At 61.9% G+C, this 51,246-nt stretch carries 50 protein-coding genes; 10 read left to right on the top strand and 40 right to left on the bottom strand.

Going from position 1 to position 51,246, the window contains the following annotated elements; genetic code table 11:
- Together QZ190_RS02905 and QZ190_RS02910 are read left to right on the top strand one after the other, a co-directional pair.
- Window positions 1-538, top strand: a 538-nt coding sequence (locus QZ190_RS02905) for a HEPN domain-containing protein (protein WP_291913289.1), incomplete at its 5' end; no start/stop codon positions are given.
- A 103-nt stretch (window positions 539-641) separates the two neighbouring features.
- Window positions 642-1,124 carry a hypothetical protein gene (locus QZ190_RS02910; RefSeq protein ID WP_291913291.1) on the top strand — a complete coding sequence of 161 codons (483 nt, stop codon included), beginning with the start codon at window positions 642-644 and terminating at the stop codon, window positions 1,122-1,124.
- A gap of 39 nt (window positions 1,125-1,163) precedes the next feature.
- On the opposite strand, the gene QZ190_RS02915 is transcribed toward QZ190_RS02910, so the two are convergent.
- The 5 genes from QZ190_RS02915 to QZ190_RS02935 form a co-directional block, all read right to left on the bottom strand.
- Window positions 1,164-3,560, bottom strand: a complete 2,397-nt coding sequence (locus QZ190_RS02915; protein WP_291913293.1) for a YgiQ family radical SAM protein — start codon at window positions 3,558-3,560, stop codon at window positions 1,164-1,166.
- A gap of 109 nt (window positions 3,561-3,669) precedes the next feature.
- The gene (locus tag QZ190_RS02920; protein ID WP_367114220.1) at window positions 3,670-4,785 is read right to left on the bottom strand and encodes an acyltransferase; all 1,116 of its coding nucleotides are present in this window, start codon (window positions 4,783-4,785) and stop codon (window positions 3,670-3,672) included.
- 297 nt (window positions 4,786-5,082) lie between these two features.
- On the bottom strand, window positions 5,083-5,286 hold the full coding sequence (locus QZ190_RS02925) for a DUF2783 domain-containing protein (RefSeq protein ID WP_291913297.1): 204 nt from the start codon (window positions 5,284-5,286) through the stop codon (window positions 5,083-5,085).
- Entirely contained in the window at window positions 5,283-7,010 is a 1,728-nt protein-coding gene (locus QZ190_RS02930) for an FAD-dependent monooxygenase (RefSeq protein WP_291913298.1), read from the bottom strand. The genes QZ190_RS02925 and QZ190_RS02930 overlap by 4 nt, the downstream gene beginning before the upstream one ends.
- Window positions 7,011-7,082: 72 nt before the next feature.
- Window positions 7,083-7,970: a LuxR C-terminal-related transcriptional regulator gene (locus QZ190_RS02935; RefSeq protein WP_291913300.1), complete on the bottom strand. Its 888-nt coding sequence runs from the start codon at window positions 7,968-7,970 to the stop codon at window positions 7,083-7,085.
- Between the two features lie 100 nt (window positions 7,971-8,070).
- On the opposite strand from QZ190_RS02935, the gene QZ190_RS02940 reads away from it, so the two are divergent.
- The 3 genes from QZ190_RS02940 to QZ190_RS02950 are packed head-to-tail and all read left to right on the top strand — an operon-like array spanning window position 8,071 to window position 9,890.
- Window positions 8,071-8,670 carry a YigZ family protein gene (locus tag QZ190_RS02940; RefSeq protein WP_291913302.1) on the top strand — a complete coding sequence of 200 codons (600 nt, stop codon included), beginning with the start codon at window positions 8,071-8,073 and terminating at the stop codon, window positions 8,668-8,670.
- Window positions 8,671-8,694: 24 nt separating this feature from the next.
- A complete protein-coding gene (locus tag QZ190_RS02945) occupies window positions 8,695-9,291 on the top strand; it encodes a chromate transporter (protein WP_291913305.1) in 597 nt (198 codons plus the stop codon).
- A complete protein-coding gene (locus QZ190_RS02950) occupies window positions 9,288-9,890 on the top strand; it encodes a chromate transporter (protein ID WP_291913306.1) in 603 nt (200 codons plus the stop codon). Before QZ190_RS02945 ends, QZ190_RS02950 begins: the two co-directional genes overlap by 4 nt.
- Window positions 9,891-9,896: 6 nt before the next feature.
- Here the strand turns inward: QZ190_RS02950 and QZ190_RS02955 are convergent, their stop codons facing one another.
- The 3 genes from QZ190_RS02955 to QZ190_RS02965 all read right to left on the bottom strand — a co-directional run bounded on the left by QZ190_RS02955 (window position 9,897) and on the right by QZ190_RS02965 (window position 11,866).
- Window positions 9,897-10,247, bottom strand: coding sequence for a hypothetical protein (locus tag QZ190_RS02955; RefSeq protein WP_291913308.1), 351 nt, complete (start codon window positions 10,245-10,247; stop codon window positions 9,897-9,899).
- Between the two features lie 43 nt (window positions 10,248-10,290).
- On the bottom strand, window positions 10,291-11,025 hold the full coding sequence (rlmB, locus tag QZ190_RS02960) for a 23S rRNA (guanosine(2251)-2'-O)-methyltransferase RlmB (RefSeq protein ID WP_089960603.1): 735 nt from the start codon (window positions 11,023-11,025) through the stop codon (window positions 10,291-10,293).
- Window positions 11,026-11,179: 154 nt separating this feature from the next.
- A complete protein-coding gene (locus QZ190_RS02965; RefSeq protein WP_291913311.1) occupies window positions 11,180-11,866 on the bottom strand; it encodes an ABC transporter ATP-binding protein in 687 nt (228 codons plus the stop codon).
- On the opposite strand from QZ190_RS02965, the gene QZ190_RS02970 reads away from it, so the two are divergent.
- Both QZ190_RS02970 and mnmH read left to right on the top strand, forming a co-directional pair.
- Window positions 11,865-12,515 (top strand): arylesterase, encoded by a 651-nt coding sequence (locus QZ190_RS02970; protein ID WP_291913312.1) that lies wholly within the window; start codon window positions 11,865-11,867, stop codon window positions 12,513-12,515. The two genes, QZ190_RS02965 and QZ190_RS02970, sit on opposite strands and share 2 nt — an antisense overlap.
- A complete protein-coding gene (gene mnmH / locus QZ190_RS02975; protein WP_291913314.1) occupies window positions 12,512-13,570 on the top strand; it encodes a tRNA 2-selenouridine(34) synthase MnmH in 1,059 nt (352 codons plus the stop codon). Before QZ190_RS02970 ends, mnmH begins: the two co-directional genes overlap by 4 nt.
- Window positions 13,571-13,587: 17 nt before the next feature.
- Here mnmH and QZ190_RS02980 read toward each other — a convergent pair whose 3' ends face one another.
- From QZ190_RS02980 to QZ190_RS03085, 22 genes are all read right to left on the bottom strand, one after another.
- Window positions 13,588-13,785: a hypothetical protein gene (locus QZ190_RS02980; RefSeq protein ID WP_291913316.1), complete on the bottom strand. Its 198-nt coding sequence runs from the start codon at window positions 13,783-13,785 to the stop codon at window positions 13,588-13,590.
- A gap of 10 nt (window positions 13,786-13,795) precedes the next feature.
- On the bottom strand, window positions 13,796-14,611 hold the full coding sequence (locus QZ190_RS02985) for a DUF2189 domain-containing protein (RefSeq protein ID WP_291913395.1): 816 nt from the start codon (window positions 14,609-14,611) through the stop codon (window positions 13,796-13,798).
- A gap of 180 nt (window positions 14,612-14,791) precedes the next feature.
- The gene (locus tag QZ190_RS02990; RefSeq protein WP_291913318.1) at window positions 14,792-16,048 is read right to left on the bottom strand and encodes a PLP-dependent transferase; all 1,257 of its coding nucleotides are present in this window, start codon (window positions 16,046-16,048) and stop codon (window positions 14,792-14,794) included.
- Between the two features lie 84 nt (window positions 16,049-16,132).
- Complete coding sequence (locus QZ190_RS02995; RefSeq protein ID WP_291913320.1) at window positions 16,133-16,657, bottom strand: phosphoribosyltransferase; 525 nt, start codon at window positions 16,655-16,657, stop codon at window positions 16,133-16,135.
- 57 nt (window positions 16,658-16,714) lie between these two features.
- Window positions 16,715-18,043, bottom strand: a complete 1,329-nt coding sequence (locus QZ190_RS03000) for an adenylosuccinate synthase (protein ID WP_291913322.1) — start codon at window positions 18,041-18,043, stop codon at window positions 16,715-16,717.
- A gap of 17 nt (window positions 18,044-18,060) precedes the next feature.
- A complete protein-coding gene (locus tag QZ190_RS03005) occupies window positions 18,061-19,221 on the bottom strand; it encodes an ATP phosphoribosyltransferase regulatory subunit (protein WP_291913324.1) in 1,161 nt (386 codons plus the stop codon).
- 142 nt (window positions 19,222-19,363) lie between these two features.
- Window positions 19,364-19,549: a DUF2065 family protein gene (locus tag QZ190_RS03010; protein ID WP_291913325.1), complete on the bottom strand. Its 186-nt coding sequence runs from the start codon at window positions 19,547-19,549 to the stop codon at window positions 19,364-19,366.
- Window positions 19,550-19,552: 3 nt separating this feature from the next.
- Window positions 19,553-20,452 carry a protease modulator HflC gene (hflC, locus tag QZ190_RS03015; RefSeq protein WP_291913327.1) on the bottom strand — a complete coding sequence of 300 codons (900 nt, stop codon included), beginning with the start codon at window positions 20,450-20,452 and terminating at the stop codon, window positions 19,553-19,555.
- 11 nt (window positions 20,453-20,463) lie between these two features.
- Window positions 20,464-21,843, bottom strand: a complete 1,380-nt coding sequence (hflK, locus tag QZ190_RS03020; protein ID WP_291913329.1) for an FtsH protease activity modulator HflK — start codon at window positions 21,841-21,843, stop codon at window positions 20,464-20,466.
- 56 nt (window positions 21,844-21,899) lie between these two features.
- Window positions 21,900-23,096, bottom strand: coding sequence for a GTPase HflX (gene hflX, locus QZ190_RS03025; protein ID WP_291913331.1), 1,197 nt, complete (start codon window positions 23,094-23,096; stop codon window positions 21,900-21,902).
- 43 nt (window positions 23,097-23,139) lie between these two features.
- Complete coding sequence (hfq, locus tag QZ190_RS03030; RefSeq protein ID WP_082431612.1) at window positions 23,140-23,403, bottom strand: RNA chaperone Hfq; 264 nt, start codon at window positions 23,401-23,403, stop codon at window positions 23,140-23,142.
- A 70-nt stretch (window positions 23,404-23,473) separates the two neighbouring features.
- On the bottom strand, window positions 23,474-24,814 hold the full coding sequence (gene der / locus QZ190_RS03035) for a ribosome biogenesis GTPase Der (protein WP_291913333.1): 1,341 nt from the start codon (window positions 24,812-24,814) through the stop codon (window positions 23,474-23,476).
- A gap of 19 nt (window positions 24,815-24,833) precedes the next feature.
- Complete coding sequence (gene bamB / locus QZ190_RS03040; RefSeq protein ID WP_291913335.1) at window positions 24,834-25,967, bottom strand: outer membrane protein assembly factor BamB; 1,134 nt, start codon at window positions 25,965-25,967, stop codon at window positions 24,834-24,836.
- Window positions 25,964-26,641, bottom strand: a complete 678-nt coding sequence (locus tag QZ190_RS03045) for a tetratricopeptide repeat protein (RefSeq protein ID WP_291913337.1) — start codon at window positions 26,639-26,641, stop codon at window positions 25,964-25,966. The genes bamB and QZ190_RS03045 overlap by 4 nt, the downstream gene beginning before the upstream one ends.
- 27 nt (window positions 26,642-26,668) lie before the next feature.
- Window positions 26,669-28,006, bottom strand: a complete 1,338-nt coding sequence (gene hisS / locus QZ190_RS03050) for a histidine--tRNA ligase (RefSeq protein WP_291913340.1) — start codon at window positions 28,004-28,006, stop codon at window positions 26,669-26,671.
- On the bottom strand, window positions 28,003-29,304 hold the full coding sequence (ispG, locus tag QZ190_RS03055) for a flavodoxin-dependent (E)-4-hydroxy-3-methylbut-2-enyl-diphosphate synthase (protein WP_291913342.1): 1,302 nt from the start codon (window positions 29,302-29,304) through the stop codon (window positions 28,003-28,005). The genes hisS and ispG overlap by 4 nt, the downstream gene beginning before the upstream one ends.
- 2 nt (window positions 29,305-29,306) lie before the next feature.
- Entirely contained in the window at window positions 29,307-30,272 is a 966-nt protein-coding gene (locus tag QZ190_RS03060) for a helix-turn-helix domain-containing protein (protein ID WP_291913343.1), read from the bottom strand.
- A complete protein-coding gene (rlmN, locus tag QZ190_RS03065) occupies window positions 30,250-31,416 on the bottom strand; it encodes a 23S rRNA (adenine(2503)-C(2))-methyltransferase RlmN (protein ID WP_291913345.1) in 1,167 nt (388 codons plus the stop codon). Before rlmN ends, QZ190_RS03060 begins: the two co-directional genes overlap by 23 nt.
- Before the next feature lie 39 nt (window positions 31,417-31,455).
- The gene (gene ndk / locus QZ190_RS03070; RefSeq protein WP_062404397.1) at window positions 31,456-31,881 is read right to left on the bottom strand and encodes a nucleoside-diphosphate kinase; all 426 of its coding nucleotides are present in this window, start codon (window positions 31,879-31,881) and stop codon (window positions 31,456-31,458) included.
- A gap of 162 nt (window positions 31,882-32,043) precedes the next feature.
- Window positions 32,044-33,258, bottom strand: a complete 1,215-nt coding sequence (locus tag QZ190_RS03075; RefSeq protein ID WP_291913351.1) for a pseudouridine synthase — start codon at window positions 33,256-33,258, stop codon at window positions 32,044-32,046.
- Window positions 33,255-34,049, bottom strand: a complete 795-nt coding sequence (scpB, locus tag QZ190_RS03080; RefSeq protein WP_291913353.1) for an SMC-Scp complex subunit ScpB — start codon at window positions 34,047-34,049, stop codon at window positions 33,255-33,257. Before scpB ends, QZ190_RS03075 begins: the two co-directional genes overlap by 4 nt.
- 130 nt (window positions 34,050-34,179) lie before the next feature.
- Window positions 34,180-35,172 (bottom strand): RluA family pseudouridine synthase, encoded by a 993-nt coding sequence (locus tag QZ190_RS03085; RefSeq protein ID WP_291913357.1) that lies wholly within the window; start codon window positions 35,170-35,172, stop codon window positions 34,180-34,182.
- Between the two features lie 71 nt (window positions 35,173-35,243).
- Between QZ190_RS03085 and QZ190_RS03090 the strand changes: the two genes are divergently transcribed.
- Window positions 35,244-36,032, top strand: coding sequence for an outer membrane protein assembly factor BamD (locus QZ190_RS03090; protein ID WP_291913359.1), 789 nt, complete (start codon window positions 35,244-35,246; stop codon window positions 36,030-36,032).
- Here QZ190_RS03090 and QZ190_RS03095 read toward each other — a convergent pair.
- From QZ190_RS03095 to QZ190_RS03135, 9 genes are all read right to left on the bottom strand, one after another.
- Window positions 36,001-38,049 carry an ATP-dependent DNA helicase gene (locus QZ190_RS03095; protein WP_291913402.1) on the bottom strand — a complete coding sequence of 683 codons (2,049 nt, stop codon included), beginning with the start codon at window positions 38,047-38,049 and terminating at the stop codon, window positions 36,001-36,003. The genes QZ190_RS03090 and QZ190_RS03095 overlap by 32 nt on opposite strands.
- 95 nt (window positions 38,050-38,144) lie before the next feature.
- A complete protein-coding gene (locus tag QZ190_RS03100; protein ID WP_291913362.1) occupies window positions 38,145-38,387 on the bottom strand; it encodes a YdcH family protein in 243 nt (80 codons plus the stop codon).
- Entirely contained in the window at window positions 38,384-38,872 is a 489-nt protein-coding gene (locus QZ190_RS03105) for a hypothetical protein (RefSeq protein ID WP_291913365.1), read from the bottom strand. The genes QZ190_RS03100 and QZ190_RS03105 overlap by 4 nt, the downstream gene beginning before the upstream one ends.
- The gene (gene zapE, locus QZ190_RS03110) at window positions 38,869-39,966 is read right to left on the bottom strand and encodes a cell division protein ZapE (RefSeq protein ID WP_291913368.1); all 1,098 of its coding nucleotides are present in this window, start codon (window positions 39,964-39,966) and stop codon (window positions 38,869-38,871) included. The genes QZ190_RS03105 and zapE overlap by 4 nt, the downstream gene beginning before the upstream one ends.
- Window positions 39,967-40,079: 113 nt before the next feature.
- The gene (gene lpdA, locus QZ190_RS03115; protein ID WP_291913371.1) at window positions 40,080-41,507 is read right to left on the bottom strand and encodes a dihydrolipoyl dehydrogenase; all 1,428 of its coding nucleotides are present in this window, start codon (window positions 41,505-41,507) and stop codon (window positions 40,080-40,082) included.
- A 60-nt stretch (window positions 41,508-41,567) separates the two neighbouring features.
- Window positions 41,568-42,821 carry a 2-oxoglutarate dehydrogenase complex dihydrolipoyllysine-residue succinyltransferase gene (odhB, locus tag QZ190_RS03120; protein WP_291913374.1) on the bottom strand — a complete coding sequence of 418 codons (1,254 nt, stop codon included), beginning with the start codon at window positions 42,819-42,821 and terminating at the stop codon, window positions 41,568-41,570.
- A 92-nt stretch (window positions 42,822-42,913) separates the two neighbouring features.
- Window positions 42,914-45,781 carry a 2-oxoglutarate dehydrogenase E1 component gene (locus tag QZ190_RS03125; RefSeq protein ID WP_291913378.1) on the bottom strand — a complete coding sequence of 956 codons (2,868 nt, stop codon included), beginning with the start codon at window positions 45,779-45,781 and terminating at the stop codon, window positions 42,914-42,916.
- A 227-nt stretch (window positions 45,782-46,008) separates the two neighbouring features.
- Window positions 46,009-47,907: a propionate--CoA ligase gene (locus QZ190_RS03130; protein ID WP_291913380.1), complete on the bottom strand. Its 1,899-nt coding sequence runs from the start codon at window positions 47,905-47,907 to the stop codon at window positions 46,009-46,011.
- 173 nt (window positions 47,908-48,080) lie between these two features.
- Window positions 48,081-48,686 (bottom strand): isochorismatase family protein, encoded by a 606-nt coding sequence (locus QZ190_RS03135; RefSeq protein WP_108363687.1) that lies wholly within the window; start codon window positions 48,684-48,686, stop codon window positions 48,081-48,083.
- A 137-nt stretch (window positions 48,687-48,823) separates the two neighbouring features.
- Between QZ190_RS03135 and QZ190_RS03140 the strand changes: the two genes are divergently transcribed.
- Together QZ190_RS03140 and QZ190_RS03145 are read left to right on the top strand one after the other, a co-directional pair.
- A complete protein-coding gene (locus tag QZ190_RS03140; RefSeq protein ID WP_291913389.1) occupies window positions 48,824-49,375 on the top strand; it encodes a C40 family peptidase in 552 nt (183 codons plus the stop codon).
- Window positions 49,372-50,079, top strand: a complete 708-nt coding sequence (locus tag QZ190_RS03145; protein ID WP_291913393.1) for a VOC family protein — start codon at window positions 49,372-49,374, stop codon at window positions 50,077-50,079. Before QZ190_RS03140 ends, QZ190_RS03145 begins: the two co-directional genes overlap by 4 nt.
- Here QZ190_RS03145 and QZ190_RS03150 read toward each other — a convergent pair.
- Entirely contained in the window at window positions 50,076-51,236 is a 1,161-nt protein-coding gene (locus QZ190_RS03150; protein ID WP_367114222.1) for a YbfB/YjiJ family MFS transporter, read from the bottom strand. The two genes, QZ190_RS03145 and QZ190_RS03150, sit on opposite strands and share 4 nt — an antisense overlap.
- Window positions 51,237-51,246: the final 10 nt, after the last annotated feature.

A 51,246-nucleotide genomic window follows, 5' to 3' on the forward strand; every position in this document is an offset into this window, starting at 1 on the left:
CGACACCCACACTACAACGCTCATAACTGACAATGTCAACTTTTTCACAAAATCATTCCTAATTTCCGCATGCGCTCACTTAGAAATGTGCATCAAGGAACTAGTATTTGAAATATCAAAAGATATTGATGCAAGACTTTCTTCGGCTGCCATTCCCACATCAATAGTAGAGTGGCGTTTGAAGAAGAAATCGGAAACATCAACAACTCCAAAAAATCTTTTAAGCGTCAATATGACAAAAAAAGAAATTGATGACTTAGTATCCGGAAATGTTTATCGAACTAAAGAAGCATTCGCACTAGTTGGTATTGACTTGGCTGTTCAAAAAATCAAATGGGAATCATGGAAAGATTCAATACAAGCAATAGTTACACGAAGAAATAATATCGTCCATCATAACGACGACGCTTCTGACCTATCTCTTGGCGACATTAATATTTATATAAAATCAATAATAGATTATATTGATTTTATAATTCAATCATGCCACAAGCAATATTTTATGGGAATGACAAATATCAATTTAAAAATTGACTAACTGGTTGCTCAATATCGAAAAAACTTCACCACGCTTTCTGACTAACTTGGTCGACATGAACCTCATGGTTTAATCCATCCATTTGACACAAAGAAGGAATAACATGAATAAAATTTTAAAATCTTTTGGCGCAATATTTATCGCACTTATATTTATTTCTGCGATAGCCATGTCAGTAGCATCTTCAAAAATTTCCAAACTGGAAGGCGAAGCAGTTCAGTTTATTAATAGCGAAATTCCACAAATAACCAAAGAATGGGATTCAAATATTCTTTATGAAATTGCAAGTCCAGATTTAAAAGCCAAAGCATCCTCAGAGGATTTGAGTAAACTTTTCAAGATTTTGTCCAGTTTAGGAAAATTAAATAAACTTAATGCTCCAAATGGAAATATAAAAATAAAATTCTTTGGCAAAAACAATTCCTCAAATGCATCCGGCTATTTTGAATGTCAATCTGATTTTGAAAAAGGTCCTGCCGTCATCAAATTAACTTTGGAAAAATATCAGGACCAATGGTTAGTCTCAAGCTTTCACATCAACTCAGTGACATTTTTAGAAATAATAAAACCCCCAGAAAAGCAGTAGTTTTAGAGCGCACTGTACTAACGATTCACCTCGGAAAAGTTAACCCTTCTTCCTAGGCGGCAACCCCGTATGCTGCGTCAGCAACTGCCCCTTCTTGGGTTGCCCCATGCGCTTGGGCGCCGTCGACAAAGACACCGACGACTTGGCCCCCGCACCCGTGCTGTTTTTGCGGCGGGCGCTTTGGTAGCCTTCTTCGGCCAGCGGCTGCCAGCTCGGGATCAAATGGTGTTTGCCGTTGCCGATCAAGTCTGACCGGCCCATGGCTTTCAAGGCTTCGCGCAGCAGGGGCCAGTTGTTGGCGTCGTGGTAGCGCAAAAACGCTTTGTGCAGGCGGCGGCGTTTGTCGCCTTTGACCACGTCCACTTTTTCGCTGTCGCGGGTGATTTTGCGCAGCGGGTTGCGGGTGGAGTGGTACATGGCCGTGGCCGTGGCCATGGGGCTGGGGTAGAAGGTTTGCACCTGGTCGGCACGGAAACCGTTCTTTTTGAGCCAGATGGCCAGGTTCATCATGTCTTCGTCGCTGGTGCCCGGGTGGGCGGCGATGAAGTACGGGATGAGGAACTGCTTTTTGCCCACTTCTTCGCTGTATTTGTCGAACATCGACTTGAAGCGGTCGTAGGTGCCGATGCCCGGCTTCATCATCTTGGAGAGCGGCCCGCCCTCGGTGTGCTCGGGCGCAATCTTGAGATACCCGCCCACATGGTGCTGCACCAGTTCTTTCACGTATTCGGGCGACTGCACGGCCAGGTCGTAACGCAGACCTGAGCCGATCAAGATCTTCTTGATGCCCTTGAGGTTGCGCGCCCGGCGGTACATGTTGATCAGCGGGCCGTGGTCGGTGGTCAGGTTCTGGCAGATGCCGGGGAACACGCAGCTGGGTTTGCGGCAGGCCGATTCAATTTCGGGGCTCTTGCAGCCCAGGCGGTACATATTGGCCGTGGGTCCGCCCAGGTCAGAGATGACGCCCGTAAAGCCTTTGACCTTGTCGCGGATGTCTTCCACCTCGCGGATGACCGATTCTTCGGAGCGGCTTTGGATGATGCGGCCTTCGTGCTCGGTGATGGAGCAAAAGGTGCAGCCACCAAAGCAGCCTCGCATGATGTTGACGCTGAAGCGGATCATTTCCCAAGCGGGGATTTTGGTCGCGTGGTCGTGGCTGCCGTTTTCGTCGGCATAGCGCGGGTGCGGGCTGCGGGCATACGGCAGGTCGAACACATGGTCCATCTCTGCGGTGGTGAGCGGGATGGGCGGTGGTGTGATCCACACGTCGCGGGCGGTGGCCCCCTCCCCGTGCGCTTGCACCAAGCAGCGGGCGTTGCCGGGGTTGGTCTCCAGGTGCAGCACGCGGTTGGCGTGGGCATAGAGCACGGCGTCTTGCTTGACCTGCTCGTAACTGGGCAGGCGGATCACGCTTTTGTCGCGGGGCGGGACTTTGTGGGTGCCTTTGCCGCGCAGGGCCGGGTTGGGCACAAAGGTGAGCGGCTGAATGATGGGCTCAATGATGGGCTGAACAGCGGCTTGCACGGTGCGGGCTTGTGCCACTGCAGCAGACAAGTCGGCTTCGACATTTTTAGCGTTGTGGCCCTCGGCCACTTCCTTGGCCTCTTCCTCACGCGCACAGGTCGCGCCCTGCTCCCGCGCCTGGTCCGAAATCATCAAATACGGGTTGATGTGCGCTTCCACATGGCCGGGCGTGTCCACGCTGGTGGAATCGATCTCGAACCAGCCTTCGGGGGTTTCGCGGCGCACAAAGGCGGTGCCGCGCACATCGGTGATCTGCTGCACAGGCTCACGGGCGGCCAGGCGGTGGGCGATCTCGACAATCGCCCGCTCGGCGTTGCCATACAAAAGCAAGTCGCACTTGCTGTCCACCACCACCGAGCGGCGCACTTTGTCTGACCAGTAGTCGTAATGCGCGATGCGGCGCAGGCTGCCTTCGATACCACCGAGCACGATGGGCACTTCGGGGAAGGCTTCGCGGCAGCGCTGGCTGTAGACGATGGCCGCGCGGTCGGGCCGCTTGCCGCCCACGTCGCCGGGGGTGTAGGCGTCGTCGGTGCGGATTTTGCGGTCCGCCGTGTAGCGGTTGATCATGGAATCCATGTTGCCGCTGGTCACGCCCCAAAACAGGTTGGGTTTTCCCAGAGCCTTGAAGGGGTCGGCGCTGGTCCAGTCGGGCTGGGCGATGATGCCGACCCGAAAACCCTGGTTTTCCAGCATGCGGCCAATGACCGACATGCCAAAGCTGGGGTGGTCCACATAGGCGTCGCCCGTGACGATGATGATGTCGCAGCTGTCCCAGCCCAGTTGGGTCATTTCTTCGCGGCTCATCGGCAAAAACGGGGCCGTGCCAAAACGCTGCGCCCAGTACTTGCGGTAACTGGTCAGCGGTTTGGCGTCACGCGGGAAGAAAGAGACGTCGACAAAGGCGTTCATGGGCGGGCATTCGGGATAACCCGCTAGTGTAGGGGTTTGGGGGTGGGCTCACGGGGCTGGTGGGTATTGTGCTCAGGCAAGGTCCGCCCCATACGCAGGCACATCACCCTTAAAACCAACGCCTCCAGAACGCTGATCGCAGCAAAAGTTGTGCACAGATCAGACAAATCAAGACGCTCAGTCCTGCACTCACAACAAATTTGAGCAGCACAGGCCAATCCAATCCTTGCAGCGCCAAACCCAAACCCACCACGATGGGGGCGTGAATGAGATAAACAGTCATGGCACTTTGACCCATCGCCTTGTAGGCGCCTGACGGGCTGATAAACCGCTGCTGGGCCCATCGCAGCAGTCGCAACAGGACACCCCATGCCACCAAGGGCTCCCAAAATGCATAGACGAACGCCTGCACATTCCAACCACCCACCGCTGGCCCAGCCAACCAAGGGATGAGACTGCCAGAGATAAACACCAAGGGAAGCAGCCAAACCGACCATCGCATCACCCGTCGCCAAGTGCTGGCCGCTGGGGCAGGCACGTCAAACCACCAACGCGACTTTGCGCCCGCAACGCCAGCAATAAACAACAAAACATAACCCGGGAAGTAGCCCAATTGCCAGCCGATCCACCAGGTTTGTCCAACAGGCCAAACCAAGCGGATCAGAAAGGCCGAGGCACCGACCAACAACGCGGCGACCCACATCATGGCCATGGAGGGAAACGGGCGCACACGTTGCAGCCAGGGCACAAACGGCGTGACCATGCAGGTCATCACCCACAAAGCCGCCACAAACCACAGCGGGCCGGATTCAAAGTGCGACTGACGCCACAACGCCATCAGCGTGTCTTGGATGGCGAAGCCTTTGCTTGTGAAAGCCAAAGCGATGGTGAATGGCCCCAGCAAACAGCCAAACACCAGCAGTGGCAGGCCCAAGCGCACGAGCCGGTCCATCAAATACAGGTTTGCCCCCTTGCGAGCGAGGGCCGTCGGCACATAAGCCCCCGCCAGCAAAAAGAACAAGCCCATGAACCAAGCTTGGTTGAACGTGCAAAAGGCGGTCAGCAGCAGCGAAGAAAACGAGTTGTCAGGACTTTTCTCGTGCCAAAACCACGACCCAATGGCGCCGTACATCAAGGCGGTGTGGTGAACCACCACCAGTAGCGCGACCAAGCCCCGCAAAACGTCTACCCACTTATCCCTGGAATCAAGATGGTTCATTGGCATAAAAGAACTAATTTGTGTTCATTTATGCACATCATGACTCATGTCTGGCAACAAAAATGCCCCCAGGTGTTGAAATATTCAGTCTTCTGAGGCTGCTACGAATAGACAAACCCCGCTCTGCCCGCTGATGGCCCAAGTCTTTACTCTAGCCACCCCCGCCCACAACGATATGGGCATCAAAAAATATCGATGCATCTCCTACGTAGAATCGGTCGCAGGACGCGACAAGGTGCTGCGGCAACAGGTTCTGAGGGGCGAGATGGCTTCGGTTTGACTGGATTTGCATGACCCAAACGCTTATGCCTCTGCTAAAAGGTCTTTTTGCGCCCGCTCGATCAGGTCTACAAAGGCTGGGGCGTCGCCCAAGGCTTGGGCGGCCAGCAAGGCCAGCTTGACCAAAAAGAGTTCGGATTTTTCGGGGCCTGCGGCGTCAATGGCCATGGCCAGTTGGTCGTAGGCGGTTTCCAGACCGGCAATGTCCAGACCAGTGTTGGGGTTCATGGGGCTTCTCCGGTGGTGGCTTGGGCAAGGGCAGCGTCCAGGCGCTGGGCATCGAGGTGCAACCAGCGGGCGCAAATGTGCTGGTCGGGGCGCAGCAGGTAAGCCGCGCCGGGGCCGGTTACGCCGTAGCGGCTGTGCACCCTGCCCTGCGCATCGCACAGCGTTTGCAGCCAGGGCGCATTGGCCTGGCTGGGCTGCAGGCCCGCAGGGTCAGCACCTTGGGCGATGCAGGTGACTTGGAGCGGCAAGCCCTTGGCCCGCCATTGGGCCACGCTGGCCAGCACATCGGCGGGCAAGGTGTCGGACGCGCCAAACCACAGCAGGTCAAAGCCGCCACCCAGGTGGTCCAGCAAAAACTGCGTGTCGGTCAGGCGCACATTGAGCGGCGGCGCGCCGTGCGCGGGGCCGTCCTGGAACTGCGCGTTGTCGTCCACACGGCAATTGAGGCTGGAGTGGCTGTAGGCGTGCGGGCGCGAGGTGCGCCAGTGGTAGAGCGGGCGCACAAAGGCTTCAGTGAGCGAGAGCGACAAGACGGCGTCGCGCAGCAAACGAAAGCCGCGTGTGGGCGGGGTCATGAAACGGGTGCTTTTGCCCGCTTCTTCGATGATTTCCCAGGCCGCGCCCACGCGTTCGGTGCTGTAGTTGGCCAGCAAGGCCGAAGAAGCCTGCCCCTGGCACACCAGCCCCAGCCGCCAGGCCAGGGCCTGCGCGTCCTGAAAACCGGTGTTGGCCCCCCGCACACCAAAAATCGGCAGCAAGTGGGCAGCGTCGCCCATGAACAAGGTGCGCCCCACCAGGTAGTCGGGCAAGGTGAGCGTGCGGGCCGAGTAGACCGAGGACCAGTCCATCTCCCAAGGCTTGTCGGCGTGGCCGATCAGGGCCAGTTGGGCGTTGATGCGGGTTTTGAGCGATTCGGGCGACAAGGCTTGCTCGGGCGTTTCGCCCTCGGGCAGTTGGTAGTCCACGCGCCAGATGCCCAGGGGCTCGCGGTGCAGCAGCACGGTGTTGCCGCGGTTCCATTCGGGGTCAAAAAAGGCCAGGCGCTCGGTGGGCAAAGGCAGGTCGATGCGGATGTCGGCAATGACAAAACGGCCTTCGTAGGACGCGCCTTCGAGCTTGAGGTCCAGCATGCTGCGGATGCCCGAGCGGGCCCCGTCCGAGGCGACCAGCCATTCGGTTTGCAAGGTGTAGGGGCCTTCGGGGGTGTCCACTTGCAGTTCGGCGTGGTCGGCATGCTGCTCCAGCGCCGTGACGCGGTTGCCCCAGCGCAGATCGATGAGCGGATGGGCCTCGCAGGCTTCGACCAGGTATTGCTCCAGAAACTGCTGCTGCAGGTTGATCATGGGGCCAAAACGGTCGTTGTCGTCGTGCGGCGCTTCCATGCGGAAGACGCGCTCGCCCCGGTAATACGAGTTGCCAAAGCGCCAGGGCAAGCCGTTTTGCGTGACGCGATCAGCCACACCCACTTGCTGCAGGATTTCCATGGAGCGGCGGGTGAACACGATGGCACGGCTGCCCTCGCACACTTGCAGCTCCGATTCCAGCAACACGCAGGGCACCCCAAAGCGCGCCAGCTCCAAAGCGGCCGTCAGGCCCACCGGACCGCCGCCCGCGATCACCACCGGGTGCAGCGGCTGCGCCGGGTGCTGCGAGGGCAACCAGGGCTGGTGCACGGTGTAGTCGTAATAAATCGAGCGGCGGGGTGCGCTGGCCGGTTGGTGCATGGTGCCTCCAGGGATGGGAACTTCACTGACTCAATGGGGGCCGAGTTTAGACAAGGTCTGCAAGAAAAGACGTCACCTTTTGGGGACAGGCTCCAGGCTCTGCGGGGCCAGCAACCAGGCCACCAAGGCTTTGTGGCCCGCCACGCCCAGCTTGCGGTAAATGCGCTTGGTGTAGGTCTGCGCACTGGCCAGCGTGAGGCCCAGACGCTCGGCCAATTGTTCGGTGCTGAGGCCTTCCAACAATCCACGCACCACATCCAGATCGCGCGGGCTGAGCGCCGGGCCCCGCAGGGCCAGGCGGTCCAGCAGCAAGGCCATCAGATCCACGCTGAGCACCTGCCCGGTGTAGTGCAGGCGCACCGCCTGCACGATCAAAGGGGCCAGGGCCTGCACAGTGGCCAGCTCGGCATCGGTCATGAGGCCGTGTTCCAGCCCCCGGTACAGGTTGACCGACAGCCAGCGCCGGCCCTCGTGCAGCGACAAAATGGCCAGCCGCTCGGCCACACGGGGCCATTCGTAACAAATTTGCCGGTACTCCGGGTGCTCAACAGCGTGTGCGGCTTGCCGGTGCAGCACGATGTGCGGCTGCTGGGGCGATGCCGCGAGAGCCGCCTGGTGGTGCGTTTGCATGGCCTGCTGCGCGCCGTCCAGCCTGTAAAAACGCTGCACATAGGCCTGCGAAATGTCGGGCAAGGCGCGGGTGCGCGCTTGGTCGCCCACAGCCAGGGTGCGTGGCCGCCCTGCCCCCTCAAAGGAAAAAATCGTGCACTGCGCCATGGGCACCCAAGCGGCCAGCAAACGCAAGATCTCCTCGGCCACGGCGTGGCGGTCGGACGCGCCCAACTTGCCCATCAAAGCCGCCACCTGCCAAAGTGGCACATCGGGCGAGGCCCCAGGGTTAGCCGGGCAAACCCAATGGCCCGCTGGCGCGGGCACGGGGGAGCAGTCTGGACAGGTCATGGGCCGATGTTAGCCGGGGCGGTGCGGCGGCAGTGAGCGCCGGTTTTCAGGCATCAGAACACCTCGTCAGAACGCAAGGCCCTTGGGGTATTCTTGGCCGATGCCTTTTTCTCTTGCCTGCCCTGCCCACCACGAACTGGTCATCAAAAAAAGCCGATTCATTGCCTGTGTCGAGTCGGTCGCCGGTCGCGACGAGGCGCAGGCCCGGGTGGCGCAGCTCAAGGCCGAGCACCCCGATGCGGCCCATGTGTGCTGGGCGCTGCTGGCCGGTGGCCAGTCGGCGGCCAACGACGACGGCGAGCCCGGTGGCACGGCTGGACGCCCCATGCTGGAGGTGTTGCGCCACCAGGACCTGCAGGGCGTGATGGCCTCGGTGGTGCGTTACTTTGGCGGCGTCAAGCTGGGCGCGGGCGGGCTGGTGCGGGCCTACACCGATGCGGTGGCGCAAGCCTTGCTCAGCGCCGAAAAAGTCCCGCTGATCGTGCAGACGTCGCTGGCCTGCAGCGTCCCTTATGCCCTCGAGGGCCTGGTGCGGCGCGAAATCGAGCTGGCCCAGGCGCAGCTGCTGGAAGTGGCCCATGGCAGCGTGGTCACTTTGCGCTTTGCCCTGCCCCAAACGCAGGCGGCGGCCTTGATGGCTCGGCTGAGCGAGAGTGGTCGGGGGCAGCTGGTGTGGCTGGACGGTGACACCTGTGTTTGAGCCCGCACAGGGATAATCGGAAACATGTCAGAACTCCAGCCCCTGCAGCGACCGCGCTCCAAAACCGATCTCTTTGCGTCCTTCACCGTTTTGGCCCTGCAAGGCTTTGGCGGCGTGTTGGCCGTGGTGCAGCGCGAGTTGGTCGAGAAAAAACGCTGGATGACGCGCGAGCAATTTGTCGAAGACTGGGCGGTCGCGCAGATCATGCCCGGCCCCAATGTGATCAACCTGGCCCTGATGATTGGCGGGCGCTATTTCGGGCTGGGCGGCGCGCTGGCGGGCGTTGCGGGCATGTTGGCCGCGCCGATGGTGGTGGTGCTCTTGCTGGCCGTGGCGTTTGGGGGCGTGTCTGACGCGGCCTGGGCCCAAGGTGCCTTGCGCGGCATGGGAGCGGTCTCTGCGGGGCTGATTGCTGCGGTGGGACTCAAATTGATGTCCGCCTTGCGCAACAACCCCATGGGCATGCCGATGTGCATTGGCTTGGCCTGTGCCAGCTTCACAGGTGTGGGCTTGCTGCGTTGGCCTTTGGCCTCTGTGCTTTTGGGCACAGGTCTGGTGGCCTGCAGTTGGGCCTATTGGCAACTGGCCAAGCAAGCTGCAAATGCCGGAGGTCGTCCATGAACCCGGTGCTTGAGCTGAGCACCAGTGACTGGCTCAGCCTGTTCAACCACTTTGCTTCGCTGTCCCTGCTCGCTGTGGGAGGGGCGATCACCGTGGCACCAGACATGCACCGCTTTTTGGTGGAAGAAAAACTTTGGCTCAGTGAATCGCAGTTCACCTCGTCCATCGCGCTGGCCCAAGCCGCACCTGGCCCCAACATCCTGTTTGTGGCCCTGATGGGCTTCAACGTGGGCATGAATGCCGGAGCTGGTCTGGGCGGTGGCTGGATGAGTGTCGGGCTGGCCAGCTTGGGCTTGGTGCTCACTTTGATGGGCATCATGCTGCCCTCTTCGGTGCTGACCTATACCGCCACACGTTGGGCGCACCAGCACCGCGACAAGCTGGGGATTCGGGCTTTCAAATCGGGCATGGCGCCGATTGTGATTGCCCTGCTGTTGTCGACCTCGTGGTTGCTCACGCTCGCCCACGACCAGCCCGCGCAGGACTGGCCCTTGTATGTGCTGACGGCCCTGACCGCACTGGTGGTCTGGCGCACCCAGGTGCACATGCTCTGGCTCATTGGACTGGGCGCCCTGCTGGGCGGCTTGGGCTGGGTCTAGCGCAAATCAGCGCGGGCTCTCGAAGAACACCGTGTTCGAGTAATCGCTGACCTCGAAATAGACTTTTTTCTCGCCCGCGTCGACCTCGAAATTGAAGTTCTCGTCAAGCACGCCGTAACCGTAGCGGTAAGCGCGTGGGGCTTTGTCATCGGTGCCAAACGCGGTGCTGACTTTGTCCACCTTGATGAATCGGCGCACCAGCTTGTCGCCCGCATACACCTCCATGACACCGTTGGTGCCGGTCCAGTTCTGGATGCTGCGGCTGATTTTGTTTTGCTGCTCTTGAGTGCAAGCGGCCAGCAGGCTGGCAGCGCCCAGAACAAGGATCAAGGCAACTCGGGTCGTGTTTTTGGACATGGGGTACTCCCTTTTTTGAATGCTTGGATGCGGCGCAAGCCGCTCAGCTGCGTTGGCGCAAGGCTTCGTAAAGACACACGCCACTGGCCACGGACACGTTCAGGCTCTCCACGGCGCCGCGCATGGGGATGCTGACCAGCTCATCGCAGTTTTTGCGCGTCAACTGGCGCATGCCGTCACCTTCAGCGCCCAAGACCAAGGCGGTGGGCACTTTGAGGTCGGCTTGGTAAATGCTGCGTGGTGCATCACCGCTGGTGCCAATCACCCAGATGCTGCGTTCCTTGAGCTCGCCCAAGGTGCGCGCCAGGTTGGTGACCATGAAATAAGGCATGGTCTCGGCCGCGCCGCTGGCCACTTTGGCCACGGTGGCGTTGATGCCGGCCGCATGGTCTTTGGGGGCAATCACGGCGTGTGCGCCCGCACCATCGGCCACGCGCAGGCAAGCGCCCAGGTTGTGCGGATCGGTCACGCCGTCCAGCACCAAAAGCAAAGGCGGGCCTTGCACCGTATCAAGAAGGTCATCCAGCGAATGATTTTGTGGCAAGGGTGCCACTACGGCCACCACGCCCTGGTGGCCGTGGCCACCGGCCAGCTTGGCCAGACGTTCGTTGTCCGACTCGATCATGCGCATGCCCGAGTCGCGGGCCTTGTCGATGAACTGCCGCATGCGGGCGTCGCGGCGCGTGACCTCGTAATGGATTTCGACAACGGATTGGGGGGCGATCTTGAGGCGAACGCCCACGGCATGAAAGCCGAACAGCACTTTATGGGATGACATGCCGGGATTATCGTTGGTCCCACCACCCTGGCCGATCCAAGAGTTAAACGATAGGCATTATTTGTAAGAGCCCACCCCTGTGGGCGAGGGGCATGGAACAGGCCCTGCAAACCATCGCCCACAGAGGTGGGCTCCTACAGGAAAAACGACCGACCTATGGCTGAGCGGTCGCCTCGCTCAAACGCCCGGCCTGAATCACCAGGCTGCGCTCACAACGCGCGGCCAACTGCCGGTCGTGCGTGACCAAGACCAAGGTGGTGCCCTGCTCGCGGTTGAGCGCGAACATCAGGTCCATGATGGCCTCGCCCGTGGCGTGGTCCAGGCTGCCAGTGGGCTCGTCGGCCAAGAGCAGATCGGGCTGCACCACAAAAGCACGGGCCAGGGCCACGCGCTGCTGCTCACCACCCGACAAGACTTTGGGCAAATGTTTGAGGCGCTCGCCCAGGCCCACGCGCTGCAGCATGGCCGTGGCGGTGCTGCGGGCATCCGGCCGATCGGCCAGCTCCAGGGGCAACATGACGTTTTCGAGGGCCGTGAGGTTGGGCATGAGCTGAAAGCTCTGGAACACAAAACCCACATGCTGGGCCCGCACGGCGGCGCGTTGGTCTTCGGTCAAATCGAACAGCGACTGCCCCGCCAGCACCACCTGCCCGCTGCTGGGCGTGTCCAGGCCCGCGAGGATGGCGAGCAAGGTGCTTTTGCCCGAGCCAGAAGCACCGACAATGGCGGCTGTTTCCCCGGCGTTCAATGAGAAATCGATATCGCGCAAAATGTCCAGCTGCCCACTGGCATCTTGCACACTTTTGGAAACGCCACGCACGGCAATGATGGATTCAGGCATGCACAAACCTTTGTTGAGACGACGTCACTTTAACTGGACCCTGCTGGCCCTTGTCGGCTGGGGCTTTGCCGCGTCGGTCCACGCCACTTCGGGCCAGCGCATTTTGGTGCTGGGCGACTCCTTGAGCGCCGAGTACGGCCTGGCCCGGGGCACAGGTTGGGTGGCTTTGTTGCAAAAACAATTGGACAAAGAAAAGCCCGGTGCCCAAGTGATCAACGCGAGCATCAGCGGCGACACCACCTCGGGCGGGCGCTCGCGCCTGCCCGCTTTGCTTAAACGCCACCAACCCAGCCATGTGGTGATTGAGCTGGGTGGCAACGACGCGCTGCGCGGCCTGCCCATGAACATGACACAAGGCAATTTGCTGGCCATGACGCAACAAGCCCAAGCGGCCGGGGCCAAGGTGCTGCTGCTGGGCATGCAAATGTCGCCCAACTACGGCCCAGAGATGGCCCGCCAGTTTGAAGCGGCTTATGCCCAAGTGGCCAAAAGCCAAAAGGCGGCGCTGGTGCCCTTCTTTTTGAAAGGCGTGGGCGACGACCCCGAGCCGCTCAAATGGTTTCAGGCCGACCGCATCCACCCCAATGAAGCCGCGCAGCCGCGCATGCTGGCCAACGTCTGGCCCACCTTGAAGAAACAACTGAAATGAGCCTTCACCTGATCTCGGCCTCGGATGCCATGGCCCAACTGGACCAGTTTGATGCCATCCTCGACGCCCGCTCGGAAGGCGAACACGCCGAAGACCACTTGCCCGGTGCCCTGAGCTGGCCGTCGCTCAACAACGAAGAGCGCATCAAGGTGGGCACGCTGTACAAGCAGGTCAACCCCTTCGAGGCGCAAAAAGTGGGCGCGGCGCTGGTGGCCAAAAACATCGCCCGCCACATCGAGACCCAGGTGATGGACAAGCCCAAAAACTGGCAGCCACTGGTGTACTGCTGGCGCGGGGGCAAGCGCAGCAACTCGCTGGCGCTGATCCTGGGGCAAATTGGTTTCAAAGTGCACCTGATCGAGGGCGGCTACAAAGCCTTTCGCAAAGAGGTGATGGAAGACACCCCCCGCCAGGCGCAGCGCCTGCAGTTCAAGGTGCTGTGCGGGCCCACCGGTTCGGGCAAAACGCGCTTGCTGCAAGCGCTGGCGCAAGAAGGCGCGCAGGTGCTGGACCTGGAAGCCATTGCCTGCCACCGCAGCTCGGTGCTGGGCCTGATCCCGGGCACGCCGCAGCCCACGCAAAAGGCATTTGACACGCAGGTGTGGGATGCCCTGCGTGGCTTCAGTGCCGATCGTCCGGTGTTTGTGGAAGCCGAAAGCAAAAAGGTGGGGAATCTGGCGGTGCCTGACGCGCTGATGGCCGCCATGCGGGCCAGCCCTTGCCTGCGGGTGGACCTGTCGCTTCAGAATCGGGTGAATTTGCTGCTGGAAGACTACGCGTTCTTCACGCAAGACCGCGACTTGTTTGCCGACCGCTTGGAGCGCCTGACGGCCCTGCGCGGCAAGGCCGTGGTGCAAGGCTGGCAAGAACGCATCGAGCGGGGGGAAATGCGTGAGGTGGTGACCGAATTGCTCTCAGGCCATTACGACCCGGGCTACGAGACCTCCACCGGCCACAACTTTGTGCATTACGCCCAAGCCCCGCTGGTCACCCCAGCGAGCCACAGCATGGCGGACATGCTGGTGTTGGCGCGTGAGCTGGTTCAAGCCCCTTGATCGATCAAACAGGTGCGTCAGGCCGCTGGCGCAGGAGGCACTGCCTCACCAGGCGCTGCAGTGTCGGCATCGCCCTCTTGGCCCTCGATTTCAGAGCCGTCTTCCGCCAACAGGCCCGACTTGCGGTCGGACTTGGCTTTGAGCTTGTCTTCTTTTTTGCGTTTCTTGGCCAGTTCTTTCTGGCGTTTTTCGAATCCGTAGTTGGGTGTGGCCAAGATGGCTCCTTTAATTTGAGCTGCCCAATGTAACAGCTTCTTCAGGGTTTTCTTCCCACTCGACACTGCCCCGGTACGCGTGCCAGCTGGCATGACCCAGCCACGGCCCCACCACGATGATGCTCAGCGCCCAAGGCCACAAGGCCGCGAGCACCAACACGCTCAGCAGCAGGCCCCACAGCAGCATCACGCCCGGGTGCGAGAAAACCACCCGCATGCTGGTGATCACCGCCGAGATGGCATCGGTGTCACGGTCCAAAATCATGGGAATGGACACGACCGACAGGCCATAGACCAGCGCGGCGAACACGCCGCCGACTGCCAGGTAGACCATCAGGAACTCGATGTTTTGCGGGTTAAAAACCGCCTCGATCACCCCCGTGGTGGAGGGCATGCCGGTGTTGAAGAACACCGCAAACACCACGAGCGACGCCCTGCCCCACAGCAGCTCCAGCACCATCAGCACCAACACCAGCATGGCCATGCTGCGGATGTGTTGGTCCCAGCACATGAGCGATGAGGCCATGTCCGGCAACTCACCGCGCTCGCGTTTGCGGCTGACCTCGTACAAGCCCATGGCCATGAACGGCCCCACCAGCAAGCAGCCGGAGATCAAGGACAAGGTGTACTCGGGCTTGTGCTTGAACACCAAGGCCAGCACCTGCGCCATGCCCCAAAAGCACAGGCCATAAAACAGCGCAATGCCCGGGTGGTGGCGCATGTCCTTCAGGCCGCGTGACAGCCAGCGAAAAGGGTCTGCAAAGCCCAAGGGCCGCATGTGCGAGCGCGGCCCCACGGGCGGGGGCGGCACATAGGGCGTGGCCATGGTGGGCAGGTCTGAATCTTGGGCGGCTTCAAGAGTCTTGACGTCGGCGTTCATGGGGAAGGTCAATCTGAAAATACACAGGCTTTCAGATTACCCCCACCGGTAGGCTTTGACCAGTCAGGAAACCCCCAAGGGCGCGTGTTCTGGGCCACAAAAGTGCCCACACTGTCACCTGCGTGATCAGGCCATGGGCAAATGCGCCTGCGCGGCTTGATGCAGGTCAAGAATCAAGTCCTGCGCCGACTCCAGACCGGTTGAAAAACGCACCAGCGTGCCCGGTTTCAAATGACCGGGCCAAGCCTGGCGCATTGAAGCGATGTCGTAAGGGACCACCAGGCTGACGGGGCCACCCCAGCTGTAGCCGATCTTGAAGAGTTTCAGGCCGTCGCAAAACGCGTCCACCTGGGCTTGGCTGAAACGCGCATCGATCATGACGCTGAACAGGCCCGCTGCCAGGCCCGTGCCCGGCTCGCGATCGCACAGGGCTTGCCAATGCGCGTGACCGGGTGCGCCTGCAAAGGCCGGGTGCATCAGTTGCGCGCATTGCGGCTGGGCTTGCCACCAGGCGGCCAGAGCGCGGGCGGTCTGGTCGTGCGCGGCATAACGCAGTGCAATGCTGGGCAAGGAGCGCAGCACGGTTTCGGCGTCGTTGGCCGCCACGCCCAGGCCCAGGCGCATGTGGCAAAGCTTGATTTGGAGGTGCAAGGCCGCGTCGCGCGTGATGACGCTGCCCATCAGCACGTCACCACCGCCACTGGGGTATTTGGTGAGCGCATGGGCGCTGATGTCTACCGCCAGGCTGCCCTCGCCGCCCGCGCCATCGCCCAGCAAATCAAAGGCTTTAAACGCCAGGCCCGCGCCCCAGGTGTTGTCCAGGGCGCAGAAGACGCCGCGCTCGCGGCAGCGGCGCACCATCTCGGGCAAATCGGGGAACTCCATGCTCACCGAGCCAGGCGCTTCGAGCCACACCAGGCGCGTGCGCTCGGTGATCTGGCGGGACAGATCCTGCGGGTCCATCGGGTCGTAAAAGCGGTGGGTGATGCCGAAGTGGCGCAACTCGCCATCGGCCAGCGCCTTGTTGGGGCCGTAGGCGTTGTCCGGAATCAGGACTTCGTCGCCGGTCTTTAAAACCGACAAGGCCACCAAGGCCAAAGCCGCCAAGCCACTGGGCACCAGCACACATTGCAGGCCGCCTTCGAGGCTGCACAAGCGCTCTTCGAGCAAATAGGTGGTGGGCGTGCCGTGCAGGCCGTAGGTGTAGGCCGATTTGTCTTTCCACTCGCGCTGGCGCATGTCGGCCACAGTAGGAAAGTAAACCGTCGAGGCCTTGAACACACCGGGCTGGGGCGCATCGAATCCGGCGGGCGGGGTGTAGGGGTGGTGAATCAGGCCGGTGATGCCGGGCATGGCGGGCGGATTTTGATGGTCTTTTTGCATTCAGACATCCTAATGCAAACAGCCTCCCAAAACTGTCACCGAGGGAGGCTGTTGAAGGTCAACTCAGGGAAAATCCGAAGCGGCTCAGACGCGCCACTTTTCGAGCAGTTTTTCGGGGCGCATGCTGTCGTACGGCTCGAAAGGCTGGTGGATCCAGGGGTTCGTGGGCAGGTCCTCGATCGAGTAATCGGGCTTGAAGGTGGACACACCTTTGGTCCAGATCACGGCGGTGCGCAATTCAGTGACAGGCTTGTAGTTGTTTTTCAGCTGGTCCACCACCGCGCGCAGGGTGTGGCCGGTGTCGGCCAAATCGTCCACCAGCAAAACCTTGCCGGCGATTTCACCTTTGGGCGTGGTGATGAAGCGTGCGATGTCCAAATGGCCCTGCACCGTGCCTGCGTCAGCGCGGTAAGAGCTGGTGGACATGATGGCCAGCGGCTTGTCAAAAATGCGCGAAAGGATGTCACCAGGGCGCATGCCGCCACGGGCCAGACACAAGATGGTGTCGAACTGCCAGCCGGACTGGTGGATTTTGATGGCGAGTTTTTCGATGAGGTTGTGGTACTCGTCGTAGCTCACGTACAGGTGCTTGCCGTCTTCGGTCAACATGGGGTCACTCCAAAAAATCAGGGGTTGAGATCGATGGGTTTTGCGGACTGAAAAAAATCAGGCGGCAAAGGGGTTGTGCAGCAAGATCGTGTGGTCACGGTCCGGGCTGGTGGAGACCACATGCACGGGCACGCCGGTCACCTGGGCAATGCGGTCCAGGTAATAGCGGGCCGTGGCGGGCAGCTTGTCCATCTCGGTCACGCCCACGGTGGTCTCGGTCCAGCCGGGAATGACTTCGTAGATGGGCTTGCAGCGGGCAATCTCGTCCGCGCCCATGGGCAGGATGTCGATGGTTTCGCCGTCGAGCTCATAGCCGGTGCACAACCACAACTCTTTCAGACCATCGAGCACGTCGAGCTTGGTGATGCACAAACCACTCAAACCGTTGACCTGCGCGCTGCGCTTGAGCAAGGCCGCATCGAACCAGCCGCAGCGGCGTGAACGGCCGGTGGTCACGCCTTTTTCAGCGCCCACGGTGGACATGTGGTAGCCGGGGGTGCCGGGGGTTTCCCAGTCGAGTTCGGTGGGGAATGGGCCGCCGCCCACGCGGGTGCAATAAGCCTTGGTGATGCCCAGGATGTAGTGCAGCAAGCCCGGGCCCACACCCGCACCGGCAGCGGCATTGCCGGCCACGCAGTTGCTGGAGGTCACAAACGGGTAAGTGCCGTGGTCCACGTCGAGCAAGGTGCCTTGCGCGCCTTCGAAGAGCAAATTGGCACCGGCAGCATGGGCGTCGTTCAACTCGCGCGACACGTCGGCCACCATGGGCAGCAAGTCCTTGGCGTAAGCCATGGCTTCGTTGTAGGTGCTGTCAAAGTCCACGGGCGAAGCGCCCAAGATGTTGACCAGGATTTCGTTGTGCAAGGCCAGGTTCTCGCGCAGCTTGGTGGCAAAACGCTCGGGGTATTTGAGGTCTTGCACGCGCAGGGCACGGCGCGCCACTTTGTCTTCGTAGGCAGGGCCAATGCCGCGGCCGGTGGTGCCGATTTTGGCGGTACCGGCTTTTTCCTTGGCGGCTTCGCGGCCCACGTCCAATGCGACGTGGTAGGGCAAGATCAGCGGGCAGGCCTCGCTCACGCGCAGGCGCGAACGCACCTCGACACCGGCTTTTTCAAGGCCTGCGATTTCTTCGAGCAGCTTGGGCACGGACAGCACCACACCGTTGCCGATGTAGCACTTGACGCCTGCGCGCATGATGCCGCTGGGGATCAGGTGCAAAGCGGTTTTCACGCCATTGATCACCAAGGTGTGACCCGCGTTGTGACCGCCCTGGAAACGCACCACGCCTTGGGCGCTTTCGGTCAACCAGTCGACCAGTTTGCCTTTGCCCTCGTCGCCCCATTGGGTGCCCACGACGACCACGTTACGGCCTTGCAACTTGTTCATGCTTGAAATGTTCTTTCTCAAAGAGCCTGTACCAACCACTGCCCTGCCGCTTCAACAAGTTCGCGGTCGCAATGGAATTCGTCCACTTCGCTTTCGTGGCCTGGCAAGACGCAGACCACGGTTTCGCCCCGGCTGCGCAGCGCCGCAATGGCCGCGCGCAAGGAAGCCGAGGGGCCCCAAGGGGCGCGGATGGCGGCACGCAAAGCCAGAGGCTCCACGGCGGCCACCAATTCTTTCAAATCGAGGCTGAAACCCACGGCCGGCCGGTCGCGGTCAATGCGGTGCCCAAAGACCGCGCCCACGCCGTCGTAGCGCCCGCCACGGGCCAGCGCATCCGATGCGCCTTTGGCATAAATGGCAAAGCGAATGCCGCTGTAGTAAGCGTAGCCCCGCGAATCGCCCAGGTCAAAGCTCACGGCCACGCCCGGGATTTGCTCGGCCAACCAACGCAGCTGCGCCAGGGCTTGGGTGATTTCGGGGTGATCGGGCAAACGCGCTGCCGCCCGGTCCAGAACGCTGATGTCGCCATACAGATCGACCAGCGCCAAGAGGCCATCACGCGCAGCGGGTTGCAAACCGGCGCTCAACCGGGCCAAGGCCGAAGCGTCCTTGCTGGCCAACGCCGCATGGATGGCGTGGCGCTGTTCTTCGCTCAAGGCCTGGCCCTGCAGCAATCGGTTCACGATCCGGGCATCGGCCAAGTCCACCTGCAGCCCCGTGGCGCGGCCAGCGGCCAGGCAGTCCAGGGCCAGCTGCAGGATTTCCAGATCGGCTTCGGGGCCGCCATGGCCGTAAATTTCGGCGCCCAGCTGCAGCGGCTCGCGGGTGGCGTGCGGGCGTGCCGGGCGGGTGTGCAACACCGGGCCGCAGTAGCAAAGACGGGTCAGGGATGTGCGGCCCAGCAAGTGGGCGTCGATGCGGGCCACCTGGGGGGTGGTGTCGGCACGCAAACCCAAGGTGCGGCCGGAGAGTTGGTCAACCAGTTTGAAGGTCTGCAAATCCAGGGCTTCACCCGTGCCAGTCAGCAGGGATTCCAAATGCTCCAGCAGCGGCGGCATCACCAGCTCGTAGCCATAGCCACGGGCGGTGTCCAGCAGTTCGCGGCGGAGTTCTTCGATGTGGCGTGCCTCGGAAGGCAAGACATCGGCAACGTGATCCGGGAGGACCCAAGCAGACATGAGGGGATGGGGGGAGACGGTTAAAAACGAGATTTTACCGGGTTGACAGGCGCATTTCCGGCAAAGAGATTGGCAAATTGTCCAAATCCAGTCCACCAGCGAAGAACAGAGCCGATCCGGGCTGAACGAAAGCCCACAGGTGTCAGGCCAGCAACCAGATCACCAGCAGGCCGAAGACCACCATGAACATGCCGAAAAATCGGATCTGCCCTTCCTGGAGTTGGAGCATTTGCTCAAACAGACTTCGCCACCTGCGTGGCGAAATCATGGGCAGCAAACCCTCCAGGATGAGCATCAGGCCCAAGGCCATCAGGAGGGTGTCGAGCAAGATTTACTTCCGGGCAGGGGCACCGCCTGGTGTGCCGCGCATGCCTTTGAAGAACTCGGAGCTGCCGGGGTCCAGCACCATCACGTCGCCCTTGCTGTTGAAGCTGGACTTGTAGGCCTCCAGGCTGCGGTAGAACTGCGCAAACTGCGGGTCGCGGCCAAAAGATTCGGCGTACAAACGGGCCGCTTGGGCATCGCCCTCACCCTTGATCTTCTGGGCATCGCGGTAGGCGTTGGCAATCGTCACCTCACGCTGGCGGTCGGCGTCGGCGCGGATTTTTTCACCCTCGGCACCACCGGTTGAACGCAGTTCGTTGGCCACGCGCTTGCGCTCGGCTTCCATACGGCGGTAAACCGATTCGGTGATGGTGTCCACGTAATCGGCGCGCGTGATGCGCACGTCCACCACGTCCACGCCCCAGGGCTTGGCGCCCCGCACCACAACCAAAACGTCTTCCTTGACATCGTCCATGAGTTCTTCACGCTTGAGCGAGAGCAATTCCTTGACGGTGCGTTTGTTGATCTGCTCCTGGAAGGCGTTGCGCACCACGCGGTTGAGCTGGTTGGTGCCGGCCTTCTCGTCCAGACCCACGTTGCGGATGTAGGCCTGTGGGTCGGTGATGCGCCAACGCACATACCAGTCGATCACCACACGCTGCTTTTCAGCCGTGAGCATGGGCTCGTTGTCGGGGCTGTCCAGGGTGAGCAGGCGCTTGTCGATGTAATTGACGTTTTGCAGAGGGGGCGGCAGTTTGAAGTGCAGGCCCGGCTCGGTGATCACTTCCTTGATCTGACCCAAAGCGTAGACCACGCCAAATTGGCGTTGGTCCACCACGAACAATGTAGAGCTGAGCAGTGCGAACACCACCAGCAAACTCGAAATCCACAATCCGATGCGATTCATTGTCTTGTTCCTTATCGTGGATCGCGGCTACGCGAACGCTCGAGGTCTCGGGAGCGGGTATCCACCGTGCCGTTGCTGCCTGCGTTGGCAGGGGCTGCGGGCACATCCATGGCGGGCGGGGCCACTTGCGTGACCTGTTGCATGATTTTGTCGAGTGGCAAATACAAGAGGTTGGAGCCTTGTTTGCTGTCCACCAGCACCTTGGTCACGCTGCTGTAGATCTGCTGCATGGTGTCGGTGTACATGCGGTCGCGCATGACCTGGGGCGCCTTCTGGTACTCGGGCAAGATGGACTTGAAGCGCTGCGCATCACCTTCGGCTTGCGCCACGATGCGTTCACGGTAAGCATCGGCCTCTTCCTTCAGGCGCGAGGCGGCACCTACGGCACGCGGGATCACGTCGTTGGCATAGGCTTGTGCTTCGTTTTTGGCGCGCTCACGCTCTTGGCCAGCTTTGAGCACATCATCAAAAGCGGCCTGCACCTGCTCGGGCGGACGCACACCGCCTTGCTGCAAGTTGATGCCCACCACTTCGATACCGACTTTGTAGCGGTCCAGGATGACTTGCATTTTTTCACGCACACGGGGGGCGATCTGGTCGCGCTCTTCGGCCAGCGCCGAGTCCATCTTCATTTTGCCCACCACCTCGCGCACAGCAGTTTCAGCGGACTGAACCACGGCTTCGGTCGGGTTGCGGCTTTCGAACAAATAAGCGCGTGCATCGTTCAAGCGGTACTGCACGGCGAATTTGATTTCAACAATGTTTTCGTCTTCGGTCAGCATGGCCGACTCGCGCAGTCCAGTGGCCTTGATGATGTTGTCACGGCCAATGTCGACCGAGCGGATCTGGGTCACGAACACCAGTTCATGGCGCTGCACGGGGTAAGGCATGCGCCAGTTGAAACCCGCACCCACCGTGGAGTGGTATTTGCCAAACTGGGTGATGACGGCCTGCTGACCTTCTTGCACGATGAAAAAGCCGGTGGCCAACCAGACCAGCAAGGCACCGCCCAAGATGACGCCGATGCCCAGGTTCTTGATGAAGGCCGGGATTTCGGGTCCGCCCGAACCACCGCCCGAGCCGCCAGGGCCTTGGGGACGCTGAGGGCCGCCTTTGCCGCCAAAAATCTGACCCAGCTTGCGGTTGAAATCACGCCACAACTCGTCCAGATCGGGTGGGCCGCTTTGCTGCTGCTGAGGGCCGCGACCGGGGGGTTGCTGCCAGGCATCGGGCTTGGGGCCGGGTGGTGGCACGTCGCCCGTTGGCTTGTTGCCCGAGTCGCCGGAAGATTTGTCATCGTCGCGACCCCAGCGTGGGTCGTTCAGATTGAACATGCCTCGTATCTTTGCGGGCAGCAAGGACCATCGCAGGGCTGGCAGGTGAAAATTCATGGTTCTTTGTCTTTGTCTGGATGACGAAACAGCATTGTGCCGAATTTAAGGGCCACTCAAGGCAGGTCACCGGGATATTCCCGGTCCAAGTCACGGGGATCGGGCTCGGGCGACTCGGCCGCTGGCAGGGCCGCCTTGACGATGTCAGACAGCGCCGTGCGCAAAAGGGCCAGGCCCTCGCCGCTTCTTGCGCTCAGGAACACACGCGGCACAGGCTCGCCATCGAGTTCGTACTGGTCCTGCATCTGCAAGGGGTAACGCTCGGCGGCCAGTGCATCGAGTTTGTTGAAGACGAGCAGTTGCGGCACCTGATCGGCACCGATCTCGGCCAGCACTTTTTGCACCTCGGCCATCTGCTCCGGAAAATCCGGGTTGGCCGCGTCCACCACATGCAGCAGCAAATCGGCTTCGGTGGCCTCTTGCAGTGTGGCCTGGAAGGCTTCGACCAAACCGTGCGGCAAATCACGGATGAAACCCACGGTGTCCGACAAGGACACCGAGCGGCCCGCCTCGCCCAGGTACAGCTGGCGCGTGGTGGTGTCCAAGGTGGCAAACAACTGGTCGGCCGCGTAGGCGCGGGCCTTGACCAGGGCATTGAACAAGGTGGACTTGCCCGCGTTGGTGTAACCCACCAGCGAAATATTGAAGGTGTCGCGTCGCTCGCGCTGGCGGCGCTGGGTGTTGCGTTGCTTTTTGACCTTGACCAAACGCTCTTTGATTCGCTTGATCGAGTCGTTGATCATGCGGCGGTCCAGCTCGATTTGGGTCTCGCCCGGGCCACCCCGCATGCCGATGCCGCCGCTTTGGCGCTCCAGGTGCGACCATCGGCGCACCAGGCGGGTGCTCAGGTACTGCTGGCGAGCCAGCTCCACCTGCAGCTTGCCCTCGTGGCTGCGCGCACGCTGGCCAAAGATTTCCAGAATCAGCAAGGTGCGGTCATTCACCGGCAAACCGATGTGGCGCTCCAGATTGCGCTGCTGCGCCGGGCTCAGGGACTGGTCGAACAAGACCTCGACCGCCCCGTGCATCAGGGCCAATTCTTTGATCTCGTCGGCCTTGCCGCTGCCCACAAAAAGCGCCGGGTCCGGGGCCTTGCGTTTGCAGGTCAGGCGTGCCACCGGCTTCAAGCCGCCGGACTCAGCCAAAAGGCCAAGTTCTTGGAGCTCAGCATCAAAATGCGGCAGCCCAAAGTCAACGCCGACCAGTAAGGTCGGCGCGGCTTGTTGGGAAGATTTTTCAGACAATGTCAGCAACCTGCAGCGGCGGCGTCATGCCGCCGGGCGAGCAAAAACCGCATCAAGCGGTGATTTCACCCGTTTCGGGGGTGCTGAAGGTGACGGAACGACCAGGGACGATGGTCGAAATGGCGTGTTTGTAAACCATTTGGGTGACGGTGTTGCGCAGGAGGACGACGTACTGGTCGAAGGATTCGATCTGGCCTTGCAGCTTGATGCCGTTGACCAAATAGATAGAAACCGGCACATGCTCGCGGCGCAGTGCGTTCAGGAAGGGGTCTTGCAAAAGTTGACCTTTATTGCTCACGATATTCTCCGTGTTCAGAAGTTTTGAAGCCTTGACCTTACCACAGGGTAAGGGCCTGACTCGCAGCAAAAAATGAAATCCACAAATCTCAGCTGGATTCTTTATCAGCAAAAGGATTTGTAGATGTTTTCATTTCAATTCGCAAGGGCGTGCCGGACAGGTTGAAGGCCTTGCGAAAGCGCCCTTCGAGAAAGCGCTTGTAGGTGTCGGTGACGTGTTCCAGGGAATTGCCATGGATCACGATCACGGGCGGGTTCATGCCGCCTTGGTGGGCATAACGCATCTTGGGGCGGAACATGCCGCCGCGCTGCGGGCTTTGGAACTGCACCGCTTCGAGCAGCAAGCGCGTGAGGATGGGCGTGCTCATCTTGCACATGGCCGATTTGTGGGCTTGCACAATCGAGTTCCAGACCGGTCCCAAACCCTGGCGCTTCTTGGCCGAGATGAAGTGCATGTTGGCAAAGCTCAAAAACGGCAAACGGTTTTCAATCGAGCGTTGGACCAACTGGCGCTGGTATTCGTCGATCGCGTCCCATTTGTTCACCGCCAGCACCATGGCGCGGCCGCTTTCCAGCGCATAACCGGCGATGTGGGCGTCCTGATCGGTCACGCCCTGCTCGGCATCGAGCAAGAGCAACACCACGTTGGCCGACTCGATGGCCTGCAGGGTTTTGACCACCGAGAACTTCTCGATGGCTTCAAACACCTTGCCTTTGCGGCGCAAACCGGCCGTGTCAATCAGCTCGAACTTCTGGCCTTGGCGCTCAAAGGGCACACTGATCGCGTCGCGCGTGGTGCCTGGCATGTCAAACGCCACCAGACGCTCTTCGCCCAGCCAGGTGTTGATCAGGGTGGACTTGCCCACGTTGGGGCGACCGGCCACCGCCAGTTTGATGACCGAAGGGTCTTCCTCGGTCTCTTCGGGTTCGTCGGGCAGATTGAGCGACTCGAAAGCCAGCTCGACCAGTCCGCGTGTGCCCTGCCCGTGCGCGGCCGAGATGGCGATCACCTCGCCCAGGCCCAGCTCATAGAACTCGGTCAGTTGAATACCTTCGAGCATGCCTTCGGCCTTGTTGGCCACCAGCAAACAAGGTTTGCCGATCTTGCGCAGGTATTTGGCAATGTCGTGGTCTTGCGCGGACAGCCCACCTCGGGCGTCCACCACAAAAATGACGATGTCAGCCTCGGCCACAGCCTGCTGGGTCTGCTTGGCCATCTCTTTGTAGATGCCGCTGCTGGCATCGGGTTCGAAACCGCCCGTGTCAATGACGATGAATTCCTGACGGCCTTGTTTGCCGTTGCCGTAATGGCGGTCGCGGGTCAGGCCCGCAAAATCAGCCACGATGGCGTCCCGGCTCTTGGTGAGTCGGTTGAACAGCGTGGATTTGCCCACATTGGGGCGGCCAACGAGGGCCAGTACAGGTTTCACTTAAAAATTTTCCGATCCATCATTCAGGGCGAAATCCGAAGACGCCCCCGGTGCGTGTCACCACCACCAAAGTCTGACCCACGGCCACAGGGCGGCCTGTGATGGCGCTGCCATCGGTGCCGATGCGCTGCAGGGGCTGTCCGTTTTGGGGCGACAGTGCATGCACCCAGCCCTCCTGATCCCCCACCACCAGGGCTTGACCCCAGGCCAAAGGCAGGCTCAGCCCCCGAAAACGCAAAGCCTCTTGTGTCCACAGCGGTGCACCCGATGTGCGCTGCCAAGCCTGCAGCTTGCCATCGGACTCGACGCCCCACAGGGTTTGGGCGTCACCGTCCAGGCCTTGGTGACCATTGGCGGGGCGGCTCCAGGCCATGCGGCCGTTGGTGGCGTCAACACAGGACACCGACGTCTGGAACGCGCGCACGCACACCGAATTGCCCACACGGCTGGCTCCGGCCACCAAGTCGACCAAGCGTTCGACTTCGTTGGTGCCGCGGGTGCTGCCCACCAGGGTTTCCCAGCGCACAGTGCCCGTCAAAGGGTTCAAGGACGCCAGACGCCCGCCCCAGCCGACCAGCAACTGGTCGCCCACGGGCATCAACAAGCCGGCCTGGCGCAAGACCAGCGGGTCACCCGGGCGCTGCTGTGTCCAGAGTTTTTGGCCCGTGGCCCCATCAAAAGCGCTCACAGCGCGGTCGCCTGTCAAGACAAACACCCGGGCACCGGCCACCAAAGGGGGCGTGTAAGACAGGGCGGGCAAAGGCTGACGCCAAATCACACGGCCGGACTCGACAGCAACGAGTTCGTTGTTGCGGGTGACCACAGCAAAGCGCTGACCATCACCGCCAACGCCCGCCTGAATGGGCGCGCCCAGGTTCAGACGCCACACATCTCGACCGCTGCCCGCATCGACCAGGGCCAATTGGCCGAGGCTGGAGGCCACGGCCAATTGCTGGCCATGCACCGAGGCCATGAGCGGGGTGCTGACCTCACCGATTTGGTTGGTCCAGGCTTTTTGCAGCTTGAACGTGCCGCTGACAGCTGGCAAAGGTGCAGGTTGTGGTTTGTCAGGCGCGCTGGAGCAAGCCGACAACACACCCAGGCTGGCCACAGCCAACCAACGGGTCCAGGCAGAGGTCAACGAAGGTGTCACTTGGCGGTTCCTGTGGCAGTGGCCGAGTCGCCTTGAGGGTCCTGGCCTAAGGCATTGAGCTTGGCTTGCACCAAGCGGCGGTAATCCGGGCTATCGGCCAATTGCTGCCAAGCGCTTTGGTAGGCACTGAGAGCTTCGGCTTTTTGGCCTTTGGCCTGCAGGACATCACCACGCAAATCGGCGGCCAAACCGGCCATGGCGGGGGTAAACGGCGCGCTCAGCTGGGCCAGCGCTTCGTCATTCGAGCCCGCATCGACCAAGAGGGCCGACAGGCGCAAACGTGCGATGTCGCGGTAAGCCGGATCGGGCGCGCCCTCGGCCACCCACTTCAGGGCAGCGCGGGCTGCCTCAGGCTTGTCTTTGGCCTGCAAAGCCTTGGCCGCCAGCAAGGCGGCCTGGTGTGCGTAATGCGTGCCGCCAAACTTGTCCTTCATGTCGGTCAAGCTGCGCTCAACACGGGCCACATCCCCGGCGGTGACGGCGCGCTCGACCTCGTCAAACAGCACAGCCGCCTTGGCGGCCTGGTCGCGTTGCCAGTATTGGTAGCCGTTCCAGGCAGCATAGCCACCCAAAACGACGATCAGCACCCAGGAAATCAGGTTGCCGTACTTTTTCCAGAAATGTTTGATCTGGTCAAGTTGTTCTTGTTCTTCAAGGTCGAGGGCTTTGGCCATGGTGTGTCTGAATGAGGAGTGAGCGCATCAAAGCGCGGATTGTAGGCTGTGGGCCCAAACGGCCACAGTGTTGAGTGTCTCGGTACGCTGGGCACCTGCGCCGTCGCGCAGCGATTTGACCGCGACTTGGCCTTGGGCCAGTTCTTCGGCACCAAAAACCAGGGCAAAACGTGCGCCCGAGGCGTCGGCTTTTTTGAATTGCGACTTCATGCTGCCCATGCCATCACCACTGCCGGCGTGCATTTGGGCCGACACGCCGCAGGCACGCAAGGTTTGGAGCACCTGCATGGCCACGGGCAAGGCAGCCGCTTCAGGAATGATGGCGTACACATCGGGGGCCAGATCGGGCAAAGGCTCGCCCTGCTCTTTGATGAGTTCAAGCACGCGCTCAACGCCCAGCGCCCAGCCCACGGCGGGTGCGGATTTGCCGCCGACCTGCTCAATCAGGTAGTCATAACGGCCACCACCACAAATGGTGCCTTGTGAGCCCAGGCTGGTGGTGATGAACTCGAACACCGTGAGGTTGTAGTAATCCATGCCGCGCACCAAACGCGGGTTGATGCTGTAGGCCACGCCGTTCGCGTCCAGTATGGCTTTGACCGCGTTGAAGTGGGCCAAAGAGGCCTCACCCAAAAAGTCAAGCAAGCGCGGTGCCGACTCCACCACGCTTTGCATGGCCGGGTTCTTGGTGTCCAGAATGCGCAGCGGGTTGCTGTGCAGGCGGCGCTTGGCCTCTTCGTCGAGGACATCGCTGTGTTTTTCGAGGTGCGCGATCAGCGCGGCGCGGTGGGCCTGGCGCTCGGCGGGTTGGCCCAGGCTGTTGAGTTCCAGGCGCACGTCTTTCAGGCCCAACACCTTCCACAGGTCATTGGCCAACAAAATCAATTCGGCGTCGACCTCAGCCCCGCCAAAACCCAGCACCTCGGCGCCAATCTGGTGGAACTGGCGGTAGCGGCCGCGCTGCGGGCGCTCATGGCGGAACATGGGGCCCATGTAGTACAGGCGCTTACCGCCTTCGTACAGCAGGTTGTGCTCAACCACCGAGCGCACCAAACCGGCTGTGCCTTCGGGGCGCAGGGTCAGTTGCTCGCCGTTCAATCGGTCTTCAAAGGAGTACATCTCCTTTTCGACAATGTCGGTCACCTCGCCCAAGCCGCGCACAAACAAGGCTGTCGGCTCGACGATGGGCAAACGCACATTGCGGTAGGCGTAGCGCGCCATCAAAGCGCGCACCTGGCCCTCCAGCCACTCCCAACGCGCCGAGTCGGGCGGCAGGATGTCGTTCATGCCCTTGACGCCCACCAGCTTCTGGGCTTTGGCCGTTTTTTCGACTTTGGGGGTGTTTTCTTTCAGCGCTTCGCTCATTTTTGTTCTGCAGATCCGGAACCAAAACGGTTCTCAATGTAGTTTTCAACCAGCACCTGGAACTCTTGCGCGATGCCTTCGCCGCGCAAGGTCAGGCGCTTTTCGCCGTCGATGAACACCGGCGCAGCAGGCGCTTCGCCCGTGCCCGGCAAGCTGATGCCGATGTCGGCGTGCTTGCTCTCGCCGGGGCCGTTCACGATGCAGCCCATGACCGCCACCTTGAGGTTTTCCACCCCAGGGTAGCGCACCCGCCACACCGGCATTTGGGCGCGCAAAAAGTCGTCAATCTGTTTGGCCAGCTCCTGGAAGGTGCTGCTGGTGGTGCGCCCGCAGCCGGGGCAAGCCGTGACGCTGGGCACAAAAATGCGCAAGCCCAGCGACTGCAAAATTTCGGACGCGATCACCACCTCTTGCGTGCGGGCCTCTCCCGGCTGGGGCGTGAGCGACACGCGGATGGTGTCGCCAATGCCTTCTTGCAGCAGCACGGACAAAGCCGCGGCTGAAGCCACGGTGCCCTTGGTGCCCATGCCCGCTTCGGTCAGGCCCAGGTGCAAGGCGTAGTCGGTGCGGCGGCCCAATTCGCGGTAGACCGAGATCAAATCCTGCACGCCCGAGACCTTGCACGACAGAGCGATTTGGTCCCCATTGAGGCCCATGGCCTCGGCACGCTGGGCCGACGAGATGGCCGACGAAATCAGCGCCTCGTACATGACCTGACGCGCTTCCCACGGGTTGGCGCGCTGGCTGTTGGTGTCCATCAGATCGGCCAACAGCTCTTGGTCCAGGCTGCCCCAGTTCACGCCGATGCGGATGGCTTTGTTCCAGCGCATGGCCGCTTCGATCATCTGGCCGAACTGCACATCGCGCTTGTCGCCCTTGCCCACGTTGCCGGGGTTGATGCGGTACTTGGACAGCGCCTCGGCACACGCCGGGTAGTCGGTCAACAACCGGTGGCCGTTGTAATGGAAGTCGCCGATCAGGGGCACGTCGATGCCCATCTTGTCGAGCTGGTCGCGGATATGCGGCACGGCCTCGGCGGCTTCGGGGGTGTTGACGGTGATGCGCACCATCTCGGAGCCGGCAATCGCCAGCTCCTTGACCTGGATGGCGGTGCCGATCACATCCACCGTGTCGGTGTTGGTCATGGACTGCACGCGCACCGGGGCGCCGCCGCCCACGGTGACGATGCGCGAACCCCAGACCACTTGAGACTGGCGGCTGCGCCGCACAGCCGGGCGGGCGATGGCGATGGGGGTGGCGATGGGCTCGGGGCTCAGGGGCAGGTCTGCAGCGGACATGTTCACTCCTTCACTTCAAAACGCGCCACCGTCACCTGGGTGTGGGGCTTGAGGTCAAAAGGCTGGCCGCGCAGCGTGGCGGTGACCACTTGGGCACGGCCCACCACCACACTGACCGGCAAGGGACTTTGGATGCGGGTGCTTTCACCACCTTTGACCACACCGCTCCAGACCACCGCTTTTTGCGCGTTGCGCACTTCCAGCCAGCTGTCGCTGGTGGCAGAAAACACCCATTCGGGGCCTGCGCCAGAGGGGGTAGAGGCAGCAGCAGCGCTGCTCGAGGGTTGGACAGGCGGGGCTTGCTGAACAGGCGGTGTCAAAGCCACAGCGGGTGCTGTGATCTGCGTGGTCGCTGAGGCAGCAGTTGCAGCGGGCGTTGGCGTGGAGGCATCGACCAAGGGCGCTGGCGAGCCCAGCACCAGCGCAGGCGTGGCCACCATGGGCTCGGTGACTTCTTGTGACACCGCCTCATCGGCCATCAAGGACTTGACGTCGTCCAGCCAGGCCCACTGCGACGGGGCGGGCAACCACAGGAATGCGCCAGTCAACAACACCATGAGGGCGGCACCCCAGAACACTTTGGATGAGGCCATGCGGCCCCAGGGAATGTTGCCGATGCCCAGTGAACCCTCGGGCTCAAGGGGCTCAATCGCGCTGCGCAGGGGCTGCAACTGGGCGCTCGTGTGCGGCAGCAGCGCCAAAATTGGGGCGGGGTCGGTTTGCAGATGGCGGCACACGCTGGAGGCCAGACCCCGGTAAAAGACCGGGCCTTTGCCAGGATCGAGCTCGTCGGACTCCAAAGCCTCGAGTTGGCGCACGGGCACCTTCAAAGTCACCGACAAAACCGCCAGGTGCATGCCCGCCTTCTGACGCGCCTCACGCAGCAACTGCCCGGCCGTCACAGCCACAGCCTTGGGCTGAGTGGGGCCGGATTCTGAAACGGACTCAGTTTTGAGGCTTGGTGTCATGTCGGGGCTCCGAAAAAGTCACAGCAGACAGGGGCACCAGCGAAATGGTGCGCTGCTCGGCCATGCGCGACTGGACCTGGGTGCGGTCTTTGACATCACCGGCCAACTGACCGCAGGCCGCATCGATGTCGTCCCCCCGGGTTTTGCGCACGGTGGTGACCAAACCCGCGTCTTGCAGCTGTTTGGCAAAGGCCTGTACGCGGGCCTGAGGTGAGCGCAGCAAGCCAGAGGCCGGAAAGGGGTTGAAGGGAATCAGGTTGAACTTGCAGCGCAGGCCCTGACGGGCGTGTTTTTGCACCAGATCGATCAGGGCGCTGGCATGCTCGGGCTGGTCGTTGACGCCGTCAAGCATGCAGTATTCAAAGGTGATGAAGTCACGCGGCGCATGGGCCAGGTAGCCGATGCACGCCTGCATGAGCTCGTCGAGCGGGTATTTGCGGTTGAGCGGCACCAGGTTGTCGCGCAGCGCATCAAAGGGCGCATGCAAAGACACGGCCAAGGCCACCGGGCAATCGCCCGACAAACGCTCGATCATGGGCACCACGCCCGAGGTGGACACAGTGACACGGCGGCGCGAGAGGCCATAACCGTGGTCGTCGAGCATGGCGCGCAAAGCGGGCACGAGCGCCGAATAGTTTTGCAGCGGCTCGCCCATGCCCATCATCACCACGTTGGAGATGACGCGGTCTGGGGTGTTGAGGTGCTTGCGCAAAAAGTGTTCGGCGAACCAAAGCTGCGCCAGGATCTCGCCCGTGGTGAGGTTGCGGCTGAAGCCTTGGTGGCCGGTGGAGCAAAAACGGCATCCCACAGCGCATCCGGCCTGGGATGAAATGCACAAGGTGCCCCGGTCGTCTTCGGGGATGAACACCGATTCGATGGCGTTGCCATCGCCCACATCGAACAGCCACTTGATGGTGCCATCAGCGGACATGTGCTGGCTGATCACGGGCAGCGCCGCAACGTGCGCGTGAGACTTGAGCTTTTCACGCAAGGACTTGGCCAAATCGCTCATTTGGTCAAAATCCGCAGCGCCCCGCTGGTGGATCCAGCGGAACAACTGGGTGGCCCGAAAGCGCTTTTCGCCCAGACCCTCGCAAAAAACGGCCAGACCTTCCAGGTCGAATTCGAGAAGGTTGGCCGTCATGGGGTCAGGGCGCAGGAGCGCTTGCGGTACGCGACGCGATCAGCGTGCGTACACGTTCATGCCGGGGAAGAAGAAAGCGACTTCAGCGGCAGCGGTTTCGGGCGCGTCAGAGCCGTGCACGGCGTTGGCGTCGATGCTGTCGGCGAAGTCAGCGCGGATGGTGCCTGCAGCGGCTTTCTTCGGGTCGGTTGCGCCCATCAGGTCGCGGTTTTTGGCGATCGCGTTTTCGCCTTCCAGGGCCTGGATCATGACGGGGCCGGAGACCATGAAGTCCACCAGGTCCTTGAAGAAAGGACGCTCTTTGTGCACGCCGTAGAACTGCTCGGCTTCGCCGCGCGAGAGGTGGGCCATCTTGGCAGCGACCACTTTGAGGCCAGCGGCTTCGAAACGGGCGTAGATCTGGCCGATGACGTTCTTGGCGACGGCGTCGGGCTTGATGATGGAGAGGGTGCGTTCGATGGCCATAGGATTTCCTGTTACGAAAGTGTTTGAAAGCATTTTTGCCCTGCAGCAAAGCCCACTATTCTAACCTGAGCGGGGCAGGCAAAAGGCCTCTGCGCTGCAGGGTCAAGGGGCTGTTGGCGCAGCGCGGTCAAGGCTGGGCCGCCAGCGGCCAAGCGCGCAGCCTCAGCGGCTTCGGCCACTGCCGCCTCGCCCGCCACGACCGGGGCCACCCGGGGTGTTTTTGAGGCGGTTGAAACTTTCCGCGCCAATGTATTTGGGCTCGCTTTTCGGCGCATCGGATTTGGCGTGCAGCCCGGAGCCCCCGGGGGCCTGGTTGGGTTTGGCCGCGGGCTTGGCGCGTGGCACAGCGGTGCCTGCCCTGCCCTGCCCGCCCGTGCGCGGTCGGCGGTCGTTGCGGTTGGTGCGTGTGGGCTGGTCGGTGACGGGACGGGGGCGCTCGCTGGTGCCCGCCGCGCGCATCAGCGAGCGGATGTCGGCCTCGTCCAGCTCCAGCCAGGCACCTCGGCGCAAGCCATGCGGCAGCACCATCGCGCCATAGCGGATGCGGATCAGGCGGCTGACCGCGTGGCCCACGGCTTCCATCATGCGGCGCACCTCGCGGTTGCGGCCTTCGGAGATGGTGACGCGGTACCAGCAGTTGGAGCCTTCACCGCCGCCGTCCTCGATGGAGCCGAACTGGGCCGGACCATCGTCGAGCATCACGCCGTCCAGCAGTTTTTGCTTTTCATCCTTGCTCAGAGCGCCTAGGACACGCACGGCGTACTCGCGCTCCAGACCAAAACGCGGGTGCATGAGTTGGTTGGCCAACTCGCCCGAGCTGGTGAACAGCAGCAGGCCTTCGGTGTTCAGGTCCAGACGCCCCACCGATTGCCATTTGCCGTTTTGCAGGCGCGGCAGTTTGCGAAACACTGAAGGGCGGTTTTGCGGGTCGTCGTGGCTGACGATCTCGCCTGCAGGCTTGTGGTAGGCGATCACGCGGGCGGGCGGCGGGTCGATGCGGATGCGGATCGGCTTGCCGTCGACCTTGATCTGGTCACCGTATTGCACGCGCTGGCCCACATGGGCGGGCTCGTTGTTCACGGCGATGCGGCCTTCGGTGATGAGTTTTTCCATCTCCAGGCGCGAACCCATGCCGGCCTGGGCCAGCACCTTGTGCAGTTTGGGCGAATCGGTCTGGGGGGCGAGCACGCGCTTGCCCAGGTCTTGCGCCACGTCTTCGGCCGCGCCCTCGTCGTCGAACTGGCCAGAGACCACATCGGCCAGGTCAATCGCTTTGTAAGGCGTGGGGGCGGTGGGAGGCACTGCGGCAGCACCCGGCTTGCGGGCGGCGTACACGCCAGGGCGCTGGCCCTGTGCGTTGGAGGAAGAATCGTTCATGAGGGGGTGTTTTCTTGGCCGGGGCCGGGGTTGGCAGAGGCTGCGTCAGGCAGATCGGCGTCGGAGGATGGGTCAACGTGCGGGTCGCTGGACGAGGGGGCGGACAGGTCGCTGTCAAGGTCGTTCTGGGGGGCGCTGGCGGCAGCGTCAGCAAGCGCGGCTGCGCTGGGCTGATCTGCCATCGTCAGCTCGGCCGACTCGGCCAGGGCCTGCTCAAGCGACAAGCTCGCTTGAGCAGGCGACTCGTCCAGCATGCCCGCCAGGGCCGACATGGGCGAATCGACCTGGGTCAGCAAAGGCAACTGGTCCAGCGAAGCCAGGCCCAGATCGTCCAGAAACTGGCGTGTGGTGGCAAACAGGCTGGGGCGGCCCACAGTTTCGCGGTGGCCAATGACTTCGACCCAGCCACGGTCTTCCAGCTGCTTGATGATTTGTGAGCCAATGGTCACGCCCCGGATGTCTTCCATGTCGCCACGGGTGACCGGCTGGCGGTAAGCGATGATGGCCAGGGTCTCCAGCACAGCACGGGTGTATTTGGGGGGCTTTTCGGGGTGCAGGCGGTCCAGATAGATGCGAAGCTCCGGACGGCTTTGAAAGCGCCAGCCGCTGGCCACGCGGGTCAGCTCCAGGCCTTTGCCCGCCCATTCCAATTCGAGGTCTTGCAGCATCAGCCGCAGGGTGTCAGCCCCGAGCGCATCGTCAAACAGCACGCGCAGGTCGCGCACGGACAATGGCTGGCCCGCCGTCAGCAGGGCCGTTTCCAGGACACGCTTGGCTTGCGCCGTATTCATGGTGTCGGTCTTTCGGAAAAAAACGCCTCACGGCGTGGTGGCAAAACGCCTCACGGCGTGTCGAAATGAAGGCGATGGTCGGTGCGTAAGCCCGCAATGGATGCCAGGCCAAAGCCAAGCCCAAGGCCATTCAAGGGATCAGATTGTAACTGAGGCCCAGATTTTGCATGGCCTGGGCCATGTCCTCGGGCAAAGCCGATGTCAGGTCGATGTGCTGGCCCGTGATCGGGTGCTCGAAGGCCAGCCGCCAGGCATGCAAGGCCTGGCGCGTCATGCCGCCCAGGGGCGCGCCACCGTACACCGCGTCGCCCAGCAAGGGGTGCCCCAGGTGCGCCATGTGCACGCGGATCTGGTGCGTGCGCCCCGTGTGCAAGGTGCATTGGACCAGGCAGCAGCGCTCGCCTAGGTCCAGCAGGTCGAAGGTGGTGGCCGCTGTTTTGCCCGATTGGTGGCTCAGGTCCACCACGGCCATGCGCAAGCGGTTGGCCGGGTCACGGCCAATGGCCGCTTCGAGCGTGCGCGGTGAGGGGCCCGTCCAGTGTTTGTGCCCCAAGGCCAGGTATTGGCGGTGCACTTGCCGCGCCGCAATTTGAGCCACCAGCGCGTCCATGGCTTGGCGCGTGCGGGCCACGACCATCAGGCCGCTGGTGTCCTTGTCCAGCCGGTGCACGATGCCCGCTCGGGGCACCTCAAAGGCTTTGGGGTCCAAGGCCAGCAGGCCATTGAGCAGCGTGCCGCGCCAATTGCCCGGCGCCGGATGCACCACCAAGCCCGCCGGTTTGTGAACCACGCGCAGGTGCGCATCTTCGTACACCACGTCGATGGGCATGGCCTCGGGCACAAAAGCTTGTGACTGCGGCGTGGCCCGCAAGGTGATTTGCAGTTGGTGCCCCAGCCGCACCTTGGCCGACACCTTGGTGGTGACGCGGCCATCGATCAGCGCCTCGCCCTGCTCAATGAGTTGCTGCAAATAACTGCGCGAAAACTCGGGCACCAGCTGCGCCAACACCCTGTCCAGCCGCTGGCCATGCAAAGCCACAGGCACGGCTGCTGTGCGCACTTCTTCCTGGACCGATTCGAGTGCGTGCTCAGCATCCTCGGCCAGCTCGCCGGGGTCATTCATTTCGGGGTCGGTCGATATAATCAAAGGGTTCAACAATCAAGGTGTCACAGATGCAAAGCTTCAGATTATCGATGGTTCCAGCCGGCCTGGTTTTGGCCACGGGACTCCTTCTGAGCGGCTGCGCCAACAACCCCAAGGACCCAACGGCGGGCTGGACCCCCGAAAAAATCTACAGCGAGGCCCGCGACGAGGTGAACGCCGGAGCTTGGGACAAGGCCATTGGCTACTACGAAAAACTCGAAGGCCGCGCGGCCGGCACGGCGCTTGCCCAGCAAGCCCAGATCGACAAGGCCTTTGCCCAGTACAAAACCGGCGACAAGATTCAAGCGGTTGCCACCTTGGACCGCTACATCCGCCTGCACCCCACCAGCCCCGCCATTGACTACGCCTTCTACCTCAAAGGCTTGGTCAACTTCAACGACAACCTGGGTTTGTTTTCTTTCATCACGCGGCAAGACCTGTCCGAGCGAGACCAAAAAGCCGCCAAAGATTCCTACGAGTCCTTTCGCGAGCTGACCACCCGCTTTCCAGATTCCAAATACAGCGCCGATGCCCGCCAGCGCATGACGCACATCGTCAACTCGCTGGCCGCCTACGAGGTGCATGTGGCGCGCTACTACGCCAGCCGTGGCGCGCATGTGGCTGCCATCAACCGGGCGCAGCAGGCCATTTCCGATTACCAGGGTGTGCCTGCCCTTGAGGAAGCACTGGCGATTTTGGTCAGCTCCTACAAGGCCATGGGCATGACGTCGCTGAGCAACGATGCCCGGCGTGTGCTGCAGACCAACTTCCCGAAGTCGGCCTTTTTGCTCACCGATGGCGCAGAGGTCAAGCGTTCGGGTGGCTGGCGTCTGTGGTGAGTTGACGCAGCGCGCTGAGAAAAGCCGCATGGTCCTCCAGGCGGCGCATGGCGGGTAAACCCCGCACCAGGCGGCGGCCATAAGACATGGTGCTCAAACGGTTGTCGCAGACCACCAAAATCCCGCGATCGGTTTCGCTTCGGATCAAGCGCCCTGCCCCTTGCTTGAGTGACACCGCCGCCTCGGGCAAGGCGTGGTCGGCAAAAGCGCTTTTGCCCTGCTGCGTGATGCGCTGGCTGCGCGCCTCAAAGAGCGGGTCACCCGGCGGGGGAAAAGGCAGCTTGTCGATGACCACCAGCTGCAGCGCGTCACCGGGCACATCAAAGCCCTCCCAAAACGAGGCCGAGGCCACCAGCACACAACCCGAGCGGCCCTGCGCGTCGCCCTGCCCGCCACCCTCGCGAAAGCGCTCCATCAAGCGGCGCTTGGGGCTTTGGCCCTGCACCAGCACCTCCACACCGCCGTCGCATTGCGCTTGCAGTTGCTCGCCAATGCTGCGCATGGCGTTCAAGGTGGTGGTCAGCACCAGTGTTCTGCCCCCCAAAATGTCCAGCGCCTCCAGCACCAAAGCGGCCACTTGGCTGGCGTGCCCCGGGTCGCCCGGACGCGGCAAGTGGGGCGGCACGTAAAGCGCCGCTTGCTGCGCATAGTCAAAGGGGCTGTTGACCTGCATGACCTCGGCCGAACTCAGGCCACAAGGCTCGATGAACCAGCGCAAACTCGGCTCGTCGCCCAAAGTGGCCGAAGTGAAAATCCAGGCCCGCTGACCGACACCGCCCGCGGGCCCTGCTGCTGCCGACTCACCGGCTGCGTGTCGGGGGTCACCCGCCATCAAGGCCTCCAGCGAATCGGGATCGACATCGTCATCAGGGCCGAGATCAGCGCCAGAATCGGCATCACCGGGCGGCGCGGCGGACACCGGCCGTGTCAAGGCAGAAAAGGCCTGTGCGATGTCGAGAGGCGACTCGATCAGGCGCAGCTGCGCGCTGACCTCGGCCCAGCGCACGCCTTCGGGGTTAGGGGTATCGGCAAACACGGCAGTGCGCTGCATCAGCTCACGGGTACGGTCACCCAGGCGCTGAAAATCCGGGGCCAGCTCGCTGACCATGTCCAGGCCATTTTGCAAATGTGTCAACGCCTGCGACACGGCCTGCAAAGCCGTGTCCCATTCGCCGGGCTCCACGCCCTCGGGGTGTTGGCCGCTCCAGCGCAGGCGCACCGAGCCGCGGTGCATGCCCGCTGCCAGGCGCCAGTCGCGGGCGGCTTTTTCGAGCTGGGCCGTCAAATTCTGCCAATCAACCAAGCCACGCGCCAATTGCAAACCGGTGGCCAGCACATCGCGCACCAACTCGTGCAACTGCACGGTGGACAGTTGCTGGCCCAGAAAATTGACGCCGATCTCGTTGAGCTGGTGGGCCTCGTCGAACACGGTCACACGCACCGTGGGCAACAACTCGGCCACGCCCGACTCGCGCACCGACAGGTCGGCAAAAAACAAGTGGTGGTTGATGACCACCACATCCGAGGCCATGGCCTCTTTGCGCGCCAGATTGACATGGCAGGCGCGGTAACGTGGGCAGGTGGAGCCCAGGCAGTTGTCGCGGGTGGAGGTGACCAGCGGCCACAGGGACGAGCGCTCGTCCAGGCCCGTCAGCTCGGCCATGTCGCCCGTGCGGGTGGACTGCGCCCAAGTCTCGATTTTGGCCAGGGCCTTTTGTGCGCCGGGCTGGGCCGACTCGGGGCTGTGACGGGCTTGCTCCATGCGGTGCAGGCACAGGTAATTGGACCGCCCCTTGAGCAAAGCCACGCGGATGGGCAAACCCAGCACCTCCACCAGACGCGGGATGTCGCGAGAAAACAATTGGTCTTGCAGCGCCTTGGTGGCCGTGGACACCAGCGCACGCTGGCCGCTGAGCAAAACCGGCACCAGGTACGCATAGGTTTTGCCGGTGCCCGTGCCCGCCTCCACCACCAGCTGGCCGCCGTCCTGCACCGTGCGGCTCACGGCCATGGCCATGTCGGTCTGGCCCTGCCGGGGCTGAAAACCCAGCACCGTTTGCGCCAGCACCCCGTGGCTGGACAGGGTGTCGGCCACCCGCTGGTCGAGCAAATTCAAGCGGGCTCCTTGGGGGCCAACTGCGCTTGCAGGCTGGCCATCTGGTCACGCAAAGCCAGGCGGCGCTTTTTCATGCGGCGCAGGGTCAACTCGTCCAGGTGCCCAGGCGCTGCTGCAGCTTGGTCGATCAGCGCGTCCAGGTCGGCGTGCTCGATTTGCCACTCGATCAGCTGGCGCTGCGGCGAGCGCAAATCCAATTCAACGCTTTGCGAAGCATCGCCGGGGTGGTCCGTGCTCATGGCGTCTCCCGCGTGTCGGCCTGCTTGCCTTGCAGCCGCTTCTCGCGCTGCTCGGTGCGCCACAAGCGCTCTTGGGCGTTCAAAGCCAGCTCTTGCTGGAGCAAAGGTTCCAGCGCCTGTCTGCGGGCGCGGCGCGCCTCGCTCAGGCAGGCGTTGACGGCAAACTTTTGCCAGCACACGACCTGCTGCTGCGCTTCGGCCTGGCCTATGGCGCTGCGTTGCGCCGCCAGCGCCTGCCGTTGACGGGTGATGGCCTCGGGCAGCGCGTCTGGCATGGGCGCTGCCTGCGTGCTCGGTTGTGATGGTTGGGGTGTTTGAGCTGACGTTGGCGCGGTGAGTGGCACACCCGGTGGCGGGGCAAGCAGCTTGGACGGGTCCTGGGCCGTTTGCGCCTGGGCAGCCCAGAGCGTCAACAGGCCCAGCGCCAAGCCACAAGACCCACGCACAAGTCCGCGCACAAATCCGCGCACATGTCCGCGTGTCATGTGAGGTGCGTGTCCACGGTGCGGTGCTCCAGCGCCAGAAACTCGCTCGACTGCATCTCGTGCAGTCGCGAGACGGTGCGTGGAAACTCGTGCGACATGGGACCCGAGGTGTACAACCCTTCAGGTGGCACGGCGGCCGACATGATGAGCTTGACCCGGCGGTCGTACAGCACGTCGATCAACCAGGTGAAGCGCCGCGCCTCGGACGCCATGCTCACGGGCATGTGCGGCACGTTGCTCAGCAGCACCGTGTGGTACTGCGTGGCGATTTCGAGGTAGTCGTTTTGCGAGCGCGGGCCGCCACAAATGGCGCGGAAGTCAAACCAGACCACATCCCCGGCACGGCGTTTGGCGGTGATTTCGCGCGCTTCGATGTGCAGCACCGGGTCTTCGTCCGGCCCTGTGGCCAGGCGGTTGAAGGCGTCGTTCATCTCGGCATCGGCCTGCTCGCCCAAAGGCGAGTGGTAGAGCTTGACCATCTCCAGCGTGCGGCGGCGGTAGTCGGTGCCGTTGTCCACATTGAGCACCTGCATGCGCGCATTCAATAAAGCAATGGCGGGCAGGATGCGGTCGCGGTGCAGGCCGTCGGGGTACAGGCCATCGGGCTCGAAGTTGGAGGTGGTGACAAAGCCCACGCCGTTGTCGAAAAGCGCCACCAGCAGGCGGTGCAAGATCATGGCGTCGGTGATGTCGGCCACATGGAATTCATCGAAGCAAATGAGCTGGTAACGCTTGGCCATGCGCTTGCCCAGCTCGTCGAGCGGGTTGACGGTGCCCTGGATCACGGTGAGTTCGCGGTGCACCTCGCGCATGAACTCGTGAAAGTGCAGGCGGGTTTTGCGCTCGATGGGCACGGCCGCAAAAAAGCAGTCCATCAAAAAGCTCTTGCCACGCCCCACCCCGCCAAACATATAGACCCCCTTGGGGATCTCCGGGCGGCTCATGAACTTGGCCAGCAGGCCCGAACGCTTGGACTTGTACGCCGCCCATTCGCTGGCGCAGCGCTCCAGCGCCTCGATGGCCCGCAATTGTGCGGGGTCGCTTTGGTAGCCCCGTTTTTGGAGTTCTTCTTCGTAAACTTCACGAACGGACATGGGTGGCTTGCTCTTCAATTCAATAACAAAACCCGGGACCAGGCCCGGGTTTTCACGGATGCGGAACTTTAACCCAACTCACCCGGCGCTGCAGTGCCGGGTGTGTCAAGGTCTTAGAAGTTCAGGCTGCGCTTGTCCACTGCCAAAGCGGCCTCTTTGGTGGACTCGCTCAAGCTGGGGTGCGCATGGCAGATGCGGGCGATGTCTTCGGCGCTGGCGCGGAATTCCATGGCCACCACGGCTTCGGCGATCAGCTCGGAGGCTTGTGGGCCCACGATGTGGACGCCCAAAATTTCGTCGGTGGTGGCATCGGCCAGCATTTTCACCATGCCGGTCGTGTCGCCCAGGGCGCGGGCACGGCCGTTGGCCAGGAACGGGAATGAACCGGCCTTGTAAGCCACGCCATCGGCCTTGAGTTGCTGCTCGGTGCGGCCGACCCAAGCGATCTCGGGGCTGGTGTAGATGACCCAAGGGATTGTGTTGAAGTTGACGTGCCCGTGTTGGCCCGCAATGCGCTCGGCCACCGCCACGCCCTCTTCCTCGGCTTTGTGCGCCAGCATGGGGCCACGCACCACGTCACCCACCGCCCAGACACCGGGCAGGTTGGTTTTGCAATCCGCATCGACCACGATCGCGCCGCGCTCGTCGAGCTGCAAGCCCACAGCTTCGGTGTTCAAACCGATGGTGTTGGGCACGCGGCCGATCGAGATGATCAGCTTGTCGGCGTCCAGCACCACGGCTTCGCCCTTGGCGTTGGTGTAATTGACCGTGACGCCCTTCTTGCCGTTGACGATCTCGCCGACTTTCACGCCCAGCTCGATCTTCAGGCCCTGCTTGTCAAAGGCCTTCTTGGCTTCTTTGGCGATTTGTTCGTCCACCGCGCCCAGGAATGTGGGCAGACCTTCGAGGATGGTGACTTCTGCGCCCAGGCGACGCCAAACCGAGCCCATTTCCAGGCCAATGACGCCAGAACCGATCAAGGCCAGCTTCTTGGGCACAGCACCCAAGCGCAAAGCGCCGTCGTTGGACAACACATTGACTTCGTCAAACGGGGTGCCAGGCAGCGCGCGGGCGTTGGAGCCGGTGGCGATGATGATGTTTTTGCCGGTGATCGACTCTTCGGTCTTGCCTGCCACATGGATGGTGTATCCGCCTTCGGCCTTGCCGACAAAACTGCCGCGACCGTGGAAGAAAGTGACCTTGTTTTTCTTGAGCAAATACAAGATACCGTCGTTGTTTTGCTTCACCACGGTGTCTTTGCGGGCGATCATTTTGGCCACGTCCATCTTCACGCCCGTGGCGCTGATGCCATGCTCGGCGAAGTGGTGGTTGGCGTGGTCAAAGTGCTCGCTGGACTGCAGCAGCGCCTTGGAGGGGATACAGCCCACGTTGGTGCAGGTGCCGCCGGGCGCTGGGCCACCGGCTGCGTTTTTCCATTCGTCGATACAAGCGACCTGGAAACCGAGTTGGGCAGCGCGGATGGCTGCAATGTAGCCACCGGGGCCACCGCCGATGACAACGACGTCGAATTGTTTGCTCATGGTGAATGTCTTCTGGATGAAAAACGCCCCCTGGGCAGGGGGCATTCAAAACAAGGGGATTTAGATGTCGAACAAGAGGCGGGCTGGATCTTCCAGCGCTTCCTTCATGGCCACCAGGCCCAGCACAGCTTCGCGGCCGTCGATGATGCGGTGGTCGTAGGACATGGCGAAGTAGTTCATGGGGCGAACGACGACCTGGCCGTTTTCCACCATGGCGCGGTCTTTGGTCGCGTGCACGCCCAAAATCGCGGACTGGGGTGGGTTGATGATGGGGGTGGACATCATCGAGCCGAAGGTGCCGCCGTTCGAGATCGAGAAGGTGCCACCGGTCATCTCTTCCATGCCCAGCTTGCCGTCTTTGGCTTTTTGGCCGAATTCAGCGATCTTCTTTTCGATGTCGGCAAAGCTCATCTGGTCGGCGTTGCGCAGGATAGGCACCACCAAACCACGAGGCGAACCCACCGCGATACCGATGTCAAAGTAGCCGTGGTAGACGATGTCATTGCCGTCCACCGAAGCGTTCAAGACCGGGAATTTCTTCAAGGCGTGCACAGCGGCCTTGACGAAGAAGCTCATGAAGCCAAGCTTGACGCCGTGCTCCTTCTCGAAACGCTCTTGCATGCGCTTGCGCATCTCCATGACCGGGGCCATGTTGATTTCGTTGAACGTCGTCAGGATGGCGTTGGTCGACTGCGATTGCAGCAAACGCTCGGCCACGCGGGCGCGCAGACGCGTCATGGGCACGCGCTGCTCGGGGCGCTCGCCCAAATCCACAGCCGGGCCGGACACCTGAGGCAAGGCCTTGGTGGGCACGCCCGTGGGGATCACGGCGGCAGTCGTTTTGACACCACCGGCCACAGCGGCCAGCACATCGCCCTTGGTCACGCGGCCGTCTTTGCCAGAACCTGCCACGGAACCCGCAGCCAGGCTGTTGTCGGCCATGAGTTTGGCAGCGGCGGGCATGGCCACACCAGCCATGCTGCCACCTGTGGCGGCAGCAGGCGCTGCGGCCGCAGGGGCTGGAGCAGCGGCAGCTGGTGCAGCTGCGGCAGGCGCCGCAGCGGCGACTTTGCCATCGGTATCGATGCGGGCAATGAGTTGCTCGGCGGCCACGGTGGCACCGTCGCCCTGGATGATTTCGGACAAAACACCTGCCGAAGGTGCGGGCACTTCGAGCACGACCTTGTCGGTTTCGATTTCGATCAGGATCTCGTCGGCGGCCACGGTGTCGCCGACTTTCTTTTTCCACTGCAGCATGGTGGCCTCGGCCACAGACTCGGACAGTTGGGGAACTTTGACTTCTACGATTGCCATGATTTTTCCGTTATGCGTTGTACGTTAGGAAGGTGTACGGGAGGATGTGGGTGAAGGGTCTGGCGCTGAACACTCAGCGCCAGAAAACCGCCTCACTTGGTCAGCACGAAGCCCTTGAGCTTGGCGAAGGCCGCCTCGATCAGCGCCTTTTGCTGGTCCTGGTGCAGGTGCGAATAACCCACTGCCGGAGAAGCAGAGGCGGCACGACCGGCATAACCGAGCTTTTGGCCGTCCAGCATGTTCTCGTGGATGTTGTGCTGGATGAAGAACCAGGCGCCCTGGTTTTGTGGCTCGTCCTGGCACCACACGATGTCGGTGGCGTTGGGGTACTTTTTCAGCTCGGCCGCAAACGCCTTGTGCGGGAACGGATACAGCTGCTCGACACGGATGATGGCCACGTCGTCGGCACCCTTGGCTTCGCGGTGCTTGACCAGGTCGTAGTACACCTTGCCCGAGCAAGCCACCACGCGCTTGACCTTGTCGGCCTTGAGCGTTTTGTTCTCGGGGATCACGGTCTGGAAGCTGCCATGCGTGAACTCGGACACGGGCGATGTCGCGTCCTTGTTGCGCAGCAGCGACTTGGGCGTGAAGATGACCAGGGGCTTGCGCAGGTTGCGCACCATCTGGCGACGCAGTACATGGAAGATCTGGCTGGCGGTGGTGGGCTGCACCAGTTGCATGTTGGTATCGGCCGCCAGCTGCATGAAGCGCTCGACGCGGGCCGAGCTGTGCTCAGGACCCTGGCCTTCGTAACCGTGGGGCAGCATCAGGGTGATGCCGTTGACACGGCCCCACTTGACTTCGCCCGAGGCGATGAACTGGTCGATCACCACCTGTGCACCGTTGGCAAAGTCGCCAAACTGCGCTTCCCAGATCACCAAAGTGTTGGGGTCGTTCGAGGCGTAGCCGTACTCAAAAGCCAGCACCGCTTCTTCGGACAGGATCGAGTCGATCACGGTGAAGGGGGCCTGGTTGTCGGTGACGTTTTGCAGCGCCACATAGGTGCCGGTGTCCCACTTTTCGCGCTTTTGGTCATGGATGACCGCATGGCGGTGTGTGAAGGTGCCACGGCCACAGTCCTCGCCCGACAGACGCACTGGGTAGCCGCTGGCCACCAAAGAGGCAAAAGCCATGTGCTCGCCCATGCCCCAGTCCACCGGAATCTCGCCACGGCCCATGGCCGCGCGGTCGTCGTACACTTTTTTGACCAGCTGGTGTGGTGTGACCGATTCAGGGATGGTCGTGATTTTTTCGGCCACGCGCTTCCACTCGGCCAGAGGGATGGCGGTGTCACCCGCATCGGTCCACTTCTTGCCCAGGAAGGGCGACCAGTCCACGGTGAACTTGGTCTTGAAGTTGGTCAACACGGGGTCGGTCGTGTTCTTGCCTGCGTCCAGGGCGGCGCGGTAGGCCTTGGCCATGTCCTCGCCCAATGTGTCGCCCAGGCCTTGTGCGGCCAGTTTGTCGGCAAACAGTTTGCGCGTGCCAGGGTGAGCGGCAATCTTTTTGTACATCAGCGGCTGGGTCAAAGCAGGGGTGTCCTGCTCGTTGTGGCCCAGTTTGCGGAAGCACACCACGTCCAGCACCACGTCCTTGCGGAAGGTCATGCGGTATTCGAGGGCGAGCTGCGCAGCCATGACCACGGCTTCAGGATCGTCGCCGTTGACGTGCAGCACCGGGGCTTCGACCATCTTGACGATGTCGGTACAGAACACGCTCGAGCGCATGTCGCGCGGGTCGGACGTCGTGAAACCGATCTGGTTGTTGATGATGATGTGCACCGTGCCGCCCGTGGAATAACCACGGGTTTGCGCCAGGGCAAAGGTTTCCTGGTTCACACCTTGGCCACCAAACGCGGCGTCGCCGTGTACCAGCACGGGCAGCACTTGCTTGCCCAGCGGGTCATCGCGGCGGTCCATGCGGGCACGCACCGAGCCTTCGACCACGGGGTTCACGATTTCGAGGTGTGAGGGGTTGAACGCCAGCGACAGGTGCACAGGGCCACCCGAGGTGCTCACGTCAGAGCTGAAACCCTGGTGGTACTTCACGTCACCCGCAGGCAGCTCTTCGGGGGCGGTGTGGTCAAACTCGGCAAACAGGTCCGCGGGCAACTTGCCCATGGTGTTGACCAGCACGTTCAGGCGGCCACGGTGGGCCATGCCGATCACGACTTCCTGCACGCCTTGTGCACCGGCCGACTGGATCAGCTCGTCCATGGCGGCGATGAAGCTCTCACCGCCCTCGAGGGAGAAGCGCTTTTGGCCCACATATTTGGTGTGCAGGTAGCGCTCCAGGCCTTCGGCAGCCGTCAGACGGTCGAGGATCTGTTTTTTCTTCTCGGCCGTGAAATTGGGCTTGCTGCGGATGCTTTCGAGCTTTTGCTGCCACCAGCGCTTTTCAGCCTGCTCGGTGGTGTACATGTACTCGGCCCCGATCGTGCCGCAATAGGTCTCGCGCAGTGCATTGAGCAGCTCGCGCAAAGACATGCGGTTTTTGCCGAAGAAGGTGTTGCTGGTGTCGAACACGGTTTCCTGGTCGGCATCGGTGAAGCCGAAGAAAGCGGGGTCGAGGTCAGGAATGTTGGGGCGCTCGGTGCGCTTCAAAGGGTCCAGATCGGCCCAGCGCTGACCCACGTTGCGGTAAGCGGCGATCAACTGCTGAACGGCGGTGCGCTTGCGGCCCATCTCGACATCGGCGCTGGCCATGACGACTTTGGTGCCGCCGGACTTGGCGCGCTCGGCAAAGGCGTTGATGACGGGCAGATGGGGGACGTCTTTGGCGTTGGTGCCGTCGACTGCGGGAACGTGCTGGAGGGCGTCGAAATACTCACGCCAGGAATCTGGGACGCTGCCGGGGTTGGCCAGGTAGTTTTCGTACATCTCTTCGACGTACGGGGCGTTGCCGCCGAACAAATAGGTGTTGCCTTGGTAGGCAGCGTAGACGGAATTAGTCTCGCTCATATTTCGCTGACCTCCGTTTCCCTCTGGGAAACATTAGTTGGTTGAGATTTACCTTCCGCGACACGGCTGAACCGGTTGGCGGATGCGACTGTGGCAAAGGAAGGGCCTGAGTACAGCGCGCATTGTGCCACGCCTTGTCCGATATCAAACTTACAGTCATACGAAACAAAACGGGTGGAAGGCTTTTGGGGTAAAAAAAGACCCCGCCAAAGCGGGGTCCAGAATCGTCAACCTTTGATCAGATCCATGATCTGCTGCAAAGCGGCCGGATCGTCCATGGTGGTCAGGTCGCCCGGATCCCGCCCCTCGGCCACGGCCTGAATGGCCCGGCGCAGCAACTTGCCGCTGCGCGTCTTGGGCAAGGCCGTGACAAACAGCACGCGAGATGGCCTGGCGACTGCGCCCAATTGCGAGTCCACGACTTTCATGACTTCGCCTTCGAGCTTCAGGCGTGCTGCCGCGTCCGTCAGGCCCGAGGTGTCCTTGGCAATGGCAAAGGCCATGGCCACCTGCCCTTTGAGCTGGTCGGCCACACCGACCACCGCCACTTCGGCGATGTTGGGGTGGCTGGAAATGCTTTCCTCGATCTCGCGGGTGCCCAGACGGTGACCGGCCACGTTGATCACGTCGTCGGTGCGGCCCAAGATGAAGAAGTAGCCGTCTTCGTCACGCACAGCCCAGTCAAAGGTGCTGTAAACCAGCTTGTTCGGCACGGTCTTCCAATAGGTTTTGACGAAACGCGCGTCGTCACCCCAAATGGTTTGCAGGTTGCCGGGCGGCAGCGGGCCTTCGATGGTCAACACGCCTTTTTGATTAGCGCCGGTCAACTCTTCGCCCGTCTGGTCGTCGACCAGCTTGACGTTGTAGCCATAAATCGCCTTGCCGGGCGAGCCGAACTTGCTGGGCGCTTTTTCCACACCGTTGCAGATGCTCAAAATCGGCCAGCCGGTTTCGGTCTGCCAGTAGTTGTCGATGATGGCCTTGCCGTTCAGGCCTTCTGAAATCCACTTGGCGGTCGGCTCGTCCAGTGGCTCACCGGCCAGGAACAGCGCCTGCAGGCTCGACAGGTCGTATTTGGTCAGCAACGCAGGGTCTTGCTTTTTGAGCACACGGATGGCGGTGGGGGCGCTGAACATGACCTGGACTTTGTACTTCTCGACCAAGCTCCACCAGATGCCGCCGTCGGGGCGGATGGGCAGGCCTTCGTAGAGGATGGTGGCCATGCCGCCGATCAGTGGTCCGTAGATGATGTAGCTGTGGCCCACCACCCAGCCGATGTCGCTGGTGCAGAAAAAGGTGCCGCCCGGCTTGCCTTCAAAGATGTTGGGAATGCTGGCAGCCAGGGCCACGGTGTAGCCCCCGGTGTCGCGCTGCACGCCCTTGGGCTTGCCGGTGGTGCCCGAGGTGTAGAGGGTGTAGCTGGGGTGGGTGGATTCGACCCAGACGCACGGCACGACCGCATCCATGTGCTTGGCGCGCTCGGTGGCGTAATCCACATCGCGGCCGGCCACGGGCGTGAAAGCGACCAGTTGGCGGTCCACCATGACCACGTTGGCCGGTTTGTGGGCCGAGAGCTGGATGGCTTCGTCGAGCAGCGGCTTGTAAGAGACGGCTTTGCCGCCACGCGAACCGGCATCGGCGCTGATGATGACTTTGGGCGAGGCGTCCTCGATGCGGGTGGCCAGCGAGTGCGAGGCAAAACCACCAAACACCACCGAGTGGATCGCGCCCAAGCGCACGCAAGCCAGCATGGCAAAAGCCGCCTCGGCGATCATGGGCATGTAAATCAGCACGCGGTCGCCTTTGACCACGCCCAGGTCTTGCAAGATGGCGGCCATGCGCTGCACTTCGGCGTGCAGCTCACGGTAGGTGTAGGTTTTTTCCTGATCGGTTTCGGTCGAGACGAAGATCAAAGCGGGCTGGTCGGCGCGATCCGCCAGGTGGCGGTCCACTGCGTTGTGGCACAGGTTGGTCTCACCGCCCACGAACCACTTGGCAAAAGGCGGGTTGCTGTAATCACAGATTTGCTGCGGCTGGACTTTCCAGTCCACCAGTTTGGCCTGCTCGGCCCAAAAAGCGTCGCGGTCGTTGATCGACCGGGCGTGAAAGTCTGCGAAATTGCCCATGGATGTCTCCTGAAAACCCACCAAGTTGAAACCAAGGAAGGGGGCGATGGTCACGCACCGCCCTGCACTTCTGAATTCATAATTATGGCCAAAGGACTTGCAAGAAGCTGACTCAACCCAGGGCAAAAAAGGGCATCAGCGTGGGCAGCCAGCACCCTGCCCATGGGGGCCGCTCACTTGAACAAGCTTTGCAGCAACTTGAAATCGGGGTGCTCGGCCGTGCGAATCCACTCAAACGCCACCATCTCGGCGGTCACCAGCTCGGCCCCAGCGCCTGCCAGTCGGTCATAGGCCGCGTCACGGTTGCGCTCGGTGCGTGAGCTGCAAGCATCGGTCACCACCCACACCTCGAACTCGTCTTCCAGCAGATCGAGTGCGGTTTGCATCAAGCAAATGTGCGCCTCGCACCCAGCCAACACAATGGTCTTGCGCGGCTCAGCCCCCGGCTGGGGCTTTTGCAGGTGGCGTGGCAAGCTGCGGGCGTTGCCACGCGGCGCCTGCACCGGCTCAGGCTGCAGCCATTCGCCCAAGCCTTCTTCGACGGCGCTGAACTGCATCTTGGCCAGCACCTGGCGGCAGTGGCTGCGGATTTCCGGGGGCATCTCGCCCAGACGGGACGGGTTTTGCTCGGTGCCCCAGGTGGGCACATCGAGGGCCTGGGCCAAGGTGGCCAGGCGTGCGGCGTTGGCCCAGACCGCATCGGCGTCCAGCATCGCGGGTTTCAGGCGGGCCTGAAAATCCACCAGCACCAATTGGCTTTCATCTGCATCGATCAACATGTTCAGTCCTCCGAGTTTCTTGTGCAGGATTGTCGCAGCAGCAGCGGCACCTGAAAACGCACATGCTGGACACCGAAAGCCTGACACCGTAAAAGCCCCAAGCTTTAAGCCAAAAATATCCGTTATGCTGGTGAGCTATGCGTTGGATCCTTTTTTTATCTGTGGCTGCGGCCCTGAACCTGCCCGCTTGGTCTTCTCCGACAGAGGAAGCACCGACTGCGGGCTTGGCCGAACGGGGCCTGGTCTCTCAGATCGGCACGCAATTGAGCGCGGTCAAAGACAAGGCCGGTGACCAGGCTGCAGGCATGGTGGAGCAGGCGATGGGTTTGCTGGGCGTGCCCTACCGCCGTGGCGGCAGCAGTGAAAGCACCGGTTTTGATTGCAGCGGCTTTGTGCGTCACCTTTACGAAAAATCGGTCGGGCAAATTTTGCCGCGCCGCGCCGTTGACCAGGCCAGTGCCACCGAGGTCATTGACCGCGAAGAGCTCAAGCCAGGCGATCTGGTGTTTTTCAACACCATGCGCCGCGCCTTCAGCCATGTGGGCATCTACGTGGGCGATGGCAAATTCATCCACGCCCCGCGCGCAGGCAAGGCGGTCAACGTCGAAGACATGCGCAGCGCTTATTGGCAAAAACGCTTCAATGGTGCGCGTCGCGTGCCCGTGAGCAGCGACAATGCCAAACCATGAAAACTCAAATTGATCACCTCGTGGTGATGGCCGCCTCCCTGGACCAGGGCGTGCAGTGGTGCGAAGACACCCTGGGCATCACCCCCGGCCCTGGCGGCGAACATGAAAAATACGGCACGCACAACCGCCTGTTCAAGATCGCCTCACCCCAATTTCCCCTGGCTTACTTCGAAATCATCGCCATCAACCCACAGGCCGTGATCCCCAAACGCGCCCAGGTGCCGCGCTGGTTTGACATGGACGACGCCGCTTTGCAAAAAGCCGTGGCGCAGGGCCCTCGGCTCATCCATTTTGTCAGCAGCACCGATGACGTAAAGGCCGCCCGCCATGTGCTGCGCACCCAAGGCATTGAGCGCGGTCAGGTGGTGCATGCCAGCCGCAAATCGAGCAAGGGCACGATCAACTGGCAAATCACCGTGCGCGAAGACGGCGAGCGGCTCTTTAATGGGTGTTTGCCCACCTTGATTCAGTGGGGCAAGCCCGATGCCACCGAGCCGCTGCGCCTGCACCCCCGCAACAGCCTGCCGCGTTCGGGCGTGACCCTGCAAAGCCTGACGGTGAGCCACCCCAGTGGCGTCAAGCTACAAGCCGCTTTTGATGCCATCGGCCTGGCCGACATCGCCATCGAAACCGGGCCCGCCAATTTGGTGGCCAGCCTGCAAACCCCCAAAGGCCTGGTGCGGCTGCAAAGTCTGGGGATTTAAGTCTCTTTGGGCAAGGCCAAGAGCAGCGCCATGCCCACCAGCATCACGGCGGCTGTGAGCCACAAAGCACCTTTGAAACTGCCCGTGGCCTGCGCCATGGCCCCGGCCACGACGGGCGCGATCATTTGCGCCGCGCCGTAGCTGAGCGTCAGACGGGCCATGGCCTTGCCCGGGTTTTGGGGCGCACGCCGCCCCACCAAGGCCAAAGTCAGGCTCACGATGCCGATGAAGGTGGCCCCATAGCCCACGGCACCGATGAGCGCTGCCGTCAGTGAACCCGACAAAGCGGGCAGCACGATGGACACCGTTTGCAAACCAAAAGCCAACAGCAAGGCCGGGATATCGCCCAACTTTCTGGCCACGCGGTCCCACAAAAACACGGCCGGCATGGCCGCCAGCCCCACCAGCGCCCAGGCCAAAGCGCCCTGCCCGGCCAAAGCCGGTTCGCGCTCGACAATGGCCACGGTGAACGTGGCGCTGATGACAAAGCCCCAGCCCGCCGCAAAATAACTCAGCGCCATGGTCGCCATCCAGCGGCGCGAGACCTGCGGCTGCGCCTGGGCAGCGGCTGCTGCAATGGGCGCGGGCGGCACAGGCGGACGCCACAACCAGGCCGGCACAAAAAACACCAGCCCCAAAGCGGCAAAGGCCAACCACTGGTCCGACCACAGCGTCCAAATAGACGACAAGACCCAGGCACCCAGCGCTGACACCACGATGCCCAGCCCCAGGCCGATGAACAACACCCCCAGCTCCGGCCTGCGTCCTTGGCGCATCAACCAGCCCAGCACCAGCCCCGAGCCCAGCAGCATGCCGGTGGCCCCGCACAGACCGCCCAAAAAGCGCCACAGCCCCCAGGCGGGCAACCAGCTCGACAGCGCCATGGCCGCCGTGGTGAGCAAGGCCATCCACAGGCCTGCGCTGTAAAAACGGTGACGCCAACGCACATCGTCCATCCAGGCCGTGACCAAGGCCCCCACGATGTAGCCCGCGTAATTGATGGCGGCCAGGCCTCCGGCGGCGGCATCGTTCAAACCGGTTTGCGCCTGCAAGGCGGGTAACAAGGGCGTGTAGGCAAAACGGGCCAGGCCAATGGTCAGTACCAGGCCGCAAATGCCTCCGAGCATGACTTGCCAGGCTTGCAGGGGACGGGCGATGGGCGTGGAG

Source organism: Limnohabitans sp., assembly GCF_017848645.1.
GTDB lineage: Bacteria > Pseudomonadota > Gammaproteobacteria > Burkholderiales > Burkholderiaceae_C > Limnohabitans_A.

What these genes read in the sequence shown, in the direction of transcription:
- QZ190_RS02930 (WP_291913298.1), bottom strand. Translation starts at nt 7,010, where the DNA reads ATGCACCAACCGGCCAGCGCACCCCGCCGCTCGATTTATTACGACTAC.
- ndk (WP_062404397.1), bottom strand. Translation starts at nt 31,881, where the DNA reads ATGGCCATCGAACGCACCCTCTCCATCATCAAGCCCGACGCCGTCGCC.
- ispG (WP_291913342.1), bottom strand. Translation starts at nt 29,304, where the DNA reads ATGTCCGCTGCAGACCTGCCCCTGAGCCCCGAGCCCATCGCCACCCCC.
- QZ190_RS02950 (WP_291913306.1), top strand. Translation starts at nt 9,288, where the DNA reads ATGAACCCGGTGCTTGAGCTGAGCACCAGTGACTGGCTCAGCCTGTTC.
- odhB (WP_291913374.1), bottom strand. Translation starts at nt 42,821, where the DNA reads ATGGCAATCGTAGAAGTCAAAGTTCCCCAACTGTCCGAGTCTGTGGCC.
- lpdA (WP_291913371.1), bottom strand. Translation starts at nt 41,507, where the DNA reads ATGAGCAAACAATTCGACGTCGTTGTCATCGGCGGTGGCCCCGGTGGC.
- rlmB (WP_089960603.1), bottom strand. Translation starts at nt 11,025, where the DNA reads ATGTCATCCCATAAAGTGCTGTTCGGCTTTCATGCCGTGGGCGTTCGC.
- QZ190_RS03045 (WP_291913337.1), bottom strand. Translation starts at nt 26,641, where the DNA reads ATGGCCAAAGCCCTCGACCTTGAAGAACAAGAACAACTTGACCAGATC.
- QZ190_RS03145 (WP_291913393.1), top strand. Translation starts at nt 49,372, where the DNA reads ATGAAAACTCAAATTGATCACCTCGTGGTGATGGCCGCCTCCCTGGAC.
- QZ190_RS02940 (WP_291913302.1), top strand. Translation starts at nt 8,071, where the DNA reads ATGCCTTTTTCTCTTGCCTGCCCTGCCCACCACGAACTGGTCATCAAA.
- QZ190_RS02910 (WP_291913291.1), top strand. Translation starts at nt 642, where the DNA reads ATGAATAAAATTTTAAAATCTTTTGGCGCAATATTTATCGCACTTATA.
- QZ190_RS03140 (WP_291913389.1), top strand. Translation starts at nt 48,824, where the DNA reads ATGCGTTGGATCCTTTTTTTATCTGTGGCTGCGGCCCTGAACCTGCCC.
- hisS (WP_291913340.1), bottom strand. Translation starts at nt 28,006, where the DNA reads ATGAGCGAAGCGCTGAAAGAAAACACCCCCAAAGTCGAAAAAACGGCC.
- QZ190_RS03005 (WP_291913324.1), bottom strand. Translation starts at nt 19,221, where the DNA reads ATGTCTGCTTGGGTCCTCCCGGATCACGTTGCCGATGTCTTGCCTTCC.
- QZ190_RS03060 (WP_291913343.1), bottom strand. Translation starts at nt 30,272, where the DNA reads ATGACACCAAGCCTCAAAACTGAGTCCGTTTCAGAATCCGGCCCCACT.
- QZ190_RS02920 (WP_367114220.1), bottom strand. Translation starts at nt 4,785, where the DNA reads ATGCCAATGAACCATCTTGATTCCAGGGATAAGTGGGTAGACGTTTTG.
- QZ190_RS02945 (WP_291913305.1), top strand. Translation starts at nt 8,695, where the DNA reads ATGTCAGAACTCCAGCCCCTGCAGCGACCGCGCTCCAAAACCGATCTC.
- QZ190_RS02915 (WP_291913293.1), bottom strand. Translation starts at nt 3,560, where the DNA reads ATGAACGCCTTTGTCGACGTCTCTTTCTTCCCGCGTGACGCCAAACCG.
- QZ190_RS03135 (WP_108363687.1), bottom strand. Translation starts at nt 48,686, where the DNA reads ATGTTGATCGATGCAGATGAAAGCCAATTGGTGCTGGTGGATTTTCAG.
- QZ190_RS02995 (WP_291913320.1), bottom strand. Translation starts at nt 16,657, where the DNA reads ATGTTGACCGAAGACGGCAAGCACCTGTACGTGAGCTACGACGAGTAC.
- hflK (WP_291913329.1), bottom strand. Translation starts at nt 21,843, where the DNA reads ATGAATTTTCACCTGCCAGCCCTGCGATGGTCCTTGCTGCCCGCAAAG.
- QZ190_RS03095 (WP_291913402.1), bottom strand. Translation starts at nt 38,049, where the DNA reads ATGGCCATGGCCGTGAGCCGCACGGTGCAGGACGGCGGCCAGCTGGTG.
- rlmN (WP_291913345.1), bottom strand. Translation starts at nt 31,416, where the DNA reads ATGACGGCCAACCTTCTCGAATTCGACCTGGAAGGTCTGGCCGTTTTT.
- scpB (WP_291913353.1), bottom strand. Translation starts at nt 34,049, where the DNA reads ATGAATACGGCGCAAGCCAAGCGTGTCCTGGAAACGGCCCTGCTGACG.
- QZ190_RS03130 (WP_291913380.1), bottom strand. Translation starts at nt 47,907, where the DNA reads ATGGGCAATTTCGCAGACTTTCACGCCCGGTCGATCAACGACCGCGAC.
- QZ190_RS03085 (WP_291913357.1), bottom strand. Translation starts at nt 35,172, where the DNA reads ATGAATGACCCCGGCGAGCTGGCCGAGGATGCTGAGCACGCACTCGAA.
- QZ190_RS03000 (WP_291913322.1), bottom strand. Translation starts at nt 18,043, where the DNA reads ATGAACAAGTTGCAAGGCCGTAACGTGGTCGTCGTGGGCACCCAATGG.
- QZ190_RS03105 (WP_291913365.1), bottom strand. Translation starts at nt 38,872, where the DNA reads ATGACACGCGGACATGTGCGCGGATTTGTGCGCGGACTTGTGCGTGGG.
- QZ190_RS02955 (WP_291913308.1), bottom strand. Translation starts at nt 10,247, where the DNA reads ATGTCCAAAAACACGACCCGAGTTGCCTTGATCCTTGTTCTGGGCGCT.
- QZ190_RS02970 (WP_291913312.1), top strand. Translation starts at nt 11,865, where the DNA reads ATGCACAAACCTTTGTTGAGACGACGTCACTTTAACTGGACCCTGCTG.
- mnmH (WP_291913314.1), top strand. Translation starts at nt 12,512, where the DNA reads ATGAGCCTTCACCTGATCTCGGCCTCGGATGCCATGGCCCAACTGGAC.
- QZ190_RS03125 (WP_291913378.1), bottom strand. Translation starts at nt 45,781, where the DNA reads ATGAGCGAGACTAATTCCGTCTACGCTGCCTACCAAGGCAACACCTAT.
- QZ190_RS02990 (WP_291913318.1), bottom strand. Translation starts at nt 16,048, where the DNA reads ATGCAAAAAGACCATCAAAATCCGCCCGCCATGCCCGGCATCACCGGC.
- QZ190_RS02985 (WP_291913395.1), bottom strand. Translation starts at nt 14,611, where the DNA reads ATGGCCACGCCCTATGTGCCGCCCCCGCCCGTGGGGCCGCGCTCGCAC.
- hflC (WP_291913327.1), bottom strand. Translation starts at nt 20,452, where the DNA reads ATGAATCGCATCGGATTGTGGATTTCGAGTTTGCTGGTGGTGTTCGCA.
- QZ190_RS03090 (WP_291913359.1), top strand. Translation starts at nt 35,244, where the DNA reads ATGGTTCCAGCCGGCCTGGTTTTGGCCACGGGACTCCTTCTGAGCGGC.
- QZ190_RS03075 (WP_291913351.1), bottom strand. Translation starts at nt 33,258, where the DNA reads ATGAACGATTCTTCCTCCAACGCACAGGGCCAGCGCCCTGGCGTGTAC.
- QZ190_RS02965 (WP_291913311.1), bottom strand. Translation starts at nt 11,866, where the DNA reads ATGCCTGAATCCATCATTGCCGTGCGTGGCGTTTCCAAAAGTGTGCAA.
- zapE (WP_291913368.1), bottom strand. Translation starts at nt 39,966, where the DNA reads ATGTCCGTTCGTGAAGTTTACGAAGAAGAACTCCAAAAACGGGGCTAC.
- QZ190_RS03100 (WP_291913362.1), bottom strand. Translation starts at nt 38,387, where the DNA reads ATGAGCACGGACCACCCCGGCGATGCTTCGCAAAGCGTTGAATTGGAT.
- QZ190_RS02935 (WP_291913300.1), bottom strand. Translation starts at nt 7,970, where the DNA reads ATGACCTGTCCAGACTGCTCCCCCGTGCCCGCGCCAGCGGGCCATTGG.
- QZ190_RS02925 (WP_291913297.1), bottom strand. Translation starts at nt 5,286, where the DNA reads ATGAACCCCAACACTGGTCTGGACATTGCCGGTCTGGAAACCGCCTAC.